Consider the following 54,914-nt stretch of genomic DNA (forward strand, 5'->3'; position numbering starts at 1 on the left):
GCGGGGGCCTGCTTTGCCGGGGGCACGTAGCTCGCCGGCGTCAGATCGGTGATGCGGCCATCGGTATAGGGCTTGTAGGGGTTGTGGGCGCCGAGATAGGCGGCTACCGCTTCTTCGAGATTGGGTCCGAAGTCGTAGGCATTCTTGGCGTTGGTCGCGAAGATCTTGAAGCCGTCGCCGCCGCCGCGCACGTAGTTGTTGGTGACGACGCCATAGGTCTTGGCGGGATCGATGGCCGTGAAGGCGTCGCCCTCCTTCACTTCGACGGCGCTGATACGGCTGCCGACCGGCTTCGACCGGTCGAACGCATATTTCAGGCCGGCAACCTGCAGGAAGCGGCCGCCGCCGTCATCCACCTGGCTCACCGCGTTCTCAAGTGCGGCCAAGAGATCGGCGCCGGTCAGCTGGAAGGTGGCGATGGTGTTCTGGAACGGCAGCACGGTCAGCACTTCGCCCATGGTCACCGGGCCCGCATCGATCGGCGCGCGCAGCCCGCCGCCGTTCTGCAGGGAGATGGTGATGCCCTGGTCCTTCACGCGGTCGAGCTGCGCGTCGGCCAGCAGGTTGCCCATGCTGCATTCCCTCGCGCGGCAGACCTTCCGGTCGCCCTCGATGGGGCCGGAGGTCTCGCCGACCACCTTCTGCTTCAGTTCCTCGATCGGCGCCTTCAGCTCGTTGATGCGCGCCGTCATCGCGGCATCGGGTGTAAACGTGCTGTCGATCAGGATCGGCTCGCCGGTCGCTTCCTTTACCACGCCCGCATCGTCGAAGACGATCTTCAGGTCGCCGAGATATCGGCTGTACTGAAAGGCCTGCACGACCGGCACCTTGTGGCCGTCGGGATTGTCGACCCAGGTCGGGTAAGGCCCTTCGGCGCCCTCGACGGTGTTGGACAGCAGTGTGTGGGAATGCCCGCCGACGACGACGTCGACATCGGGGATCTTGGCGATGGCCGAGAGGTCGCGCGGATAGCCGACATGGGTGAGCGCGATGATCTTGTTGACGCCCTGCGCCTTCAGGGCGGCGACCGCCTCGGTGATCTTGGCGACATCGTCGGCGATGGTGATGTTCGGGCCGGGATTGGCGATATCGGGCGTGTCGTTGGTGACGGCGCCGACGATGCCGATCTTCTGGCCGCCCTTCTCGATGACGATGGAGGGCTTGATGCGGTCGCCGATCTTGGCGGCGGCACTCGGCACGACATTGGCGGTGACGACGGGGAACTGAACCTTGTCGAGGAAGGTCGCCAGCACGTCGTCGCTGTCGTCGAACTCATGATTGCCGACGGTCATGGCGTCGAACTTCATGGCGTTCAGGACCTCGGCTTCCGTCGCGCCCTTGTAGGTCGTGTAGAACAGGGAGCCCTGGAAGTTGTCGCCGGCATTCAGCAACAGCGTGTTCTTGCCGGCACCATCCAGCGCGCCGCGCGTGGTGTTGATGGCGGTCAGCAGGCGGGCGGCGCCGCCGAAGCAGGCGTTCTTGGCTTCCTCTTCTGCGGAGCAGGTCGCATCGGACTTGTTGATCGCCTCAATGCGGGAATGGAAGTCGTTGATATGAAGGATGTTCAGTTCGTAATCGGCAAAAGCGGCACCTGTGGACAGGGCCAGCAGGGACGCAGCCATCAGGCCGGTCTGCAGGGTGCGGATCATCACGATCTCCTCTTTGTCGTACGCATGCCCGCTGCCGGGGATCCGGCACCGGACATCGGGATCGTTTCATCCCGCCGTCCCGACTTCAAGGAGAAAGAGCAATGCCCTGCGATTTTTGCCGCCTAGATGTCGTCAGGTTTTACACGCGGCGCGACAGCGAGAACTGGGCGCCGGTGTCGGTCGTGCAGTTGAGCTGCGAATTGGTGACCATGGCGCAGTTGACCTTCTGCTGGGTCTTGCGAACCATCGATGTCATGTTGATCTCGACGAGCTTCGGCGTGATGCTGACATAGCTGCCGGAGGCGAGAATCTGGTTCGTGTCGGTCGTGCGGGTGGAGAAGGTGCCGCTTGCGAATGTCGAGACGATGCCGTTCGGATCGGCCCAGGTTCCCTCGACGCCCACCGGCATGGCCTGGCTTCTCGGCATCTGGCTGACCTCGCGCGGAGCGGACTGGCACGAAGCGAGTGACGCAGCGACGGCAAGGGCGGTCATGATGGCTTTGGGGTTCATTGCAGGGTCTCCGTAGTGCTCGGAACGATCGGAACGTCGAAAAACCATGACGTGATCAGCACTTGTTTGCAAGCGGTGCGGGCATGGCGGTCGCCGCGGTGATCGCTGCAAACCATCAAGCGCGGCTTTCGGGAGACAGTTAGGGGCGATCTGCGCAGAAAAAAGCCCGGAGCGATGACGCTCCGGGCTTTGTCCGGTCTCGATCGGTCGCGGCTTAGCGAACCAGGATGTTCTTGAACTGCCAGGCGTCGCTCTCGTCGATCTCTTCCGGGAAGAGGCCCGGGCGGCCGTCGAGCGGGGTCCAGTCGGTGTAGTGGCCTTCGACCGGGCCGAGATACGGCGTCTGCACTTCGAGGCAGCGCTTGTAGTCGATCTCGTCGGCTTCCACGATGCCGGCCTTCGGGTTTTCCAGCGCCCAGACCATGCCGGCCAGAACGGCCGAGGTCACCTGCAGGCCGGTCGCGTTCTGGTAAGGCGCGATGCGGCGGGTTTCCTCCAGCGACAGGCGCGAACCATACCAGTAGGCGTTCTTGTCGTGGCCGTAGAGCAGGACGCCGAGTTCGTCGACGCCGTCCACCAATTCGTTCTCGTCGAGAACGTGGAGAACCGGCTGCGGCGTGCCGCCATTGCCGAACATCTCGTGCAGCGACAGCACGGCGTCGTTGGCCGGATGGTAGGCGTAATGGCAGGTCGGGCGGAAGGTGACTTCGTCGTCCTTGTCGCGAACCGTGAAGTAGTCGGCGATCGAGATCGACTCGTTATGCGTCACGAGGAAGCCGTACTGGGGCCCAGGCGTCGGGCACCATGTGCGCACGCGCGTGTTGGCGCCGGGCTGCTCCAGATAGATGGCGGCCTGGCAGCCCTTCTTGTGCTTCTTGGCGTTCTTCGGCATCCAGTTTTCATGGGTGCCCCAGCCGAGTTCGGCCGGCTGCAGGCCTTCCGATATGAAGCCTTCGACAGACCATGTGTTCCAGAAGACGTTGAGCGGCTTCGGGTTCTTGGCGCGCTGCGTGTCGCGCTCGGCAATGTGGATGCCCTTGACGCCGACCTTCTTCATCAGCTTCGCCCAGCCTTCGCGGTCGTGCTGGTCCGGCTCGTCGAACTTGACGTCGAGATCGTTGGCGAGGTTCACCAGTGCCTGCTTGACGAACCAGGAGACCATGCCCGGGTTTGCGCCGCAGGTGGAAACGGCCGTCGTGCCGCCCGGGTTCTTCTTCTTCTCGTGGCGCATGGTCTCGCGCAGCGCGTAGTTCGTGCGCTCGGAGTTCTTCATGCTCTTGTCGAAGTAGAAGCCGAGCCAGGGCTCGACGACCGTGTCGATATAGAGAACGTCGAGTTTGCGGCAGAGCTTCACGAGATCGACCGAGCCGGTATCGACCGACAGATTGACGCAGAAGCCCTGACCGCCGCCGGCCGTCAGAAGCGGCTTCAGCAGTTCCTTGTAGTTTTCCTTGGTGACGGCCGCCTTGATGTGCTTGACGCCGTGCTTCTTCATGATCTTCAGGTCGGCCGCGTCTTCACGCGGGTCGATGACGACCATCCGGCTCTTGTCGTAGGTGAAATGCCGCTCGATCAGCGGCAGGGTGCCGCGGCCGATGGAACCGAAGCCGATCATGACGATCGGGCCGGTGATTTCGCCGTAAACCGGATGAGAGGCTTCCGCCATAGGGTCTTCTCCTGAACGTGTTCTTTTAAGGCAAGCCGATCCGGGTTCGGTCGGCTCTGGGCAATATGCGCGCCCCTAGATCATAAATCGATGTCACAATAAAGGGCCGGCATCTTTCGGCGATCCCTTAAATGACGGCTCTCGTGGTGCCGAAGGGTTCAGGACTCGACCAGCCGGGCGGGAATGAGGCCGCGCAACGCATTGCCCATGAACAGCGAGCCCGCGCGCACGGCATCGAGTGTCAGGCGCTCGACACGGGCGCGGCGGGCGCAGATCAGCTCGGTGCGCAACACGCCGGCCAGCAGGCCGCAGGCGATCGGCGGGGTTTTGAGAATGCCTGTGCCATCGTCCAGAAACAGCGAGGTGATGGTCCCCTCGCAGGGTTCACCGCGCTCGTTGAGCAACAGCACCTCGTCGGCCTCTCCCGCCGGCCACTCGCCACGCGCCGCGTCATAGGCATCCCGCCGGCTCGTCTTGTAGCGGAGCAGCGGATTGGTCGAGGCGAGGCGGGTTTCGGCAATCCGGACGCGCCAGACGGTGCCCGGCGGCTGGGCCGTGAAGGGCACGACGGCGATATCGAGGTGGCCGTCGCGCGCGAGTTCCAAACGGACGCGGGAGGGACAGGCAGCGTGGGCAACGGCGCGTTCGAGCCGGGAGGTCACGTCGTTCGGCAGGGTGAAGCCGAGGCGGCGGGCGGAGCGGGAGAGGCGAGCCATGTGCAGGCGCAGTCGCGCGAAGCCGGTGTCGGGACTCTGGGGCGGTTCGTATCGCAGCGTCTCGATCAGGGTGAAATCGCTCATGGCGCATTCCCCAGTGCGGGGGCCTCGTCGCCCAGCGCGAAGCGGGCCTTCAGCAGGCATTCGGCATATTCCGCCTCGGCGGTAGAATCATAGACGATGCCGCCGCCGACATTAAAGATCGCTTCGCCGGTGTCGAACAGCGACAGGGTGCGGATGGCCACGCTGAAACGCATGTCGCCGTTCGGCGCGATATGGCCGATGGCGCCGCAATAGGCGTCGCGCGGGCCCGTTTCCAGCGTGCTCAGGATCTCCATCGCCCGGATCTTCGGTGCACCCGTCACCGAGCCGCAGGGAAAGAGAGCCCGGAAGATGTCGGCGATGGCAAGGCCCGGAGAGAGCCTTGCCTGGACATGGCTCACCATCTGGTGGACGGTCGGGTAGGTCTCGATGTCGAACAGCCGGGGCACGTCGAGGGTGCCGACCTCGGTAATGCGCGAGATGTCGTTGCGCAGGAGATCGACGATCATGCGGTTTTCCGCCTGGGTCTTGCCATCGGCCAGCATGGCCGCGACGATCGCTTCGTCTTCGGCAGGGGATGCGCCGCGCGGCGCGGTGCCCTTCATCGGATGCGTTTCGATCATCCCGTCCGCGATTCTGAAGAACAGCTCCGGCGAGCGCGACAGGAGGGTCGGGCCATCGAGATGGACGAGGGCCCCGTAGCGCACCGGCTGGCGCTCGATCAGCGACCAGAAGGCGTCGAGCGGATCGCCGTTCCAGCGGGCTGTGATCGGCATAGTGAGGTTCGCCTGATAGCAGTCGCCCTGCCGCAGATGGCGGTGCAGCCGGTCGAAACGATCGCGATAGGCGGGGAGATCCCAGGCGGCGCGGGGTGATGTGAGAAACGGCGTGTTGTCGCGCCGTCGTCGGGGCTGGCCAAGTGGATGGTCGGCGTCGGCCGGACGCTCGAAGACGCCGAAGCACAGGAGCGGCGTTTCCCGGTTTTCCGGCGCCAGCGGTGCCAGCCGGTCCTCGAACAGATAGCCAGCCTCATAGGCCATGAACCCCGCCAGCCACTTGCCGTTCGCCTTCGCCGCTTCCATGCGGGCGAAGGCGATGAAGACCTCGGCGCGCGTGCGCGCGGTGATGATCTCCAGCGGCTCGGCAAAGAGCGTCACCGTGCCGGTCGTGTCGTCGCTGAAGAGGATGAACGGGTCGGTGGGCATCGGGGTTTCCGGGTTGTGGGCTGCCCCTCATCCGGCTGCCGCCACCGTCTCCCCGTCCTGACGGGGAGAAGGAACGTGAGGTTGGCCGCTCGCTCAGACTGTGAGCACGCCACGTCCCCTCTCCCCGCGAGCGGGGAGAGGGTTAGGGTGAGGGGCGGAGGTGGGCGAAGAGTGTCATTTCAATCCAGCGCTCACGCGGGTCACGCCGCGTCCAGTGCCTCCAGCTCGTCGATCAGTCCTTCGATCATCGAAAGGCCCTTTTCCCAGAAGGCGGGGTCGGTGGCGTCGAGGCCGAAGGGGGCGAGGAGCTCGCTGTGATGCTTGCTGCCGCCGGCCTTCAGCATCTCGAAATATTTCTGCTGGAAGCCGCCCTCGGCCTTTTCATAGACGGCGTAGAGCGAGTTCACCAGGCAATCGCCGAATGCATAGGCGTAGACGTAGAAGGGCGAATGGATGAAGTGGGGGATATAGGCCCAGTAGGTCTCGTAGCCCTCCGAAATCGCGATGGCCGGGCCGAGGCTTTCCGCCTGTATGGACAGCCAGAGCTGGCCGATGGCCTCCGGCGTCAGCTCGCCGTCCTTCCGCGCCGTATGCAGCTTGCGCTCGAATTCATAGAAGGCGATCTGGCGCACGACCGTGTTGATCATGTCCTCGACCTTCTGGGCGAGCATCGCCTTGCGCTCGCGCTTGTCCGTCGTGCGCTCCAGCAGTGCGCGGAAGGTCAGCATCTCGCCGAAGACGGATGCGGTTTCCGCAAGCGTCAGCGGCGTCGAGGCCATCAGCGCACCCTGTCCACCTGCCAGCACCTGATGCACGCCATGGCCGAGTTCGTGCGCGAGCGTCATAACGTCGCGCGGCTTGCCCATGTAGTTCACCAGCACATAGGGGTGGGCCGAGGGCACGGTCGGATGCGCGAAGGCACCCGGCGCCTTGCCCGGGCGCACCGGCGCGTCGATCCAGCCGCCATCGAAGAAGCGGCGGGCGATGGCGGCCATTTCGGGGTCGAAGGCGCCATAGGCCGAGAGCACCGTCTCGCGCGCCTCGCTCCAGGGGATCAGGTGATTGGGCGTTTCCGGCAGGGGCGCGTTGCGGTCCCAGAAGTTCATCCGCTCCATGCCCAGCCACTTCGCCTTCATGGCATAGTAGCGGTGCGACAGGCGCGGATAGGCCTCGCGCACGGCCTGCGCCAGCGCGTCCACCACCTCGCGCTCCACCCGGTTCGCCAGATGCCGGCTGTCGGCGATGTCGGTAAAGCCGCGCCAGCGGTCGGAAATTTCCTTGTCCTTGGCCAGCGTGTTGGTGATGAGCGCGAAGGTGCGGATGTTGGCCTTGAACGTCGCAGCCAGTGCCTGCGCGGCCTTGCGGCGCGTTTCCGGGTCCGGCTCCTGCAGCAGGCTCAGCGTGCGCTCCAGCGGCAGCACCGCGCCATCCACGGTGAAGGTCAGCGCGGCCATGGTCTCGTCGAACAGGCGGTTGAAGGCGCCGGCACCGGTCATGGATTTTTCAAGGAACAGCTGCTCCAGCCGGTCGTCCAGCTGGTAGGGCTTGTCCATCCTCAGATCGAGAATCCAGGGGCGGTAATGCGCCGCCAGTGCGTCGGCGGCGAGTGCCGCCTCGAGCACCGCATCGTCGATCCGGTTCATCTCCAGCGCAAAGAACAGGAGATGGCTCGCATCGTCCGTGAGCTTGGCCTGCACATCGCCGAAGAACTTGCCGATTTCGGGGTCGGAGGTGTCGGTATAATAAGTGAGCCCGGCATAGGAGCCGATGCAGCCCATGAGGTCTTCCAGCGCCTCGAATTCCTGCACCGCCTTCCCCAGGCCTTCGTCACCGGTCTTTGCGGCCGCGTCCGTCAGGCGGCCCTTCCACTTGGCCTCGAAGGCCAGGCATTCGGCGCCGGCCTTTTCCATGTCGTCGCGGAAGGCCTGCGAATTCGGTGCGGGATAGAGATCCTCCAGCTTCCATGTCGGCAGGTCGCCCAATGCGGCGTCGAGGGTCGAGGCATCTGCGGGGCTCATGACATGCTCGGGAAAAGACGACGTCCGGGGAGAAAGGGTCATTGCGGTCACTCGCTTGCTTCGGCGCGCCAAGGCACTCGGCCGGCCTTGGCGCGGGGCCGGAACCTAACGTCCCCGTTGGTTAAAATGCAAGTCTTTCGCCAAACACCGTGTTCAATCCTTTGTGCCAGGAATGGACGCTGAAAGTGGCGCGCAGGACTGTGCGCCGATGACGTTGAGGCAGGAGGTCCCATGGCAGCGCAGATTCTCGTGATCGAGGACGATCCGGTCCAGCGGCGGATCCTGACAGGCATGATCGAGCGGCTCGGCCATATCGCGCATGTGGCTGAAAACGGTCGCGCAGGGCTCGATGTGCTGCTGCGCCGCGGCGCACGGATCGATGTCATTCTCCTCGACCTGATGATGCCGGAAATGGACGGCCATGCGGTGCTCGCGGCGCTGGCCGAACGCAATATCACCACGCCCGCCATCGTGCAGACCGGGCAGGGCGGCATCGAGACGGTGGTGCTCGCCATGCAGGCCGGCGCCTTCGATTTCGTGGTGAAGCCGGTCTCGCCGGAGCGGCTGGCGGTGGCCATCGGCAATGCCTTGAAGCAATCCGGTCGGCCCGTGCGCGGCTCGACCAGCCGGCGCAGCCGTGGCGATGTCGTGCGTTTCGAGGATGTGGTTTCCGCCAGCGAAGCGATGATCCGCGTGCTCGATCTTGCCAAGCGCGCCGCCCAGTCGAGCATTCCCGTGGTGCTCGAAGGCGAATCGGGCGTCGGCAAGGAGATGGTGGCGCGTGCCATCCAGTCCGGCAGCGACCGATCCGGCAAACCTTTCATCACCGTCAATTGCGGCGCGATCCCCGCCAATCTCGTGGAAAGCATCCTTTTCGGCCATGAGAAGGGCGCCTTTACCGGCGCGACCGAAAAGCATGCCGGCAAGTTCGTCGAGGCGGATGGTGGCACGTTGTTCCTGGACGAGATCGGCGATCTGCCGCTTGCCGTGCAGGTGAAGCTCCTGCGCGCCGTGCAGCAGGGCGAAATCGAGACGGTGGGTGCGCGCCTGCCGCAGAAGGTCGATGTGCGGCTGATCTCGGCCACCAACAAGGACCTGATCACCGAAGTCCGCGAAGGTCGGTTCCGGGAGGACCTCTATTACCGCCTGAACGTCTTCCCCATCGCCATTCCCGCGCTGCGCCGCCGCAAGGAGGACATTCCTCTGCTGGTGCGCAACTTCGTGGAGATCTTCTCCAGCGAGCAGCGACTGGCCAAGACACGCACGATCAGCCATGGCGCCATGGCGCTGCTGACGGCTTACGACTGGCCGGGCAATATCCGCGAACTGGAAAGTGCCATCTACCGCGCCGTCGTCATGGCGGAGCATTCCGAACTCGACGTCACGGATTTTCCGCAGTTGGCCGTCACGCTGCCGGACGGACTGGCGCATGGCGTGATCCCGCATCTCTCGTCCGAGCCGTTGCGGAGCGAGGGTTCGACCGGCGCTCCGTCGTTCTATGCCGGACTGTCGCATGCCCGTCCGGCACAGAGCGAACCGCCTCTCTCGCCATCCGAACGGCGCGCGATGCGGTCGGTGGAGACGGTAACCGATTCGGCCATTCCGAGCATCGACGCCGGTGGCAATGTGCGAAAGCTGGCCGAGGTCGAGGAGGAGCTGATCCGGTTCGCGCTGAAATTCTATCGCGGCCAGATGAGCCAGGTGGCGCGCAAGCTCGGCATCGGGCGCTCGACGCTCTACCGCAAGCTCAAGGATTACGGGATCGATCCGGACGATCCGTTCTCTGAAGCCGCGTGATTCACGTCCTGTTGGGACAAGCTTGCCTTACGCTTTCGTCGAAAACATGCGGTGTCGTTTAGACCTTGTTAGTGGTCCGTTCACTATATTATAAGGATAAGGGACGACTGTGGCATAAATGCCATGCTGTCACCGTATTTGATAGTCAACTGGACAGCCACAGGGAGCGGCGTGTCCGTCGACGGGGAAGAAGGTTTGCAGGATTTGTCGGGAATGATAACGCCTTTCGGCACCAAAGTGCGCGACCTTTGCCGCCGTTGGGCCGGCCGCATGCCGCGTCTTCTCGGATCGCTGGTCATTGCCGCATCCATGGTGACGCCCGGCGTGGTCCCCGCCGTCGAGGCTGCCGGGCAGACCCGGACGCTCAAGATCTTTTTCATCCATACCCGCGAGAAGGCCGAAATCACCTTCAAGCGCAATGGCCGCTACGACCCCAAGGGTCTGCAGCAGGTCAACAACATGCTGCGCGACTGGCGCCGCAATGAGCCGACGAAGATGGATCCGCGTCTTCTCGATCTGATCTGGGAAGTCTACCAGAAGAGCGGCTCGCGCGATTACATCCACGTCGTCTCCGCCTACCGCTCCCCGGCCACGAACGGCATGCTGCGCTCGCGCACCAAGGGTGTCGCCAAGAAGAGCCAGCACATGCTCGGCAAGGCGATGGACTTCTACCTGCCCGACGTGAAGCTGAAGACGCTGCGCGAAATCGGCATGAAATTCCAGGTCGGCGGCGTCGGCTACTACCCGACATCCGGTTCGCCCTTCGTCCATATGGATGTCGGCGGCGTGCGTGCATGGCCGCGCATGAGCCGCGGCGAATTGGTTCGCCTGTTCCCGGACGGCAAGACCATGCACCTTCCCTCCGACGGCTCGCCGCTTCCCGGCTATGAGCAGGCGGTGGCGGACTACAAGCGCCGTGTCGGCTCCAGCGCCATCGAAGTGGCCGGCGGCGGGACAAAGGGTGCCGGCGATCGCGACACCAAGCGCGGCGGCAAGAACCTCTTCGCCATGCTGTTCGGCGGTGGCGGCGACGAGGACGAAGATGCAACGGCGATTGCAAGCGGTGCCCCCAGCGGGTCCGAGAGCGATGATTCCGAAGCGCCTGCCCAGGCGCTCGCCCGTACCACCAAGCCCGCGACCGCTCCGGTTCAGCAGCCGGTTCTTGCCGGTGTAGAGGGTGCGGACGAAGGCCCCGTGGTTGCCGAACAGACCGTCAAGGCGCCGGTTCCGCTCGTTCGCCCTGCTTTCCAGGAAGCCGATACGGCCGTTCAGACCGCGCTCGTGGCGCCGACCCGGAATGCTGCGCAGGATGCTCTTGCCGCAGCGCTTCCCGATCCGGCGGCGACAGGCCTGGCGACCACAGGCGAGGAATTTGCCGATCTGCGGAGCTACAAGGTTCCCGTGCCGATGGCGCGCCAGACCGATCCGCAGGGTAGCGAGGCATTGCTTGCCAGTGCCGACCCGAATGCGATGACCGAGGATTCCGAAGCTCTTGGCTTCGTGCCCGTACCGGCCCTTCGTCCGGCTGGTGAAGCTGCCCTGATGGCGGTTGCCCAGGCCGACGTCTCCGGCGCAACGGCTGGCATGGCTGCACAGCCGCTGCCGGCACCGACAACGACGGCTCCGGCTGTGATTGCGACCGCACAGGCCCCGGTCGATACCGCGGCGGAAGCCGGTGCCAAGGTTGCCCTTGCGGCCCCGACCGTCGCCACCATCCCTGCTGCGCGACCGGAAGCCGTGGCCACGGCGCAGACGCCGCCGGCCGTTCCGGCCCGTGATCCCACCCGCATCGCTGCGGCACCGGTTCGCCCGGCCAACCCGCCGGTCGAGCTTGCGTCCTACGCGCCGGCTCCGTCGTCCGCACCGCGTGATCCGTTCGGCAGTGCCTTCGATGCGCCCGCCGAGGTGCCGACCAAGGCCGCCCGTCCCAAAAAGGTTCAGGCCGATGCCGCGCATCGCACCTCCGTGCGCACGGAGCCGAAGCTGACGCAGAAAATCATTGCGGAATGGGCGCTCTCGACCAGCCGCATGGCGACCTTGTCGAAACCGGTGAAGGCACCGCGCTTCGTCTCCCGCTCGCTGCGTGCCTCGCCGACGACGGTCTACTCCGCCGGTTTCACCAACCGTCCGGCCGTGGCCGATACGGCAAAGTTCAGCGGTACAGCTGTCAACTTCATGGAAGTTCAACGTTTCAACTGAGGGTGGCGGTATTTGAGGTGCGACCTCAGCCATTCCCGCTCCCTAAAACACAAAAATGCCCCGGAAACCCGGGGTATTTTTGTCTCTATACGGTAAATCCCCTAAAAATAGATCTTTTGGTTGTAAACTCGGGCGAAATTTGACACCGTCTCAGCAGACTTACAGTAAGTCAGCATTCGGAGTCCGGTCATGGCCACCAAGGCACACTCATCGCTCTCCCCATTCAGTCCGGAATGGCGCGATCTGAATTCCGTTCCTCGGCATCGCTATTTCACGTCGAATCCCGTGGTCGATCGCCTCAGGCGTGCGGTGCCGTTCGATCATATCGCGATAAGTGGACTCGACCTCGAGGGGTATCAGTTCGGACATGGTGTGTCCGTGGATACGGACCTGCCGCCTGCCTATGTCGAGACCTATGCGCGCGAGCGGCTCTATGAGATCGATCCGTTCGTCAAGGCCGCGCTTTCGGGAAAGGTCGTGATCGAGGCCGAGGTCTTCGCGGAGACGCCGAGGCCTGCCCTTCTGGAGCGTGTGACATCGACCTTCAACGTTCACAATCGAACGCTCGTGCCGGTCATGCGCAGTTCCGTGGTCTACGGCGCCGTCACCTTCATGCGGGAGCTGCCGTTCGACAGCGAAGAGCTCGCATTCCTCACACTGATCGCGCCCTCCCTGCATGCAGACGTCACGCGGCCGCTGATGGAGCGCTTTGCCGTTTCGCATCTGCGGTTGTCGCGCGGTGAAGTTGCCTGTCTGAAGCAGGCGAGCCATGGCCTGACCAGCGAGGGCATCGCGCGGGCGACGGGCTATCAGAACGATACGGTGAACAGCTACATCAAGTCGGCCATCAAGAAGCTGGGAGCCGCAAACCGCACCCACGCCATCGCCGATGCCATCCGACGAAACCTCATCCATTAAACTTGAGCGACCGCACAGGCCTTCAAACGCAAAACGCCGCCCGTCGAACATGACGCGCGGCGTTGATGCTGCCTGCGGATGACCGCGGCTGGACTATTCCATACCCAGAGCGGCCATGTAGGTCTGGAGGATCGTTTCCTCCTCGATGCGTTCGTTCGCATCCTTCTTGCGCAGGCGAATGATCGTGCGGATCGCCTTGGTGTCGTAGCCGCGGCCCTTGGCCTCGCCCATGACGTCCTTGATGTCGTCGGCAATCGCAGCCTTTTCTTCTTCCAGGCGCTCGATACGCTCGATGAACTGGCGAAGCTCGGCAGCGGCGACGTTTTCCACGCCCGTTTCCGGGATTGTTCTCTCGTCCATTCCTGTTGTCCTTTTCGTTCAGGCTGTTTGATTGAGCATACGCCTCGCCGTCCGGCCGGGGAGGGCGAAGACGGGATGCGGGAATTTCGGAGGCTTTCGGGCCTCATGCCCGGCTGGGCCGTCACCTGCCGTGAAGCAGCGTCGAGGTCAAGTCACTTTGCGCAAAGATTGCCGCGCACTGCCTCCGCCTGCATCGTGCTCACGCCTTCGGGCGGTTGATCTCGAAGGCCGCCTGCTTGTCGGTGCTCGCTTCGCGCTGGTGCTTCTCGCGCCATTCGTCATAGGGCATGCCGTAGACGATCTCGCGGGATTGCTCCTTGCTCAACGGCTGTCCACTCGCCTCGGCCGCATCGCGATACCAGTTGGAAAGGCAGTTCCGGCAGAAGCCGGCAAGGTTCATGAGGTCGATGTTCTGGACGTCGCTGCGCTCGCCGAGATGCGCCAGCAGGCGGCGGAAGGCGGCGGCCTCGAATTCGGTTCGCTGTTCCGGTGAGAGCTCGGGCATCGGGCTTGTGTCGGGCATAGGCATATCCTTTCGGTCGGCGGAGCGGGCAGGGCCCCAATGCAAAGTGTTACGCGGCGTAAGGCCCCGTGCGGGAGGCGTGTCGCTCCGTGCGGTGCAGGTCGGCGCGGGCGTTCAGCCGCTCGAAGATCGGCGCCAGACGGTCGATCCAGGCGGCGACGCCTTCGGGCGTGCCGATCTCGTCCTGGCGCACCTCGATCAGCGCATGCGGCATGCCGGTTTCCATGCAGTGGCGGTAGAGCGTGTCGCCCCGCAGGGCGCCGTCATAGGGTTCGTTGTCGCCGACCACGACGTCGCCGGGTTCGCGCAGCGCTGCCAGGAGCGGCAGCACGGCGCGCGCGTCGGTGTCCCAGAGCACGGTGACATGCCAGGGGCGGGGTTCGCCCTTCCAGGCCGGTGTGAACGAGTGGAGCGACAGGATGAGCGGCGTGCTGCCGCTTGCCTGCGCAACCTCGGCGATGGTGTCGGCCACGGCCCGGTGATAGGGGCGATGGTAGCCCTCCAGGCGTGCCTCGGCTTCTGCCTCCGATAAAGGATGATTGCCGGCGATGATCGCGCCGTCGGAAATCTTCATGATCAGGGTCGGATCGTCCTCGCCGCGGTTCGGGTCGATCAGCAGGCGGGAATAGCGGCTCATCACGGCGGGCACGTTGAGACGCTTGGCCAATCCCCGGATCAGCGGCTCTACGCCGATGTCGTAGGCGATGTGCCGGGAAAAGGCGCTTTCGGCCAAGCCGAGGGTGCCGTAGCGGGGTGGCAGCCGGTTGGTCGCGTGGTCGCCGAGCAGCACGAGCCCGCGGCCCATATCGCCTCTGATGATCTCGAACGGCGCCTCGTCGGCCATTGGGTTCAACCTCTTTGCATGCCTTTGCAATTTTGATGGCATGTCGAAAAGGCGATCGCAAGGCAGGCGCATCGGGACTATGCAATGCCTGCCTGGAAAAAGCCGGAAATGAGGGCTTACACCTCCGTTGACTTTCGCCCCGCACCGTCGCAAGAAAGTGCCTCGACAAAATGCAATGGAGCACCATTGGAAACCGTGTCTCGACATCTTCTCTCCTCGTCGAACATGCGTCGCTTGTCTCTCGGTGGATTGACTGTCTTCGCGCTCGCGCTCGCCTCCCCCCTCGTGGCAACGGAGGCGCGCGCCGAATTTCGCGTCTGCAACGGTACGCAGAACCTCGTCGGGGTGGCCATCGGCTACCGCGCCAAGGAAGGCTGGATCACCGAGGGTTGGTGGCAGGTACCTGCCACCACCTGCGCGACGCTGATCGAGGGCGAACTGCAATCCCGCTACTATTATCTCTACGCCGAAGATGCGGCGCGTGGTGGCCGGTGGACAGGCAACGTCAACATGTGCGCCGCTGAAAACGAGTTCAAGATCGTCGGCGTGCAGGACTGTTTTGCGCGCGGTTTCCAGCGCATGGGCTTCAAGGAATACGATACGGGACGCCAAGGCAGCTGGATGGTTCAGCTTTCCGATACGCCCGGGACTCAAGAAGGCCAGAATTGATGAGACGGAATAGAAAAGCCAAAATCCTTGCGACGCTGGGACCGGCGTCGAACGAAGAGGCGATGATCCAGAAGCTGCACGAGGCCGGTGCGGATCTCTTCCGCATCAATATGAGCCATGCCAGCCACGACATGATGCGCACGCTCATCGAGCGCATCCGCTCCGTCGAGGCCCGTTGCGGCCGCCCCATCGGCATTCTCGCCGACCTTCAGGGCCCGAAGCTTCGCGTCGGCAAGTTCGTCGATAGCAAGGTCGACCTCGTTCCCGGCCAGACCTTCACGCTCGACGACAACGAGGCGCTTGGCGACAAGACCCGCGTCTTCCTGCCGCATCCCGAAATTCTCGAAGCGGTCAAGGCCGGCGACCGGTTGCTGATCGATGACGGCAAGCTGCATCTGCGCGCCGAAAGCGCCGACGGCAAGAGCATCGTCTGTACCGTCGTGTCCGGCACCAAGATCTCCGACCGCAAGGGCGTGAGCCTGCCCGATACGCTGCTCGGCGTCGGCGTCCTCACCGACAAGGACCGCGCCGACCTCGATGCCGTGCTTGCCACGAATGAAGTCGACTGGGTGGCGCTCTCCTTCGTCCAGCGTCCCGAAGACCTGATCGAAGTTCGCAAGATCTCCGGTGGTCGCGTTGGCCTGATGTCGAAGATCGAGAAGCCGCAGGCGATCGAGCGGATCGACGAAATCATCGAGCTTTCGGATGCGCTGATGGTTGCCCGTGGCGACCTTGGTGTCGAGATGCCGCTTGAGGCCGTGCCCGGCCTGCAGAAGCAGCTCATCCGCGCCTGCCGCCGCGCCGGCAAGCCGGTCGTCGTCGCCACACAGATGCTGGAATCGATGATCTCGGCACCGGTCCCGACCCGCGCCGAAGTCTCCGACGTTGCCACCGCCGTGTTCGAAGGTGCCGATGCCGTCATGCTGTCGGCCGAGTCCGCCTCCGGCGATTACCCGGTCGAGGCCGTCGCGACCATGTCGTCGATCGCCAGCAAGGTCGAAACCGACCCGCATTATTCCGGCATCATCTACGCCCAGCGCACGCCGCCGGAAGCGACGGGTGCGGACGCCATCTCGCTTGCCGCGCACCAGATCGCCGAAACGCTGAAGCTGTCGGCCATCGTCTGCTACACGTCTTCGGGCAATACCGGCCTGCGCACGGCGCGCGAGCGTCCGCAGGTGCCGATCCTTGCCCTCTCGCCCGTCATCCAGACGGCGCGCCGGCTCTCGGTCGTCTGGGGCATGCACTGCGTCGTCACCAGCGATGCGACCGACCTTGACGACATGGTCAATCGTGCCTGCCGTATCGTCGCTTCGGAAGGCCTTGCCAATCCGGGCGACCGCATCATCATCTCGGCCGGTGTTCCACTCGGCACGCCCGGCGCCACCAACATGCTGCGCATCGCCTATATCAGCGAAGACGGCGCCGGCGGCGTCTAAGCGTTAGACTATCCAACAGCAAAACGCCGCGTTCCCTCATGGGGACGCGGCGTTTTCGTGTTCATTCCTCGTTGTCGCCGGCGATGCGTTTCTCCGCTGCGCGGGCGATTCCCTCAAGATCGGGCGTCTCACCGGCAACGGTCTCGATGGCGGCGATGGCGACGTCGGTGACGGTGTAGTCGGGCTTGTGGCCGAGATTGTGGATGGTTACCAGTCGTGAGCCGGCGATCGCCTCGTGCAGCTGGCGGGAGTGGATGTCCGGCAGGACGACCTTGTCCCGGTCTCCGGTGATGATGACCGTGGGCGCCGTGATCTCGACATAGCGCGGCGCGACCTTCGTGACATAAGCGAGCAGGTTGGCGATATCGACGGCATTGTTGCGGAAGGTCGCCGGGCGGAGCGCCAGATAGGTCTTGCTCTCGGCGATATAATCGTCCGGCCGGTGGTTGGGCGCAAAGACGCTGCGGGTGGCCTTGTCCACCAGCAGGCGGCCGACGGTGGGTGCAACAAGGGTCGCGAAGAGATCGCCGAGCAGGGGCGTCTTGGCGACGTCATAATACCATTCGACACCGCCCGGCCAGGGATGGGTGGCGGGGGAGAGGAAGACGAGCCCGGCCACCATGTCCTTGTGGTTTAGGGCAAAGGTCGCGGCGATCGCGCCGCCGAAGGAATGGGCGACGATGATCGCCTTGTCGATTCCCCGCTTTTTCATGAGGGCGGCCACCGCATCCGCCTGTCCGTCCGGATAGGCGTTGCGCGGCCCGCCGCGCTCCGAATAGCCGAAGCCGGGGCGATCGAGGAATAGCATCTCAGCCCGGCCTTCCAGCTTCGCACGAAAGGCTGCCATCGGGTCGTTGAGATTGGCGCTGGCGCCGTGGATGAAGACGATGGGCGGCAGGTCCGCGCCGGGCGGGCGGGGCACGTGAACGCTGTTCATGCGGGTGCCGCCGATATCGGTGAGCTCGCCGTCATGGCCGCTGGTCCGCTCGAAGGCGGATGCCTGATAGGTTCCGGCGCCGACCCCCACGGCCATCAGGATGAGGAAGGCGGCGAGCGTCGAAAGCATGATGATCCTGCGGGTCGGGAAGGGAGGCATGGTCTGTCGTCGTCACACCGTTAGCGATCCCGGAGCCGATGCGCTACACCGATGGTAGGGCTTGCGGTCTGGAATCGGATTTACGATGTCATACGGAGCGCTGCGGGAAACGGTTCAGCGGCACGCGGATCGGCCCATTGTCGAAAGGTAGAGTAAGGCCCTTTCAGGTCCGGTTGCCCGCCAGCTTCTCTTCCAGCTCGCCCACCTGCTCCTGCGCCTTGCGCTCGGCGGGGTAGACGGCGAGGAACTGTTCCCAGGCGCGCAGGGCCAGTTCGTCCTTGCCGGAGGCGGTGAGGATTGCCGCCATTCCCGCGAGCGCACCGAAGTGACGCGGCTCCAGCGCGAGCACGCGGTTGATGTCGGACATGGATTTCCGGTAGTTGCTCATCTGATAGTGCAGCGTCGCCCGCTGGTTCCAGCCTTCGACATAGTCGGGCGCCAGCGCGATGACCTGGTCGTAGAGGTCGAGGGCGCTCGGCTGTTTGCTGTCGGCCACGGCCTTTGCCGCCCACTGCATGAGCAGGTTCACGGTCGCACTGCCCGAATCCTGCCATTCCAGACGGATCTGCTCGGCAATGCCGCGCGCCTTCTCAGCGTCCCGTTCGCGCTTCAGCGCGGCAAACAGGGTGTCGAGCTTTTCTGCCCGCGTCGGGAGCTTTTCCGGCTCGGCAGGCTTCGCCGTGGACATCTCTGCCGTTGGCACCTGCGCGGTATCCGCTGCCTGGACAGCGCCGAGGGGCGACATGACGAGACATGCCGCAACCAAAGGGGCCAGGCAAAACGGTGCGGGAATCAGGGTACGGGACATGAAAAAGGCCATGGTGAGAAGGTATCCCGCCATGGCCTCAGATCAAATCAATTTTATGACATGTTTCTCGACCGAAGGTCGAAACACATGTCACTTCAGTCCCGCTTCGGCAGATATGCCTCAGCCCTGACGGGCTTTGAAACGCGGGTTGAGCTTGTTGATGATATAGACGCGGCCCTTGCGGCGAACCAAACGGTTTTCGCGATGACGGGCCTTCAGCGACTTAAGCGAATTTTTGATCTTCATCTTTCTGATCCGCAGTTGCGGCGAATGCACATTCGCACAGGGTCTAAACAATCAAAAAGCGCGCCTGCGAGCCTGTCAGGGCTGAGCGCGCTCTTTACGGTGGCTGGCAAATACCCCGCGCCCGGGCTGCTGTCAACCATAACGGCCGGGATTTCGGACGCGAAGCCCGGTTTTTAGCAGGTTTGCGACATCCGGCGCAAAGCCTGCCCAAGCACCGTCACATGGCCCATCTTCCGGCCCGGACGGGCATCCTCCTTGCCATAGAGATGAACGAGCGTACGGGGCTCCTGCAGCCAGCGCGGCAGGTCATGGATGTCGTCGCCGATGAGATTCTGCATCACCGCATCCGAATGGCGGGCGGTATGCCCAAGCGGCAGGCCGCAGACGGCGCGGATATGCTGCTCGAACTGCGAGACAACGCAGGCCGCCTCCGTCCAGTGGCCGGAATTGTGGACGCGGGGCGCGATCTCGTTGACGACAAGCCCGCCATCCGGCCGCACGAAAAACTCGACGCCGATGACGCCGACGTAATCCAGTGTTTCCAGAATCGCTCTTGCCGCAGCAGTCGCAGCCTGCGTGGCTGCCGCGTCGATTGTCGCCGGTACGGTGGAGGTGTGGAGAATGCCGTTGCGGTGAACGTTCTCCGCCGGGTCGAAGGCGGCGACCGCACCGTCGGTTCCGCGCGCGGCGATGATGGAGATCTCGCGGTCGAACGTGACGAAGCTTTCCAGAATCAGCGGCACGGCGCCCAGGCGCTCGTAGACGTCTGCTGCATTCTCGCTGCCATCGCGGAAGACATGTTGGCCCTTGCCGTCATAGCCGAGACGGCGGGTCTTGAGCACGCCCTTTCCGCCGAAATCGGCAAGGGCTGCCGTCAGCTCAGCGGCGCTGTCGATCGTGTGGAAACGGGCCGTCTCCAGGCCGCAAGCATTGAGGAAGCGCTTCTCGGTCACCCGGTCCTGCGCCACCTCCAGCGCCTTCGGCGGCGGATAGACCGGCCGGCTGCGGGCAAGGCGCGTGGCGGCGGCCACGGGCACGTTCTCGAATTCGTAGGTGACGATATCGCAGGCCTTAGCCAGTGCGTCGAGCGCGGCTTCATCGTCGTAAGCGGCTGCGATCTGCCGGTTGGCGGCCTGCGCTGCCGGACAATCCGCCTGCGGCTCGAGGATGACGGTGCGCACGTTCAGACGCGCGGCGGCCATGGCGAGCATGCGGCCGAGCTGGCCGCCACCGATGATGCCGAGCGTGATCATGCCGGGTCGACCGGATATTCGGCGACCGCGGCGCTCTGCTCTGTGCGCCAGATATCCAGCCTGTCGGCGAGATCCGGATCGGACAGGGCGAGCACGGCGGCCGCCAGCAGTGCGGCATTGATGGCGCCGGCGCGGCCGATGGCGAGCGTGCCGACCGGAATGCCCGCGGGCATCTGAACGATGGAGAGCAGGCTGTCCTGGCCCGACATGGTCTTCGACTGCACCGGCACGCCGAAGACGGGCAGGGCGGTCATGGCGGCGGTCATGCCGGGAAGGTGGGCGGCACCGCCAGCCCCGGCGATGATCACCTTGAAGCCTTCCTCGCGGGCGGAGGTGGCGAAGGTCACCAGCCGGTCGGGCGTGCGGTGAGCCGAAATGATGCGCGCTTCATAGGGAATGTCGAGCGCATCGAGCATGTCGGCGGCATTCTTCATGGTTTCCCAGTCGGACTGGCTTCCCATGATGATGGCGACGGGCGGCGGACCCGGGTTCGTCATGTCTCGCACTCCTTGAAGAGAGGTTCGCGGGATAGAGGTTGGCGCCGGCCTTCATGCAAGCCCGCGCTGGTCGATAAAGGGTTCACGCTCGGTCGTGTCTCACATCCGCATCAAGCCCATATCAGGCGATGATGTCGGGAATGATCACATCCTCGATCTTGGTGATCCTGTCCTTGATGACCAGCTTTTTTTTCTTCATCCGCTGAATTCTCAGCGCATCGCAGCCGGTCTGGATCATCGCATTGATGGCGACATCGTAATCCTCGTGCTCCTGCCGCAGACGCGCAACGCTCAGTCTGAGTTCGGCCTGGTCCTGATCGGGCATGCGGATTTCCCTGTCGGCATCCGGCGGCAGAACTGTCGTCGGGTAAGAAAGTTGGTGCGTGGCCGCACGGTCTCAAGCGGCCGGTTCGGATCATTGCGGCGCGGCGGGAACCTTCCGGCCCCGTGCGCGATTCATCCAAGGCGCGATCCTCTAGCATAGAACGATCGTTCACGGGAAGTTATCCGTTTCTGCGATTTCGCCTTCGACAAATCGGCAAACGCATGGCACACTTCCCCAGTTAGAACCTGAACATCCGGCGCCTGGCGACCGGATGCAAGCAAAAGGAAGGGACTGCCACATGAACATTGAGGCTCATCTTGCAACGCTTGAGAAAAAACACGGTGCTCTCGAAGAAGAACTGCATTCGGCTCTGACGAGACCGTCTGTGGAAGACGAGTATATTGCCACGATCAAGCGTCGGAAGCTGCGTTTGAAGGACGAAATCTCGAAGATCCGTTCGACGACTCATTGATTACGTAAAGCATTCTCTCCAGGGAAATTCACGTGACAGCCGGACCCAGCCGATCATGACGGCACGAGATCCGCGCTTTTGAAGCAAGACGCCTCGCAGACCGGCTCACCCCGTCTGCGAGGCGTCGGCTTTTTGGGCCGCCAGAATTGGTGCGCGCTGTGATGGAGTGCCGATGCTGGCGACCTGTTGCCGGGTCGTCCATACGGGTACTCCGCCGGACCGTCGTTCACGCAGCCTCTCCAAATCTCACAGCCTGTACGCTGATTCTGCCCGCTTGCCCGACGGCGGGGATGACCGGGAGTTGGCAAGGCGTGCGGACTCCTTATGCGGACCGTTCGGGCCGCGCCCTCTTTATCCGCCGATCTACGGCTGGCGACGGTGAAATCGGGTGATATGGGTCGAAGTGCGCCGTCGCGGGAGGGCTGGTCGTCGGGACGCAAGGCGTCACGCTGAAGAGCGCATGGTAAGCGAACGAATACAAAAATGGTGGGGCAACACCGGATGTCGCGCATCCAATGGGATCACAGTCTCGGCACACCACGAACGAACATTCCGTGCGCCCTGCCGCAGAGCCTGCGGAATGTGAAGCACACACCATGTCCGTGAAGCGACATGAGAACGAGCTAGCGCAGAACGGCACATTCCGCGAATAGTTCGATGAAGCGACCAAAAACGTCGCGAATATGCGACTTCGACGTGAACACGTTATAGAACGTTCGTCAGACGTACCGCACGCAGGTACGGTGCAATGCTCAATGCCTGCTGCACAATCAATCCCGATTCAGGGACTTACGCATCATACCCTTGAATCGGACACCACAATGCCGATCCTTCCACGGCTGAAACAGCGCATGCCTTTACCGAAAACGCCCCGAAGCCGCGTTCCGGTCACGGACAGAAGCCTTGTCCTCGCTCTGGCAGCTATCTTCAAGCGCCAGCCAACTCTCTGTGGTTGGTTTACCGCTGATAACCGTATGCACAGCGGCGACTAGGCCCAGAACTGATCCAACCAGAGATTGACGGCGTCGAATCCCGGCTTGTTGATCTGGTAGATGCGTTTCGTCCCGTTGGGCGAGACCGAAACGAGGTTGGAATCGAGCAGAGCCTTGAGGTGCTGCGAAACGGCCGGACGACTGATTGGTAAGCCTTCGGCAAGCTCATTGACGGTCTTCGGCGCGCGCCGAAGCTCCTCGAGCAGGTAGCGGCGGTTCGGGTCTGCGATGGCATTGAAGGGTGATAGATTTGACATATTAGAACGTTATTAGAAATGCACATTATCATCAAGTAAATTGTGCGTTGCCACAACCTATTTTTCGCAACCTTCTAATACTCGCCATTTGCGAGTATGATTTTTGGTGGGATTCTCTTGTAAGTAGAGATGCGCGTTCGCGCGGCTTGCCTTGGCAGGCGCACGGCGCGCCCTGGCATGGTTGATCCCCGGCGCGCGAGCGGCTATCGCTGAGCGCAAAGACAACACGCAGATGCACGCCCCCTTGGCCCGCTGGAGCACCTTCATGAGCTTGACCGACAATCGCTGCCGCCTCGTCCTCATCGTTCCCGATATCGCGGATGCCGCGGAGCGCGCCCGCATCGTCGGCGACGCGTTGAAAGGGGGCGACGTCGCCTCCGTCATCGTGCCGCAATACGGGCTCGATGACCAGGCCTTCCAGAAACATGCGGAAGCGCTTGTTCCGCTCATCCAGGAGGCCGGCGCTGCGGCGCTCGTCGCGGGCGATACCCGCGTCGCCGGGCGGGCCCGCGCCGACGGCTTGCATGTCGAGGGCAATCACGAGGCCATGACCGAGGCGATGGAGAAATTCTCGCCGAAGCTCATCGTCGGCGGCGGCAATGCGGCCGACCGGCATCATGCGCTGGAGATCGGCGAGGCAAAGCCCGACTATATCTTCTTTGGCAAGCTGAACGGCGACATCAAGCCGGAGGCGCATGGGAAGAACGTGGCGCTCGGCGAGTGGTGGTCGTCGATGATCGAGATCCCCTGCATCGTCATGGGCGGTGCCGACCCTGCCTCCGCCCTCGTGGTCGCAGAAAGCGGCGCGGAGTTCGTGGCGCTGCATCGTGCCGTTTTCGAGGTGCCGGAGCGGGCTGCTGCCGTGATTGCGGAGGTCAATGCACTGCTTGACGAAAAAGCGCCACGGTTTGGCGCTTAAGACCGGGAATGCTGGATCGTTCGCCCCGTCTCTGCCTTTTTTCTGCTGCCCTGTTCTCTGTGAGTATGGCCGGCCTGCCTGCGAGCGCGCAGGATGCGCTTCCGGGCGTCGAGCCCGATACAGCCATTATCGCTCCGGCCGACAAGCAAGCGCCGCCTGATACGGAAGCCGGGACCGAGCCGGAGGACGATGCGACGAGCGAGACCGGCGTGACGGCCAAGCGCGGCCGCATCACCCCGTTCAATGGCGCAGCCCTTCCGGAAAACGAAATTCCGGCGCTGCGGCGGCCGGGCGGCGAGGGAAAGCCTGCCGACGGCAAGATCGCGCCGTCCGGCGGCGTCAACGTGCTGGAGCGGATGGGCGTCGCCCTTCCGGCGCTTCCGGCGGAAAAGCCCTTCGAGGGCAAGGCCGACGATGCCTATGGCGCGTTCCAGCGCGGCTATTACCTCACGGCCATGGAGCTCGCTCTGCCGCGTGCGCAGCTGGGCGATGCCTCGGCGCAAACGCTGGTCGCGGAAATTTTCGCCCAAGGGCTCGGCGTGCCGCGCAAACCGAAGGACGCCGCCTTCTGGTACGGGCAGGCCGCAGCCTCCGGCGATCCCTCCGCCATGTTCAAATATGCGATCCTCCTGATGGAGGGACGGGACGTGCCGCGCGACAAGGCCCGCTCCGAGGAATTGATGAAGAAGGCGGCCGATCGCGGCAATGCCTCCGCCCAGTTCAACTATGCCCAGCTGCTGGTGGCCGACCAGCCGGGACAGGCCGGGCTGAAGGCAGCGATGCCCTATTACGAAAAATCTGCCGTACAGGGTATTGCGGATGCGCAATATGCGCTGTCGCAGATCTACCTGAATGTCGACGGCATTCCCGACGACAAGCGGGCACGGGCGCGGGAATGGTTGTTGCGGGCGGCCGCGGCCGGGGTCGATACGGCCCAGCTCGATGCCGGCATCTGGCTCGTGGACGGGGTCGGCGGCAGCCGCAACCTCGAACAGGGTTTCGGCTGGATGCTGCGTGCGGCGAATTCCGGCAATGTCGTCGCGCAGAACAAGCTCTCGCACCTCTATATCAATGCCATCGGCACGCGGCCCAATCCTGTGGAGGCGGCCAAGTGGTACGTGCTTTCGCGCCGTGCGGGCCTCAAGGACGACGATCTCGAGGACTTCTACCTCGGCATCGGCGAAGCCCAGCAGAAGGCGGCTCGCGAGGCCGCGAACCGTTTTCGTGCCGTGCGCGGCTGAGCGCTTGCGGCAGCCGTGCTGTTCGGCAGGTTTGCAGGGACTTGAAATTCGCGGGGATCTGTGGTCTTGAGGCGCCGCCCGGTGGATCGTCAGAACGATCCGCCGCGTTGTCGGCTTGATCCCCGGTTTCCTCGATGGATGCCGTCGTCGCCGACCGTTCTGTGACAGCCCCGCGATCTGCCGGTCCTCTCTCCGGCGCTTTTTTCAGAGGAAGCCCGAAATGGCCCGTTCCGCCCTTCTCAACGTCATGGTCCAGGCCGCCTTCAAGGCCGGCAAGTCGTTGTCCCGCGATTTCGGCGAGGTGCAGAACCTGCAGGTTTCGATGAAGGGACCCGGCGACTACGTATCGCAGGCCGATCGCAAGGCTGAAAAGATCCTTCGCGAAGAGCTGATGAAGGCCCGCCCGACCTATGGCTATCTCGGCGAGGACGGCGACGAGGTCGAGGGCACGGACGGCGCGCATCGCTGGATCGTCGATACGCTCGACGGCGCCACCAACTTCCTGCACGGCATTCCGCATTTCGCCATCACCATCGCGCTGGAGCGTCAGGGCGAGATCGTCACCGCCGTGATCCTCAACCCGGCAACCGACGAACTCTACACCGCCGAGCGCGGCGGCGGGGCCTTCCTCAACGATCGCCGCCTGCGCGTAGCCGCACGCCGCAGTCTGGCGGATTCCGTCATTTCCTCGGGTACGCCGTTCCTCGGCCGCGGGCACCACGGCAACCACCTTATCGAACTGCGGCATGTGATGGGCGAAGTCGCCGGCGTCCGCAGCCTCGGCTCGCCCTCCCTGGCACTGGCCTATGTCGCGGCCGGCCGGTTCGACGGCTACTGGGAACGCGGCCTGATGCCGTGGGATCTGGCAGCCGGCATCCTGATGGTGCGCGAGGCGGGCGGCTGGATCGCCGATATCGACGGCGGCAACAAGCCGATCGAAGACGGCTCGATCATCGCCGGCAACGAATATATCCGCAAGGCGCTGCACGAGGTCCTGCACCGCCCGATGCCCGGCAAGTAATCGAGACCGGATCGTGCCGGCCGCCTGGCACCCGGCATGTCCCATTTCTGCCGTTTTCCCGCGTCGATATCCGTCCGTCGGCGCGGTTTTTCCGGGCCGGCCGTTGCTCTGCCCAGGTCGTTGATCTCTCGCAGAATATGTGCGCGAACCGTTCCGGTTTGATAAATTATGCAGTAGGGTCTGCGCCATATGGCCGGGCCCGGCCGAGAGATGACCGGGCGGCCGGCTGGGAATCGAGAGAAGCGGCATGGCGAAACTGACATTGTCTGGCTGGGATGCGGAGCAGGGCGGGGACTACAATCCGAACAAGCTGACGAGCCCCATGGTGTTCTTCTGGACCATGGTCATCTTCCTCATCATCGTCGGCTTCGTCGGCGCCATCCTGTTCCGTCAGGCGCAGGCCGCCTTTCTCAGCAATCCCGGCCTCAACGGGCTGATCCTCGGCGTGCTGCTGATCGGCATCCTCCTCGTCTTCACCCATGTTCTGGCGCTCAGGCCCGAGGTGCGCTGGTTCAACAACTTCCGCGCCGCTGGCAGCGCCGACAAGGTCGGGCGCGATCCGGTGCTGCTCGCTCCCATGCGGGCTCTGATCGGCAAGCGCCATTCGATGGCTATCTCCACCGCCGCGCTCCGCTCTATTCTCGACAGCATCGCCACCCGGCTCGATGAATCGCGCGATACGTCGCGCTATCTTATCGGCCTTCTCGTCTTTCTCGGCCTGCTCGGTACCTTCTGGGGCCTGCTCGGCACCATCGGTTCCATCAACACCGTCATCCAGTCGCTGGATGCCGGCAGCGGCAGCACGGAAGATGTGCTCTCGGCGCTGAAAACAGGCCTCTCCGCCCCCTTGACCGGCATGGGCACCGCCTTCTCCACCTCGCTGTTCGGTCTTGCCAGCTCGCTGGTTCTCGGCTTCCTCGATCTGCAGGCCGGCCGGGCGCAGAGCCGCTTCTACACCGAACTCGAAAACTGGCTGTCTTCCGTCACCGATGTCAGCTCGGATGTGAACGTGCGCTCCGAAGTCGGTGCTGGCGATCGCTCCGAAGATCTGCGGCTTATCGCCGAGGAGCTGAGCCGCATGACGCAGGAGGGCGGCACGAGCCAGCGCACGACGGCTGCCATGGCCAGCCTTGCCGAGGGCATTCAGGGCCTGGTGAAAAACATGCGCGGCGAGCAGCAGATGCTGCGCGACTGGATCGAGGCCCAGCAGGAAGAGGCGCGCTCCATGCGCCGCACGCTCGACAAGCTGGCCGCGCGACTGTCGGACAACGACAGGAAGACCCTGCCGACACCGCGTCGGGCCAGCGAAGAGACGGGACAGGACTGAGATGGCGCTACGCAGGGGTCGCCACCAGCGCACCGTGGATTACTGGCCCGGCTTCGTCGATGCCCTGTCGACGCTGCTGCTCGCCATCATGTTTCTGCTCTCGGTCTTCGTTATGGCGCAGTTCCTGCTCAGCCGCGAAATCAGCGGCAAGGACGAGGTGCTGACGCGGCTGAACAGCCAGATCAACGAACTGACCCAGCTTCTGGCGCTGGAAAAGAGCGGCAAGCAGGATCTGGAGGATTCGCTCGCCAATCTGCAGGCGTCGCTTCAGACGTCGGAGGGCGAGCGCTCGCGGCTGCAATCGCTGCTCGATCAGGGCAGCGGCAGCACGGCTGCGGCTGACCAGCGGATCGGCGACCTCACCGGACGGCTTGAAGCCGAACAGCAGGCAAGCGGCCGGGCGATGAGCCAGATCGATCTCCTCAACCAGCAGATCGCCGCGCTGCGCAACCAGATCGCCGCCATCGAAAGTGCTCTTCAGGCATCCGAGGCGCGCGACACGACATCGCAGACAAAAATTGCAGACCTTGGCCGTCGCCTTAACGTGGCACTGGCCCAGCGCGTGCAGGAGTTGAACCGCTACCGGTCCGATTTCTTTGGCCGCCTGCGCGAAATCCTGTCGGACCGCGAGAACATCCGTATCGTCGGCGACCGCTTCGTCTTCCAGTCGGAAGTCCTCTTTCCCTCCGGCGGCAACGAGCTGAACCCGGCAGGGCAGGAGGAGATGGGCAAGCTCGCCATGGCGCTGCTCGATCTCGCCAAGGAAATTCCGGCCGAGATCAACTGGGTGCTGCGGGTCGATGGCCATACGGACAACGTGCCGCTTTCGGGCGCCGGTCGCTACATCGACAACTGGGAACTTTCGTCGGCCCGCGCCACGTCGGTGGTCAAATACCTCATCTCCAAGGGCGTCCCCCCCGGCCGTCTTGTCGCCGCCGGCTTCGGCGAGTTCCAGCCGATCGCCGAGGGCGACACCAAGGAAGCCCGCGACCAGAACCGTCGGATCGAGTTGAAGCTGACGGAGAAGTAGGCGAGCGGGGGCAGGGCAAACATTTCGCGCTGGCGATTGCCCCTAACCCTCTCCCCGCCTGCGGGGCGAGGGGACGTGCCCTGCTCGGCGTTTTGATATGTGGCAAAAGCGGTGCCTCAAGGTCCCTTCTCCCCGCGCGCGAGGAGAAGGTGGCGGCAGCCGGATGAGGGGCTAGTCTGGTAAAGACGACCTCTCAATCCAGCGTCACATTGGCGTCCTTCACAACCGGCGTCCACTTGTTGATCTCCGCCTTCACATGCGTCTTCAGTTCCTCCGGCGTCGAAGCGACGATGGTGGCGCTGAAGTCCTTCATGCGGGCAACGACGTCGGGATCGGCCATGGCTTTCTTCGCCGCCGCGTTCAAACGGGCGATGACGGGTTCGGGCGTGCCGGCCGGGGCGAACAGTGCATTCCACGTATAGGTCTCGTAGCCCGGAACGGTCTCCGCGATCGTCGGCACGTCGGGGAAGGAGGCTGCGCGTTCGGCCGTGGTCACGCCGAGTGCCCGCAGGGTGCCGGCCTTGATGTGGCCGGAGGACGAGGGGAGGTTGTCGAACATGATCGGCACCTGATTGCCGATCACGTCGTTCAGCGCCGGGCCGGAGCCCTTGTAGGGAATGTGCTGCATGCTGACGCCGGCCATCTTCTTGAAGAGTTCGCCCGACAGGTGCAGCGGCGTGCCGTTGCCTGAAGAGGCGTAGGAATATTTCTCGGGATCGGCCTTCAGAAGAGCGATCAGCTCGGCCACCGTCTTGGCCGGTAGTTCCGGATTGACCACCAGGACGTTGGGCACCAGCACGAGAAGCGACACCGGCGCAAAGTCCGTCTCCGGGTCGTAAGGCTTGGTCTTCAGGATCAAGGGGTTGAGCGCATGCGTGGCGACCGTGCCCATCAGGATCGTGTAGCCGTCCGCATCGGCGCGGGCGACGTTGGTCGCGCCGAGATTGCCACCGGCACCCGCGACGTTCTGGACGATGACCTGCTCGCCGAGATCGTCCGACATCTTCTGCGCGACGATGCGCGCCACCACGTCCGTCGAGCCACCGGCGGCAAAGGGCACGACCATGGTCACGGTGCGCTCCGGAAAGTCCTGCGCCTGCGCACTGCCCGTGGCCATTGCCAGCGGCAAGGCGAGAGCAAGGGCCGGCAGCGTTCCGGTCAAAAAGGATTTGAAGACAGACATCGCGTTCCTCCCGTCACTGTCTGAGATCTGGCCTCAGCGCAACCTCCGAAGCGCCAGCCGGGATGGAGAGTGACATCGGGGGGAGGGCGGAGACAACCGCCTCTTTGGTCGAAAGCCGCCGCCTCGCCGCATTTTGCCGCGCAGGGCTTCGTTCATGGGTAACCTTCCACCCGCCCATGGATGAGATGGGTGGAAAGATACCCAGCTGGCCTTAAAGGTTGGCGACGTTGAGCGCTTGGGCGCCATGGTCGAACTGCAGCCGCGCGAGGCGCGCATAGAGCCCGCCCTGACGCACCAGCGAGGCATGGGTGCCGTCCTCGACGATGCGCCCCTGATCCATGACCAGAATGCGGTCGGCCTTCAGCACGGTCGCCAGCCGGTGGGCGATGACCAGGGTCGTGCGCGTGCGCATCAACCCGTCGAGCGCCGTCTGCACCAGCGTCTCGCTTTCGGCGTCGAGTGCGGATGTGGCCTCATCGAGCAGCAGCACCGGCGCATCCTTCAGGATGGCGCGGGCAATGGCGATGCGCTGGCGCTGACCGCCCGACAGGGTGATACCGCGCTCGCCGACCGGCGTGTCGTATCCATCGGGCATGGCCCGAATGAAGGTATTGGCCTGCGCGGCGCTCGCCGCCGCTTCCACCGCTGCCCGCGTCGCACCCGGCGTGCCGAAGGCAATGTTCTCGTGGATGGTGGCCGCAAAGATCGTCACGTCCTGCGGTACGATCGCCACCCGGCCGCGCAAACCCCGCGGCGCGAGATCGCGGATGTCGATGCCATCGAGCCTGATCACGCCGCTGTCGGGATCGTAAAAGCGCAGTAGCAGCGAGAAGAGCGTGCTTTTGCCGGTGCCGGAGGAACCGACGATCGCCACGGTTTGGCCCGGCTCTACCGCGAAGCTCAAAGCTTTGAGGCTCTTTTCGAGCGGGCGCGTCGGGTAGGCGAAGTGGACGGTCTCGAACGCGACCCGGCCGATGGCGGGCTGCGGCAACACCTTGGCGTGGGCAGGCTCGGTGATCGCGGGCTGTTCCTGCAGCAATTCGCTCAGCCGCTCGGCGGCACCGGCTGCCTGCGAAAGCTCGCCCCAGACTTCCGACAGGGCGCCAAGGCTGCCGGCTGCAAAGACGGAATAGAGCAGGAACTGGCCGAGCGTGCCGGGCGAGATGGTGCCGGCGAGCACGTCCTGCGCGCCGAACCAGAGCACGGCGACGACGCTGCCGAAGATCATGGTGATGGCGAAGGCCGTCAGCGCCGAGCGCGCGGTGATCGCGCCGCGTGCGGCCCTGTAGGCGTCTTCCACCGTGCTGCCATAGCGCGCCATGGCGGTCGCCTCGCCATTGAAGGCCTGCACGGTGCGGATCGCGCCGATCGCCTCGCTGGCATAGGCGGACGCGCCCGCCAGCCTGTCCTGTGCTTCGCGCGAGCGGCGGCGGACGTTGCGGCCGAAGGCGACCAGCGGAAAGACGATGACCGGTATGGCCATCAGCACGAGGCTTGAGAGTTTCGGGCTGGTATAGACCATCATGGCGATGGCCCCGAGGCAGAGGATGATGTTGCGCAGTGCGACGGAGGCCGTGGCGCCCACCGCCGACTTGATCTGCGTCGTATCCGCCGTCAGCCGCGAGACGATCTCGCCGGATTGGTTGACGTCGAAGAAGGCGGGAGACAGCCGGGTGATATGGTCGAACACCTCGCGCCTGATATCGGCCACCACCCGCTCGCCGAGCGTGATGACGAAGAAGTAACGCCCGGCGCTCGCCAGCGCCAGCACGATGGCCAGCACCATCAGCATGGCGAAATAGGTGTTGATGAAGGCGCTGTCGGAATTGGAAAAGCCGTGGTCGATCATGCGGCGCACCGCCAGCGGCAGCGTCAGCGTGGTCAGTGCCGCGGCCACCAGACAGACGGCGGCCCCGGCCATCAGGCCGCGATAGCGTTTCACATAGGGAAGAAGCCCGGCCAGCGGACGGACCTTTCGCGTGGCCCCTGCCGCCTTGTCGTTGTCGATCGCCACACTGTCCTCCAGTCGCCCAGCGTCTGGACGAAACATTTCACGCGTCTTGCGGCCGGATCATCGAGATTCGGCTTTGCTGACAGGCCTTGCTATGGCCCTTGTTATCTCTTGGGCCTTCATGTATAGGCACCGCATCCAATTGAAAAGACGTTGGCCGAAATGCGGTCTGCGGCTTCATTATCGTGTTCGGTCCCGCAGCCGCAAGTGGTTGCGACAAATGGACCCGGGAACTGCAGGAAGAGTGTTATGAAGGCTGATATCCATCCCGCTTACCACATGATCAAGGTGGTCATGACCAACGGCACCGAGTACGAGACCCGCTCGACCTGGGGCTCCGAAGGCCAGACCATGAACCTTGAAATCGATCCCCATTCGCACCCGGCCTGGACCGGCGGTAACCAGCAGCTCATGGACCGCGGCGGCCGCGTTTCCAAGTTCAAGAAGCGCTTCGAAGGCCTCGGCCTTTAAGATCCGCTTTTGCTGGTGCGTCGCTTCGGCGCGCTGGATGCAGTGATTAATTGGAAAAGCCCGGTTCGCCGGGCTTTTTTGTGTTTGTTTGGGTAATTTAAAGAGAGGCCTCTGGGTGTGTCCGCCCCTCATCCGGCTGCCGCCACCTTCTCCCCGCAGGCGGGTAGAAGGGACATGTGGCGCCGGTGCGGCGTACACAGACACCTCTTCCTCCCAGCCTCTGCCGATATGAGACCCGCGAAGCCCACCGCGCAGTCCCTTCGCCCCGCCTGCGGGGAGAAGGTGGCGGCAGCCGGATGAGGGGCTGCCACCACCATTATCGTTGCGGGCATGCCAAAGAACGCGACATCACCCAAACACGAAAAAGCCCGGCATGCCGGGCTCGTTTCTTCCGATAGTGACCGTCTGAAACCTCAGTTCGCGCCAAAGGCCGTCTGAAGCAGGTTCAACTGGGCCTTCACGCCGTTCTGGTTGTCAGGCACGAAGCTGCCGGCTTCCTGGGGGCGGTAGATTTCGCGGTCGAGCAGGGCGACGCGGTTCTGGAGGCGGAGCGAGCGGTCGATGAGGTCGCGGAAGCCCTCGGGGAGGTCGGACCAGCCCGGAGCGGTGCGATCGACATTGAAGCTGTCGAGGCGAACCTTGTTCTTTTCGGAAAGCACCTGATCGCGGGTCATCTCGCCGTTGTTCACGGCGCGCTGGAGAAGAAGCCAGGAGGCCATCTGCATCAGGCGGGTGGTAAGGCGCATGGATTCCGCCGCATAGAGAACGGACGCCATGCGCGGCAGAACCTTGGAGGCTGCGCGGCCGTGGCCATCGAGATAGCTCGCCGTTTCCTCGACCAGCCCCATGCCCTCAGCGTAGAGCGCCTTGAACTGTGCCGATGCTGCGGCGTGGCCTGCAAAACTGACGGTGTTCAATCCGCGTTCGGACATGTTTCATTCCCTGGTTAGACGCATTCACTCGGTCAGGTAACGGGCGGGTCGATAAAAAGTTTCTAACGCCGCTCTTCTCAACACGAAGAATGGTCTCATAGCGCATTTCGCGCAAGTATATTCTTAAGAAAGGGTTAACATCCACACCTTGATGGAGACGCGTGGCCCAAGGCGTAACGAAGACAAAAAAAAGAGCCGCAAAAGCGGCTCTCAAGGTAAAACAGGGAGAAAATCAGACCATTCGCCGAAGTGAAATGTCTGAGTCCAGAGCGAACTGGATGTCATGATGTATAAACCGAAATGCTTAACGGACGGTTAAAAGTGTATTGTTCCGGCCTCGATCCGCGACATTTTTCACAAAATTATTGTTTCGTTCATCTTTCGACACAGCGGGCAGCATCGCGATTCGTCTGCTGTTCTCGCGTCCCTTACGGATTGGGCTGTGTGCCCTCCCGATTCACGGTCTCCGTTGCACCATCTCGTTCTCCGGCCTCGTCCAGTGACGGATCGACCACCGTTGCCTGCGCGGCGCGCGGGGACATCTGCAGACTTTCCGGCGTCGCCATCAGCGGTCCGTTCGATATGGTGGCAGGATAGGGGTCGCGTTGCGAGACGGGAACGGCCGCCCGGCGACGGCTGCGGAAGAGGGCATAGGCGAAGACGATCATGTGGGCGCAGGCCGTGATCATGAACAGCGCGTAGGGGCCCATCATCGTCATCACGGGGCCGCCGACGGTCGGGCCGATGATCGTGCCGATACCGTAGAGCAGCAGCAGACCGCCGGAGACTTTCACGAAATCCTCAGGCGCTGCGAAGTCGTTCGCGTGGGACACGGCGATCGGGTAGAGCGCGTTCGACATGGCGCCGTAGAGGCCAACCATGATCAGCAGCGACACCTTGCCCGCCGGCTCGAACAGGAAGATCAGCAGCCCCGCCAGCGCGGCGACGGCGGAGATGCCGGCCAGCACGTAGCGTCGGTCCATCCGGTCGGAGAGCCGGCCCGCCGGAAACTGCATGATGGCGCCGAGGAAAATGACGGTGCTGACCATAACGGCGACATCCGCATCCGGCAGGCCGGCCTGGCGCCCGAAGACGGCGGCAAGCGTGCCATAGGCGCCATTGGCGATGCCGACCATGAGAATGCCGAGGAACGACACGGGAGAATTGCGGTAGAGGCCGGCCAGATCGAGGCGAACCTGTTTCAACGGCTGGGGGGAAACCGCCGTCGACATCAGGGTCGGCAGCATGGCGACGCAATAGACGATGCCGCAGACCATGAAGAGCACGGCCGTGTTGGTGTCGCCGAAGGGCACGATCATCTGTCCCGCGACCACGCCGAACAGCGTGATGGCGATGTAGAGCGAGAAGATCGCGCCGCGGCTCTCGTTGGTGGCACGCTCGTTCAGCCAGCTCTCGATGATCATCGACGTGCCCGCGGTGCAGAAGCCGGTAAAGGCCCGCAGCACGACCCACCAGATCGGATCGACATGGATGCCGGTCATCAATGCGACGATGGCGAGGATGGCCGCGAATATGCTGAAGGCCCTGATATGGCCTGCACGCCGCACGATGGCGGGCGCCGTCAGGCAGCCGAGCACGAAGCCGCTGGCCCAGGACGTGCCGAGCAGGCCGAGCAGCGTGGCCGAATAGCCCTCCGTGGTGCCGCGCATCGGCAGGAGCAGGCTGTGAAGGCCGTTTCCGAGAAACAGGAACAGGGTTCCAAGGAGAAGGGCCGCGACGGGGAGGAGATTTCTGGTCATGAGACTTCGCTTGTTCCGGACGTGCCGGCGAACCTACTGCAAATTTTGCGAAACCGGAATCGGTTTGAGCATCAATCTCCTCCAATGTTCCAGACGGCGGCTGCATCGCCATCCGCGACGGGTTCCGGCGGAGACCGAACGTTCCCGCCCGGTCGTAAGGACGCTCGAAACCGAACGGAAAGCGCGTCGCATGCCGGCCACAATTGTTCTATGGTCGCGGCGATGTCCAAAGCGCTCTCCCTCCTGCTTCTCGCCCTGATGACGGTCCAACTGGTGAAGCCGCTGGGCTGGCCGGGGCTGCGCTATCGCCGGGATTTCTGGAAGATCGCGGTGGCGGCCATCGCCGTGATGATGCTGACGGTGCTGATCCGGCCGTAGCGGCGATCCAGAGAGCGCGTCAGACCGTGAGGGTGCCGCGCATGACCTCCACGCAATCGCCGATGACGAGCACGCTTCCCGGCTTGCCGTCCGACATGGAGACGCGCAGGCGGATGTGGCTGGCGCGGCCCATTTCCACGCCCTGGTCGATCGTCAGGTCCACCGTTTCGGGCACTGAAGCCACCGTGGTGGCGAGATAGGCGGCGAGGGCTGCCGAGGCGCTGCCGGTTGCGGGGTCTTCCGCGATGTTGTCGAGCGGCGCGAACATGCGGGCGCGCAGCGAGAGCGGATTCTCGGCGGAGCGGACATAGAGGAAGACCGATAGGCGGCCATCGACCGGGTCGACGCCGGCCTCGGCCGCCGAGAACAGGCTTGTGTCCGGGTGCGCCGCGGCGAGCGTGTCGAGATCGGGCAGCTCGGCGACGAGGAAGGGCAGGGCGACAGAGAGGAACAGCGGGGCGTGGTTGCCGGTGGCGATCTTTGCGGGTGCAAGGCCGATCATGGGGCCAAGCGTGTCCACGGACAGGCCGTCTGCGACGGTCAGCATTTGCGGCGCCTGAATGCTGGCGCCGGTGGCAGCACCGCCGGCGTCGCGCTCCACGGTCACCTCGACGATGCCGGCCCTCTCCTCGAAGCGCAGCCGGTCGCCGACGGGCTTGCCGAAGACATGGCCGGCGCGGGCGAGCGCGAAGGCGGTGCCGACATTGGGGTGGCCGGCGAAGGGCAGTTCCATGGTCGGCGTGAAGATCCGCACCTCTGCCGTATTCTCCGGGTTCGCCGGCGGCAGCACAAAGGTGATCTCGGAGTAATTGAACTCGCGCGCGATCGCCTGCATCGTCTCGCTATCGAGCCCCCGCGCATCGGCGATCACGGCCAGCGGATTGCCGCGGAAGCGCTCTTTCGTGAAGACATCGAGGGTGACGTAGTCGAACTGGGTCATAGGGAACGGGCTCCGGTGATGCTGCGTCAAGAGCTATCCCGGATGCCGGCAGGTGCGAAACGGCAGACTTGTGACCGTGACAATTTCGACGCCTTGTTGCTTGAGCGATGCTCCGGCCCTGCAAACGGCACAAAAAAACCCGGCCGCACGAGGCGGCCAGGTCTCCTCCCTCCCAGAAGGTGTGCAAGGCATCCTGTCGGACGCCCTGAATGGGGTATGCGAAAGGGTGATCAGGCCGCTTTCTCAAGATCCTTCTTCCAGCCACCCTGGGCAGCCAAGCCGCACATCCGGGCGCGGTGGGTGAAGGCGCGCTGGCCGGCGGCGACGTTCTCGGCCTTGCCCTGCCAGGCGTTCAGCGCTTCGGTCTGCAGCGCGCGGCCGTAGGAGAAGGTCATGGCCCAAGGCAGGTCGTAGCCGGCGATCATGGCGGAGAGGTGGGCGGTCGCTTCTTCCGTGGACTGGCCGCCGGAGAGGAAGGCGATGCCGGGGACGGCGGAGGGGACGGTGCGCTTGAGAACGGCGACGGTGCGCTCGGCGACCTGCTCGACGCTGGCCTTGCGGGCCTTCTTGCCGTCGATGACCATGCTCGGCTTCAGGATCATGCCTTCGAGCGAGACGCGGGCGTCGGCGAGTTCGGCAAAGACGATGCGCAGCGTTTCCTCGGTCACCTCGGCCGAGCGCTCGATCGAGTGGTCGCCGGGCGTGCCGTCCATCAGCACTTCCGGCTCGACGATCGGCACGATACCGGCTTCCTGGCAGAGGGCGGCGTAGCGGGCCAGCGCCTGGGCATTGGCTTTCACCGAGCCGAAGGTCGGCAGCGTGTCGGAGACCGCGATGACGCCGCGCCACTTGGCGAAGCGGGCGCCGGCCTCGTAGTAGCTCTTCAGGCGGTCGGCGAGGCCATCGAGGCCTTCGGTGATCGTTTCGCCCGGAAACTTCGCCATCGGCTTGGCGCCGGTATCGACCTTGATGCCGGGAACGGCGCCGGCGGCGCGGATGATGTCGACGAAGGGTGTGCCGTCGGCCGCCGTCTGGAACAGGGTTTCCTCATAGAGGATGACGCCGGAAATATGCGATTTCATCGCTTCGTCGGCGCGGAACAGCATCTCGCGATAGTCGCGGCGCGAGGTCTCGCTGGAGGCAAGACCGATCGTGTCGAAGCGCTTGCCGATCGTCGCGGTGGATTCGTCTGCGGCCAGAAGACCCTGTCCCTTTGCCATCATCGCTGCGGCAATATCTTCCAGTCTCTCGGTCATGATTCATCCTCTGCGGCGTTTTGTCTCTACCTCTGGCGATAGCAGAAGTCGAAGAGGATGCAAAATAAATTAAAATATTTAAAACGATTGAAAATAATTTAATCGTTTGAATTGTCTGTGATTTCCAGTGGTTTGTTCCGACCACGCGAGTGCAAGCGCTTTGGATCGCCTGCACGCTGGAGGCGCATGGCTGACCACGCGCCTCCATGGATGGCTTGGTTACTTCTGCTGGTGGAGGATATCGACGCCCGGAAGCGGCTTGCCTTCCATCCATTCGAGGAACGCGCCGCCGGCCGTGGAGACATAGGTCAGGTCGTCGGCGACGCCGGCATGGTTCATGGCCGAGACCGTGTCGCCACCACCGGCGACGGAGACGAGCGCGCCGCTCTTGGTGCGCGATGCCGCGTGCCTGGCGACCGCGACGGTCGCCTTGTCGAAGGGGGCGATCTCGAAGGCGCCGAGCGGGCCGTTCCACACCAGCGTTTCCGCCTTGCTCACCCAGTCGTTCACAGCCGCGATCGACTTCGCACCGACGTCGAGAACCATGGCGTCGGCCGGGATCGCCTTGATATCGACCACCTCATTGGCGGCGCCCGCCTTGAACTCGCGCGCGATCACGCCGTCCACCGGCAGCACGATGGCGCAACCCGATGTTTCCGCCTCAGTGAGAATGCTGCGCGCGGTCTCCGCAAGGTCGTGCTCGCAGAGCGACTTGCCGACGTCGATGCCTTGGGCGGCAAGGAACGTGTTGGCCATGCCGCCGCCGATGACGAGGGCATCGACCTTCTTCACGAGGTTGGTCAAAAGATCGATCTTGGTCGACACCTTGGCGCCGCCAACGATGGCGACGACGGGGCGCTTGGGATTGCCGAGGCCGGCTTCCAGCGCTTCCAGTTCGGCTTGCATGGTGCGGCCGGCATAGGCGGGCAGCAGATGCGCGAGACCTTCGGTCGAGGCATGGGCGCGGTGCGCGGCGGAGAAGGCGTCGTTGATGTAGATATCGCCGTTCGCGGCCAGCGCCTTGGTGAACTCGGCGTCGTTCTTTTCCTCGCCCTTGTGGAAGCGCGTGTTTTCGAGCAGCAGGATATCGCCGTTCTCAAGGCCGGCCACAGCCGTTGCCGCGGCTTCGCCGATGCAGTCGGCGGCGAAGTGAACGCGCTGGTCGATGATGTCCTCGACGGCGGCGGCGATCGGCTTCAGCGACATCTCCTCGACCGGCTCGCCCTTGGGGCGACCGAAATGGGCGAGCAGGATGACCTTGGCGCCCTTTTCCGACAGTTCGCGGATCGTCGGCACGACACGCTCGATGCGGGTCGCGTCGGTCACCTTTCCGTCCTTGGTCGGCACGTTCAGGTCGACGCGCACGAGCACGCGCTTGCCGGCGATGTCGCTCAGGTCGTCAAGGGTCTTGAAGGTCATGTGTCGTCTCCGGTTGCGTCTGATCGGGTCAGGTTCGAATGAAAAGCGTGGGATAGTCGAGCACGAGGCCGTCCTCATCCAGCGGGAGATCCGCCGTGAAGCTGCGGTCGGCGGCCTCGTAGCGATAGAGCCGGTCTACGGCAAGGCAGGTATAGAGCTGGACATCGCGCAGCGGCTCGAACGTGTCGAACGGGATATAGAGCATGTCGAGGCTGCGGGTGCCGTCTTCGGGGCGCAGGCCCAGCCGGCGGATCGGCAGCGTGTTGGTGAAGGGCGTGCCGGCGAGATCGACGTCGATGCAGCCATCGAAGGCCGGCAGCGCATGGCCATCGCCGTCCTGCCAGTGGCCGAGACCATCCGAGACCAGCGATAGGCTGATGCCGGTCGTGGTATCGAGCGTCAGGGATGTCGTCGTCCAATGGGGGTCGCAGTCGATCGTGTAGCGGACGCCATAGGTCGAGCCGCCGCGTGCGCCGATCACCACCGACAAGATGCGGATGCCGGGCTGCGGCCCGGACAGCGGCATCAGCGTCAGATGCTCCAAGCCCTCGTCCTCGAGCGGACGCCAGCGCACGGTCATCTGCTGCAGCGGGCGAAACATCGATGGGATCCTTGCCTTACCCTGCGTTGGATATGCCGGGACGTTGCTTCAAGGCGGTCAGGCCTGCTGGCAGGCCACAGATAGAAAAAGCCCCGGAACGCCTGTGGCGCCCCGGGGCTCGTCATGGTCTCAGAGCAGCTTGCCCATGGCGACGGCCGTGTCGCACATGCGGTTGGAGAAGCCCCATTCATTGTCGTACCAGGACAGGATGCGCACGAAATTGCCTTCGAGAACCTTGGTCTGGTCGATGGCGAAGATCGAGGAATGGCTGTCATGGTTGAAGTCGCGGGAGACCAGCGGCTCTTCCGTATAGCCGAGAATGCCCTTCAGCTTGCCGTCAGCGGCAGCCTTGATGGCATCGTTGATTTCGGCGACGCTCGTGTCGCGCTTGGCGACGAACTTGAAATCGACGACCGAGACGTTCGGCGTGGGAACGCGGATCGAGGTGCCGTCCAGCTTGCCCTTCAGTTCCGGAAGCACGAGGCCGACGGCCTTGGCGGCACCGGTGGAGGTCGGGATCATGGACAGGGCTGCGGCGCGGGCGCGGTACAGGTCCTTGTGCATGGTGTCGAGCGTCGGCTGGTCGCCCGTGTAGGAGTGGATCGTCGTCATGAAGCCGTGGTCGATACCGATCACGTCGTTCAGAACCTTGACCACGGGAACCAGGCAGTTCGTGGTGCACGACGCGTTGGAGATGACCGTGTGTTCCTTGGTCAGCTGGTCGTGGTTGACGCCGTAGACGACGGTCAGGTCGGCCCCATCGGCAGGGGCCGAGATGATGACGCTCTTTGCGCCGGCCTGTAGGTGGGCTGCGGCCTTGTCGCGGGCGGTGAAGATGCCGGTGCACTCGAGCGCGATATCGACGCCGAGATCCTTGTGCGGCAGTTCGGCCGGGTTGCGCACGGCCGTCACCTTGATCGGCTTGCCGCCGTTGATGATGATCGTGTCACCCTGGACTTCGACCGTCGCGGGGAACTTGCCGTGAATGCTGTCGTAGCGCAGCAGGTGCGCATTGGTTTCGACCGGGCCGAGGTCGTTGATGGCGACGACTTCGATGTCGGTGCGGCCGGACTCGACGATGGCGCGGAGCACGTTGCGGCCGATGCGGCCGAAGCCGTTGATGGCGACTTTCACTGTCATGTGGGGGTCTCTCCCTTTAAGAAGGCACGATTGATAAAGGCGCGGTCCGTGCGCCGGCAGAGATGAAAAACGGGGCGCGTCGGACGCGCCCCGCCGAACTTAGGCCAGCTTCTTTTCGGCCGCCGCGACGATCGCGTCAGCGGTGATGCCGAAGTGCTTGTAGAGTTCCTTGGCCGGGCCGGAGGCGCCGAAGGAGTGCATGCCGACAAAGTCGCCGTCCGAGCCGATAAACAGATCCCATCCCTGACGGATGGCGGCTTCCACCGCGATCTTGACCGGTTCGGTGCCGATGATCGCCTTGCGGTAGTCGGCCGGCTGGTCTTCGAACAGTTCGAAGGACGGTACGGACACGACGCGAACGGCGGTCCCCTTTTCTTTCAGGGCTGTCGCGGCCTGAAGCGCAAGCTCGACTTCCGAGCCGGATGCAAAGATCGCAACCTTGGCGTCGGCGTCGGACACCAGCTCGTAGGCGCCCTTGGCGGACAGGTTTTCCTTCGTGTAGGTCGTCCGGGCCGGAGCGAGGTTCTGACGCGTGAGCGCCAGGCCTGCTGGCCGCTTGTGGTCTTCCAGTGCCAGCTGCCAGCATTCCGCCGTCTCGACCGCATCGGCGGGGCGATACATCACGAGGTTCGGGATCGCCCGCAGCGCTGCCATGTGCTCGACCGGCTCATGCGTCGGGCCGTCTTCGCCCACGCCGATTGAGTCATGCGTCAGCACGTGGATGACGCGGATGCCCATCAGTGCGGCGAGGCGGATCGACGGACGGCAATAGTCCGAGAAGATCATGAAGCCGCCGGAGTAGGGGATCAGGCCGCCATGGAGCGCGACGCCGTTCATGGCCGCAGCCATGCCGTGTTCGCGGATGCCCCAATGCATGTAGCGGCCGCCGAAGTCCGTCGGCGTGATCGACGTCATCTGGCTGGTCTTGGTGTTGTTGGACGGCGTCAGGTCGGCAGAGCCGCCCAGCGTTTCCGGCAGGAAGCCGTTGATGACTTCCAGCGCATCCTCGGAGGCCTTGCGGGTCGCGATCGTCGGAGGCTTTTCGGCGAGCTTCTTCTTGTAGTCGTCGATCGCCTTGTCGAAGCCGGCCGGCAGCTGGCCCGCAAAACGGCGGGTGAACTCGGCCTTCTTCGTCTCCTCGGTGGACGACAGGCGTGCTTCCCAGGCCTTGCGAGCCTGGACCGAACGCTCGCCGGCATTGTGCCAGGCGTCGAGAACGTCGGCGGGCGTGTAGAAGGCTTCGGCTTCCCAGTTCAGGGCCTTGCGCGTTGCGGCGATTTCTTCCGCACCGAGCGGCGAGCCGTGAACCTTGTGGGTGCCGGCTTTGTTCGGTGCGCCGAAGCCGATGACGGTCTTGCAGGCGATGAAGGTCGGGCGGTCGGATTTATGCGCGGCTTCGATCGCGTCGGAGATCGCCTTCTGGTCGTGGCCGTCGACTTCGATCGTGTTCCAGTGCACGGCCTTGAAGCGGGCGATCTGGTCGGTCGAGTCCGACAGCGAGACGGCGCCGTCGATGGTGATCGAGTTGTTGTCCCAGAAGAGCACGAGCTTGTTCAGCTTCAGGTGGCCGGCAAGCGCGATCGCTTCATGGCTGATGCCTTCCATGAGGCAGCCGTCGCCGCAGAGCGCGTAGGTGTAGTGGTCCTGCAGGTCCGAGCCGAACTCCTGTTCGAGCTTGCGTTCGGCGATCGCCATGCCCACGGCATTGGCAATGCCCTGGCCGAGCGGTCCGGTCGTCGTCTCAATGCCCGTGGCATGGCCGAATTCCGGGTGGCCGGCGGTCTTGGAGCCGAGCTGACGGAACTGCTTGATGTCCTCGATGGTCATGTCCGGATAGCCCGTGAGATAGAGCAGGGCATAGAGCAGCATCGAGCCATGGCCAGCCGACAGGACGAAACGGTCGCGGTCGGGCCAGTTGGGGTTCTTGGGGTCGAACTTCAGGTATTTGGTGAAAAGGACGGTCGCGATATCGGCCGCTCCCATGGGCAGGCCGGGGTGGCCGGAATTGGCCTTCTCCACCGCATCCATGGCCAGAAAACGGATCGCATTCGCCATCCGGTCGTGTTGTTCATTCGAGATCATGACTGTTCCGCTTAAGCTTGATGATCAGGGAACGGTCTCTATCCTCCAAAGACCGCATCGGAAGCGGGTGAGACATAGCACCTCGCCCGGTGGAGTCAACAAAGACGGCAGGCGTCGAGGCCCTGTCGAAGCACGAAAAATCGTGCTTGATCCACAGCTTCCAGCCTGAAGCTGACAGGCTGGCGTTGTGTCGTCCGATGGATTGAGTCTAATAGTGCGATTGGCTTTGACAAGGGCGCGCCTTGCCGATTCGGTGCCCCGGCCATGGATTGGAAGCAGACACGATGGCGGCAGGGAAGACAGTCAGGGCGGCAATCGACGAGCTGAAGGGGGCCGTCGCCGGTCTGGAGAGCGTGATCGACGGTCGGCTGGACCGCGAACGCGACCGGGTGGAGATCGAGGGCGAGGTTCGCCGCGTTAACACCGACAGGGCGCGGCTCGCGCAGGAACTCGACCAGTCGCAGTTCCGCGCCAATCGCCTGGAAGAGGTCAACCGCGAGGTTTCGCGCCGTCTCGTGACCGCCATGGAAACCATCCGCGCGGTTCTCGACCGGTGATCCCCCCGATATCATTCGTCAACGGGCCTCGGGCCGGGAGTTAGCCAATGGCGCAAGTCACCGTGACGATCGACGGCAAGGCCTATCGCATGGCCTGCGAAGAGGGGCAGGAGGGGCATCTCACCGATCTCGCTCTGCGTTTCGACCAGTATGTCAGCCATCTCAAGGGCCAGTTCGGCGAGATCGGCGATCTCCGCCTGACGGTGATGGCGGCCATCATGGTGACGGATGAACTTTCCGAGGTGGATCGCCGGCTGAAGGCGCTGGAGGCCGAAGTGGACGGGCTGAAGCGTGCCCGCGACGCTGCCGTGGCCAGAGAAGCCGAGGCCGAGGAGGCGCTGGCATCCGCGCTTGGCGAAGTCACCACCCAGATCCAGGGCCTGGCCGCCCGCATCGTCAACCGCCCCGCGCCGCCCGCCCAGCCTGCGCAGCCACCGGCCCATCCGCGGTAAGCAGCCGTTTTCGGACGTCACGTCCGGATTTCGCAATCGGCTCTGGCCCGATTTCGCAATCGGCTCTGGCATGCCGCGCCGAAGCACTCTATATTCCCTCTTGCGGTCTGCGCTTCACGACAGGAACCACAATCCCTGGGGCCATACTCGATCCAACGGGAGCTGTCCCTGTCCAGGCTCGTGGGCCTGGGCATATGGCGCCCACCTACGTTTGTAGGCACCCAGGATCGTAAAAATCCATCGGTCGTGTGGATCGCACCTTACCTTCTTTCTTCAGTCCAGGTAGCCGGCAGTGCGGCGGCGACGTCCTCGCGGCAAGCGACATCTTGATCTCGCCCGGTAGACCGTTCAAACCGGATGGCGGATGTGAGGGGAGATCATGACGTTACCACCCAGAGAGCAGAAGGCCCGCCTGCGCGCCGAACGGCTGGCGCTGCGGGATGCCTTATCATCGGAGGCGCGGGCCGACGGTGCCGCTGCGATGCTTCGTCACATCGGCGCGCCGTCCTTTCGTCAGGCTTTCAATCCTGCCGGCGCGATGGCCTCCGGCTTCTGGCCGATCCGTTCCGAGCCTGACATCCGGCCTCTCATGGAGGGACTGCGTGCCATCGGTGCCCGCCTTTGCCTTCCCGTCGTTCTCGACCGTGAAACCATCGTCTTCCGCGAATATCTTGCAGGCGCGTCCGTCGTGAAGACCGGGTTCGGCACCACGGGACCCGACGAGACGGCGGCGGTGGTCGATCCGGATCTCATGCTGGTACCGCTTTCCGCCTTCGATCGCCAAGGCCACCGGATCGGCTATGGCGCCGGCCATTATGATCGCGCCATCGCGCGTCTCGACACGCTGGGCAAGCGCCCGCGACTGATCGGGATTGCTTTCGCCTGCCAGGAAGTGGCATCAGTGCCTTTCGAGCCGCACGACATCCCGCTTGACGCCATCCTGACGGAGGAGGGCCTGATCGAGACGCAGCGGCAGCAAGTGTAACGTGTTGGAGCGACCTTGGCGCGTCATGAACGACGCGCGGTGCTCCATAGGCGAGATCGATCTGATATGAGACTTCTGTTCCTCGGCGACATGGTGGGCAAGACGGGCCGGACGGCGGTCTGGGAGAAGCTTCCGGGCCTCGTCTCCGACCTCAAACTCGACTTCGTCATCGTCAATGGCGAGAACGCGGCCGGCGGCTTCGGCATCACCGAGGATATCTTTCTCGAAACGATCAATGCCGGGGCGGATGTCGTCACCACCGGCAACCATGTCTGGGACCAGAAGGAGGCCGTGACGTTCTGCCAGCGGCATGACCAGTTCCTGCGGCCTGCCAACTATCCCGCCGGCACGCCCGGTCGCGGCTCCGGCCTCTATTTCGCCCGTAACGGCGCGCGCGTGCTCGTCGCCAACATCATGGGCCGGGTGTTCATGCATCCCGAACTCGACGATCCCTTCAAGTCGGCCGAGGCCATCCTTGCGGCCTGCCCCTTGACGGAGCAGGCGGACGCGATCGTGTTCGATTTCCATGCCGAGGCGACCAGCGAGAAGCAGTGCTTCGGCCATTTCGTCGATGGCCGCGCCAGCTTCGTCGTCGGCACCCACACGCATGTGCCGACCGCCGACCACCAGATCCTCAATGGCGGCACCGCCTATCTCTCGGATGCCGGCATGTGCGGCGACTACGACTCCTCGCTCGGCATGGAAAAGGAAGAGCCGCTCAACCGCTTCATCTCCAAGATGCCGAAGGGCCGCTTCGAAGCCGCGTCCGGCCCCGCCACGATCTGCGGCGTCGGCGTCGAGATCTCCGACCGCACGGGCCTCGCCGAAGCCATCGCCCCCTTGCGCATCGGCCCGCGTCTTGCGGAAACGGTGCCGTCCTTCTGGGCGTGACGGGAGGGTTCGTCTCGATGTGGAATATGAGATGTTTCGCATATTGACATCAGTCGGCAGAGCGCATTTTCTGTTGCCGACCAAGACCACTTGGCGCGCTAGCGGAGTGTGTTACGATATCCATGCGGATCGTGTTCGACGAGATCAAACGCCGGAGTAATATCCAGAAGCACGGATATGACTTCGATCTGATCGAGCATTCCTTCTTCGTTGCCGCCAGGATCTTCGAGGCGAAACAGGGTCGGAAGGTTGCGATCGGACCGATCGGTCCCAATCTCATCTCCGTGATCTTCGTTCCGTTGGGTCGTGAGGGATTGTCGGTCCTTTCCATGCGGCGGGCAAGCAAGAAGGAGAGACGCGCTTATGGCATCGTCTAAACCAGCCTACAAAAACCTGTCGGACGAGGAGGAGGCCGATATCCAAGCGGAAATCCTCGCGGATCCCGATCACCCGGAACTGACGGACGAGCAGATCGCAACCGGCCGCCCTTTCGCCGAGGTCTTTCCCGATCTCGCAGAGAGCATCCGGCGAGCGGAAGTGGAAGCGGAACGGGAAGCGTCGAAGGAACGCGTTTCCCTCGATCTCGATGGCGACGTGCTTGCCAAGTTCCGGGCGACCGGCGAGGGTTGGGAAGAGCGGATCAACACGGTGCTACGCTCGGCCAAGCCCTGAAACCAGCCTCCTTGCAATGACGCAATCGTGACGCGTCGCCTCTTTACCGCAATGCGCCTGCGCATATCCTGACTCCACCGCCGAACAAGGGCCGAACCGGGGTCAGGATGTGCCATGCTGCGATCTGCCGTTCTCACCTGCGCCGTCCTTGCCTCAGCCGGCATCGTCTTCCTGCAGGTGCCCGCCTTCGCGCAGCAGCCGGCGGTCAGCCAGTGCCAGGCCATCGCACAGGCGCTGCCGGATGCCGGTTTCGTCCAGTTGGCGAGCGCCGATCCCTTCGCATCCTCTCTGCAGCAGGCCGCAGCCCGCGACCAGACGGTCGCCATCACCTTTCTCGGCCACTCCACCTTCCTCCTGGAAACGCCGGGTGGGGTGACGATCGCGACCGACTATTCCGGCTTTCACCGGCCGCCGCGGCCGCCGATGGTGGCGACGATGAACAAGGCGCATTCGACGCACTACACGCTGACGCCGGGACCTGAGATCGCCCATGTGCTGCACGGCTGGAGCGACGACGGCAATGCCGCCGATCACGATCTCGTCTTCGGTGACGCCTATATCCGCAATGTGCCGACCGATATCCGCGCCGGCTATGGCGGCGCGATGGAGCCGGACGGCAATTCGATCTTCATCTTCGAGGTCGCCGGGCTCTGTATCGGCCATCTCGGCCATTTGCATCACGAGCTCGACGAGACGGATTACGCCGAGATCGGCCGGCTCGACGTGGTGATGGTGCCTGTGGATGGCGGGCTGACCATGGGGGCGGAGAGCATGGTGCGCGTGGTCACCCGGCTGCGCTCCGCGCTGATCCTGCCCATGCACCGGCGCGGTCCGCCGGTCGAAAGCTTCCTCGGCCTCTTCGGTCCCGGCTTCGACCGCACAGTGGCCGACAGCGCCACCGTCACCGTCTCTCTGCGCACCCTGCCCAAAAAGCCGCTGATCATGGTTCTCCAGGGCCTTTGAGGCTTTGCACCCGCGATGAGCCGGACAACAGGCTGGACGAACCGGCCGGATGAAATTATAAGGCGGCCCGATCCCATCATCGGCAGAGTTTATCCAAGAGGGCGCCATGGCCGGCCATTCACAGTTCAAGAACATCATGCATCGCAAGGGCCGCCAGGATGCCGTGCGCTCCAAGATGTTTTCCAAGCTCGCGCGCGAAATCACCGTCGCGGCCAAGGCCGGCCTTCCCGATCCCTCGATGAATGCCCGCCTGCGCCTTGCCATCCAGAATGCCAAGGCCCAGTCCATGCCGCGCGACAACATCGAGCGCGCCGTCAAGAAGGCATCGGGTGCCGACAGCGAGAACTATGACGAAATCCGTTACGAAGGCTACGGTCCGGGCGGCGTCGCCGTCATTGTGGAGGCACTGACCGACAACCGCAACCGCACCGCCTCCAACGTCCGCTCGACCTTCACCAAGGCCGGCGGCGCGTTGGGTGAAACCGGCTCGGTCTCCTTCTCCTTCGATCGCGTCGGTGAAATCACCTACAAGCCCGATGTCGGGACAGTGGACGCCGTAATGGAAGCCGCTATCGAAGCCGGTGCCGAGGACGTGACCAGCGACGAGGACGGCCACACGATCATCTGCGGCTTTGAGGATATCGGCGAGGTCTCCAAGGCGCTGGAAGCGACGCTCGGCGAAGCCGAGACCGTGAAGGCGATCTGGAAGGCGCAGAACAGCGTTCCCGTCGACGAAGAACGGGCGGAATCGCTGATGAAGCTCATCGACACGCTGGAAGACGACGACGACGTGCAGAACGTCTACGCCAATTTCGAAGTGTCGGACGAGGTCATGGCGAAGCTTTCCGCCTGATCCACAGGTTGCAATCACCTCTCGCAGTGGTTGTTTTTTGTGTGAGAGTACGCCCGTGCTAACTTAATCGTAATGTCTGTCGGTCAGCATGCAGCCCGTCTGCTGCTGCCGACGCCTCGTTGTCATCGAGGCGTTTCCCGCGTCGGCCGACGGACTGGCGGAGGCCCATGTCGCTTCCGATGCGCGGTTTCCGCGCAGGTCCAACCTGAATGCTGGATGGAAAGCGGGCCGGGCGATGCGTTTCGTTCACCTCAGACTGATCGGGCCCGCCATCGGCGTCGTCGCCCTTTTCATTGCCGCCATGGCGACCGTTCCCTATTACGGCGCGGCGCGGATCGACGGCGAGGCGCGGGTTCAGCAGGAGACGCTGGTCGAGCGCAATCTCGCGCTCTGGATCGCCGACATCGAGTTCGCGCTGACCTCCTGGACCATCTGGGACGAGGCGATCGCCAAGCTCGACAACACGTTCGATTTCGAGTGGACGGATCGAAACGTCGGCGCCTCGCTGATCGGAACGTCGCGAACGCGCTTTGCCGCGGTTCTGAAGCCCGACGACTCCCTTCTTTACGCACGCACGGATGAGACGGTAAAATCGCGGCCTTTCTTCGCCCGTGGCGCGGAGCGGATCGTCGCCGACGCCGAGCCGCTCGTGGCCGACGTGCGCAAGCGCGAAGCCGGGCCGAAGGGGCCGGGCATCCCGAAGCCCATCGCCATCAGCCGGATCGAGGTCATCGGGCAGGATGCCGTGCTTCTGTCGGCAAGCCTCTTCCAGCCGGATTTCGGTACGGCGCAGGTGAGCGGCGCTCGTGCTCCGGTGCTGATCACCGCCATGCCTATCGGCAGCAGCCTGCAGGACTTCTTCGGAACGCGGTTTCTGCTCGATGATGCGCGCGTCAGCCCCTTGAGCGAGGTCGCACCGGAGCGCGCGCGCTCGGAAATCGCCATCGGGCCCGATGGCGAGATACAGGTGCTCTCGTGGCGGCCGCCGACCCCCGCGCGCGACATGCTCTATCAGGCGACGCCGCTCGTTCTCACGGTCTTCGTCGTGCTCCTCGTCGGCGGCTTCCTGCTGGTGCGCATCTCGCAGACGACCGCCCAGATGCTGGTCGGTCGCGAACGCATGATGACGCATGCCGCGACGCATGATGTTCTCACGGGTCTTGCAAACCGGGCCCTGCTGGACGCTGCGTATTTTCAATCAATTTCGTCGGGGCCGTTCGTCGTTGCCTGCCTCGATCTCGATGGTTTCAAGGGCGTCAACGATACCTTCGGTCACGCGATCGGCGACGATCTGCTGCGTGCCGTCGCAACGCGGCTGCGTGCCAACACGCGCGATACGGATCGCCTTTTCCGCCTCGGCGGCGACGAGTTTGCCATCTTGATGCCGTCGATCACGATTTCGGATGCAGAAGCGGCGTGCTGGCGGCTCGGGGAGGCTTTGTCGGCGCCGATGTACCTGCCGGGCGCCTATCCGCCGGGCCATCGCATCGAAATCGCTGCCTCGTTCGGGCTCTGCCACGTCACCAGCCCGGAAACGAGCCGCGATGCCGCCTTCCGGTCGGCAGACGATGCGCTCTATCAGGCGAAATCGCTCGGCCGCGGTCGTGTCGTCGTGGCGGAGACCTTGGATGCCGGGGAGCAGACGGAAGCAACCGGCGATCTTCGCCGCGCTGCCGCCAGCCTGCGCGGCTGAGCCGCCATCATGCGGCGGCGGCAAGCTCCTGCCGCGCTTCAGCAAAACGACGGACCGACGTCAGCCGGGCCTCCATGTCGAAGACCGGCATGGAGATGATCAGTTCGTCCGCGCGCGTATCCGAGAGGAACGCCTGCGTCTTCCGGCGCACCGTCTCCGGCCCGCCGACGATGGCATAGGTCATCGCATGATCGACGAAGCCCTTCTCCGACGCGTTCCAGAGACCATCCATGCTGTCGACCGGTGGTGGAAACTGGCCGCGAGCATTGCGGCGCAGCGCCACGAAGGACTGCTGCATCGAGGTGAAGAGATGGTGCGCCTCCTCGTCGGTATCCGCGGCCACGCCCATGATGCCGACCATGGCATAGGGCTTGTCGAGAATAGCCGATGGCTCGAAGCGTTCGCGATAGATCTCCAGCGCCGAAAACAGCATGTCGGGCGCGAAATGCGAGGCGAAGGCGAAGGGCAGGCCGAGCATGCCGGCAAGCTGTGCGCTGTAATGGCTGGATCCGAGAAGCCAGATCGGCACGTTGGTGCCGGCACCCGGCGTGGCGATCACCTCGCCCTCGCGCGGTGTGCCGAGCAGGCCCTGCAGCTCTACGACATCGTTCGGGAAGGCATTGGCGCTTCCCTCCATGTGGCGCCTGAGCGCCGCCGCCGTGCGCATGTCCGTGCCCGGCGCCCGGCCGAGACCGAGGTCGATGCGGCCCGGATAGAGCGCCGCGAGCGTGCCGAACTGTTCGGCAATGACGAGCGGCGAATGGTTGGGCAGCATGATGCCGCCGGAGCCGACGCGGATCGTTTTCGTGCCCGCCGCCACATGCGAAATCACGAGCGCGGTCGCGGCACTGGCAATGCCGCTCATGCCGTGATGTTCTGCCAGCCAGAACCGCTCGTAACCCGCGCGCTCGGCCTCCTGCGCCAGTCGCCGCGAGTTGTCGAGCGCGTGTGAAACGGTGCTGCCTTTGGTGATCGGCGACAGGTCGAGAATGGAAAAGGGGACCATGGCGAACGGCCTTCAATTGATGAACGTGATGGTCATGTAAGAGGCCCGCACCCCAAATCCAAGGGCGGCCTCGAACGCGCTTATAGTGGATGTTTTTGTTTTGTTCACATTTTGCTGGCAGCGTCCGGGTGCAAAGGCTAGGATATTTTCATGCAATCCACGATTCGCATTATCGGCATCGATCCCGGGCTCCGGCGCATGGGATGGGGCGTGATCGACACGCTGGGCAACACGCTGCGCTTCGTGGGTTCCGGCACCATCCTGTCGGATGGCGATGCGGATCTCGCCTCGCGGCTCTGCCAGTTGCATGACGGGCTGGCCGATATCATCCATCTCCACAAGCCGGACGAAGCCGCCGTCGAGCAGACCTTCGTCAACAAGGATGCGGTGGCGACGCTGAAGCTCGGTCAGGCCCGTGGCATCGCCATGCTGGTGCCGGCCCGCGCCGGGCTGAAGGTGGCGGAATATGCGCCGAACGCCGTCAAGAAATCGGTGATCGGCGTCGGGCATGGCGAGAAGCAGCAGATCCACATGATGATCAAGGTTCTGATGCCCAAGGCGACCTTCAAGGGCAACGACGCCGCGGATGCGCTGGCCATCGCCATCTGCCATGCGCACAACCGCCAGAGCTTTGCCGGCAGTCTCGCCCATCGCATCGCGGCCGCCACGGCGTGACGGGGTTTCATCTAGGGCGCTGTTGCTCTCGACAGCCTGCGGCGCGTCCGTCATGACGGATGGCCTGTAAGCTTTCTTCTTTTTCTCGGGGACCTCAGCGGATGATTGGCAAGTTGAAGGGCACGATCGACGAGATCGGCGACGACCATGTTGTGATCGACGTCCATGGCGTCGGTTATGTCGCCTATTGTTCGGCGCGCACGCTCGGCAAGCTCGGCTCGGCCGGCGAGGCGGCTGTGCTGTTCATCGAGACCTATGTCCGGGAAGACCAGCTGCGCCTGTTCGGCTTCCTCTCCGCGCTGGAGCGCGAATGGTTTCGCCTGCTCCAGAGCGTGCAGGGCGTCGGCGCCAAGGTTGCGCTCGCCGTCCTCTCGGTTCTCACCCCCGGCGAACTTGCGAACGCCATCGCGCTGCAGGACAAGACGTCCATCTCGCGCGCACCCGGCGTCGGCCCGAAGGTGGCGGTGCGCATCGTCACCGAGCTGAAGAACAAGGCACCTGCCTTTGCCGGCGATGCCGCGGCCGGCATCGGCTTCAAGCAGGAACTCGGCGAAGGCGCCGTGCCGGCGCCCGTTGCGGATGCGGTCTCCGCCCTCACCAATCTCGGCTACTCCCGCGACCAGGCTGCCAACGCCATTTCCGCAGCGCTCCGCAACGGTGGCGAGGGTGCCGACAGCGCCAAGCTGATCCGGCTGGGTCTGCGGGAGCTGTCGCAGTGATTCCTTGTCTGCGAGGGGATTCCTTACTAGAGTGCGAAGGTAAGGAATGGAGCGTCTTATGGGCTATGCTGCGAAACTGACATCCAAAGGACAGACGACAATACCGATCGAGGTCCGGAAATATCTGGACCTCAATCCAGGCGATCAGATGGATTTCATCATCGAGGATGGTGAGGTCAAAATCCGGGCGAAGACCAGAAGCATCATGGAGTTTGCCGGTATTCTCGGTCGCGCTCCCAATGGAGTGAGCCTGACGATCGAAGAGATGGACGATGCCATTGCCCAGGCGGTGGCCGATGACGACCGGAGGATCACGCGTGATTGGAATCGATACAAACGTGCTTCTCCGCTTTCTGATGACGGATGACCCTAGGCAGAACCAAAGCGCAGTCGCGTTCTTCCGTTCGAGATCGGCTGCCGATCCGGCCTATATTTCCACCTTCGTGTTCGCCGAAGCCTGTTGGGTCCTGAGCAGGAGCTATGGTTTCAAAAACCATGAGATCGCAACACTGTTTGAAGGCTTGATGGCCAGTCGCGAGATCGTTTTCGAGGATTCGGATGTCATAAAAGGCGTCTTTTCGTCAGATGAATTTGCGAAAATCGATATTGCGGACGTCCTCATCGCAGGTTTTGCAAGGCAAGCCGGCTGCGAGAAAATCGTTACGTTTGACCGGAAGGCTGCCAGCCTCATCCCCGGAATGGAACTTCTCGCATGACAGACGACACCCGCCTGATCTCTCCCGAAAAACGCGGGGAGGATCTCGATACCGCGCTTCGGCCACAGTCGCTGGACGAGTTTACCGGCCAGGCGGAGGCGCGTGCCAATCTGAAGGTGTTCATCGAGGCGGCGAAGCATCGCGGCGAGGCGCTGGATCACGTGCTGTTCGTCGGCCCGCCCGGCCTCGGCAAGACGACGCTCGCGCAGATCATGGCCAAGGAACTGGGCGTCAATTTCCGCTCGACCTCGGGCCCCGTCATCGCCAAGGCCGGCGATCTCGCAGCACTCCTGACCAACCTTGAGGAGCGCGACGTGCTCTTCATCGACGAAATCCACCGGCTGAACCCGGCGGTCGAGGAAATCCTCTACCCCGCCATGGAGGATTTCCAGCTCGACCTCATCATCGGCGAGGGCCCGGCGGCGCGCTCCGTGAAGATCGACCTGTCGAAATTCACGCTGGTCGCCGCCACCACGCGGCTCGGCCTGCTCACCACGCCGCTGCGCGACCGTTTCGGCATTCCCGTGCGTCTCAGCTTCTACACGGTGGAGGAGTTGGAGCTGATCGTGCGGCGCGGTGCGCGGCTGATGGGGCTTGCCATTACGGACGATGGCGCGCGCGAGATCGCGCGCCGCGCGCGCGGAACGCCGCGTATCGCCGGGCGGCTTCTGCGCCGCGTGCGGGATTTCGCGCAGGTCGCCCGGGCCGAGGCGGTGACGCGGCAGATCGCCGATGAGGCGCTGACGCGTCTGCTCGTCGACAATATGGGCTTCGACCAGCTCGACACGCGCTACCTCACCATGATCGCGCTCAATTTCGGCGGCGGTCCCGTCGGCATCGAGACCATCGCGGCGGGCTTGTCCGAGCCGCGCGATGCGATCGAGGATATCATCGAGCCCTATATGATCCAGCAGGGCTTCATCCAGCGCACGCCGCGGGGCCGCGTGCTCACTGTCAATGCCTGGAAGCATCTCGGCCTCGTGCCGCCCAAGGATCTCGAAGCCTCGCAGTTCCGCCTGTTCCAGGAGGACGACTGAGTGCTCTCCCGGCGCGGGCTCCTGAAGACCTTCGGTGCGTTCGTGCTGGCGGCCTTGTCCACCGGCGCCTATGCGATCGGCATCGAGCCGCGCGGCCGTCCCCGTGTCGTCACGCACCGGATGACGCCGCCGGGCTGGCCGCAGGGTCTGAAGCTGCGGCTTGTGCTGGTCAGCGATATCCACGCCTGCGACCCCTATATGCCTGCGTCGCGGATCGCCGAGATCGCCCATCAGGCGAACGGGCTTAGCGGCGACATGATCCTGCTGCTCGGGGACTTTCTCTCGGGCATGCGGCTGGGCTCGCAGGTGCCACCGGAGGACTGGGGCGAGGCATTGCGCCCCTTGAGTGCGCCGCTCGGCGTTCACGCCATTCTCGGCAATCATGACTGGCTCGACGATCCCCAAGCCATGGAGACGGGCAGGCCGGGGATCGTCCAGGCCGTGCTCGATCGTCTCGGCGTGCCGCTCTACAGCAACCGGGCAGTGCGCCTCGAAAAGGACGGCCATGCTTTCTGGCTGGCTGGTCTTGCGGATCAACTCTTTCCGGCCACCGGGCTCGACGATCTTGCCGGCACGCTGGCAAGCGTGACGGATGACGCACCCGTTATCCTCATGGCGCACGAGCCGGATATTTTCCCCACTGTTCCCAAGCGTGTCGCGGTTACGCTGTCCGGCCATACGCATGGCGGGCAGATCCGGCTGTTCGGCTTTTCTCCCGTCGTGCCCTCGCGCTATGGCAGCCGCTATGCCTATGGGCATATCGTCGAGGACGGCCGGCATCTCGTCGTCTCCGGCGGGCTCGGCACGTCCATCCTTCCCGTCCGGCTCGGTTCGCCGCCGGAGATCACCGTCGTGGAGTTGGGCTGATGAGCAAACGCAAGATGGTCCGGCTCGATTCCGGCAGCAAGCGTTTCAATTTCCGGATTGCCGGGCTCGGCTTTCGCGACGGGCACGTGCTCGTCCATCGGGCGGTGCATGAGGCGTTCTGGACCTTTCCCGGCGGTCGCGCCGAAATCGGCGAGACCTCGGAGGCGACGCTTCGCCGCGAGATGCAGGAGGAACTGGGCGTCGATGTCACCGTCGGGCGGCTGCTCTGGACAGTCGAGAATTTCTTCCACTACGAGGCGCGCGACTTTCACGAGATCGGTTTCTACTACCTCATGACCGTGCCCACGGTCTTTCCGTTCCACCCGACCGAGATCGTGCATCGCAACCGGGACGGCAAGAGCGATCTCGAGTTCAAATGGGTGCCGGCGACCGTCGCCGCACTCCGGGCGCTCGACATCCCGCCTTACTTCATTGCCGAAGAGATCGAGACCTTGCCGGAGACCAGCCGGCACGTCGTCTGGCACGATGGCGATCTAGACCGCAACTGACGGAACCCGTTTCCCGCGCGCGCATTTCTTGAAGCGACCGACAGTCGCGTCAGAGGAGCGAGCGATGAAGAAATTTACCAAGGGCACTACCGTTTCGTGGAAATGG

At 63.8% G+C, this 54,914-nt stretch carries 57 protein-coding genes and 1 other RNA gene (1 of these 58 running past the window's edge); 31 read left to right on the plus strand and 27 right to left on the minus strand.

What is annotated here, in order from left to right; genetic code table 11:
• From G8E10_RS19955 to G8E10_RS19980, 6 genes are all read right to left on the minus strand, one after another.
• A partial coding sequence (locus G8E10_RS19955; RefSeq protein WP_167130448.1) for a bifunctional metallophosphatase/5'-nucleotidase occupies positions 1 to 1,649 on the minus strand: 1,649 nt, incomplete at its 3' end.
• Between the two features lie 139 nt (positions 1,650 to 1,788).
• Positions 1,789 to 2,160, minus strand: a complete 372-nt coding sequence (gene omp10, locus G8E10_RS19960) for an outer membrane lipoprotein Omp10 (RefSeq protein WP_092930366.1) — start codon at positions 2,158 to 2,160, stop codon at positions 1,789 to 1,791.
• 214 nt (positions 2,161 to 2,374) lie between these two features.
• Positions 2,375 to 3,826, minus strand: a complete 1,452-nt coding sequence (locus tag G8E10_RS19965) for a homospermidine synthase (protein ID WP_132448524.1) — start codon at positions 3,824 to 3,826, stop codon at positions 2,375 to 2,377.
• A 158-nt stretch (positions 3,827 to 3,984) separates the two neighbouring features.
• Positions 3,985 to 4,626, minus strand: a complete 642-nt coding sequence (locus G8E10_RS19970) for an aminotransferase class IV family protein (protein ID WP_167130449.1) — start codon at positions 4,624 to 4,626, stop codon at positions 3,985 to 3,987.
• Positions 4,623 to 5,789 carry an aminodeoxychorismate synthase component I gene (locus tag G8E10_RS19975; protein ID WP_167130450.1) on the minus strand — a complete coding sequence of 389 codons (1,167 nt, stop codon included), beginning with the start codon at positions 5,787 to 5,789 and terminating at the stop codon, positions 4,623 to 4,625. Before G8E10_RS19975 ends, G8E10_RS19970 begins: the two co-directional genes overlap by 4 nt.
• A gap of 200 nt (positions 5,790 to 5,989) precedes the next feature.
• Entirely contained in the window at positions 5,990 to 7,807 is a 1,818-nt protein-coding gene (locus G8E10_RS19980; RefSeq protein WP_281517702.1) for a M3 family oligoendopeptidase, read from the minus strand.
• 231 nt (positions 7,808 to 8,038) lie between these two features.
• Between G8E10_RS19980 and G8E10_RS19985 the strand changes: the two genes are divergently transcribed.
• From G8E10_RS19985 to G8E10_RS19995, 3 genes are all read left to right on the plus strand, one after another.
• On the plus strand, positions 8,039 to 9,604 hold the full coding sequence (locus tag G8E10_RS19985) for a sigma-54-dependent transcriptional regulator (RefSeq protein ID WP_167130452.1): 1,566 nt from the start codon (positions 8,039 to 8,041) through the stop codon (positions 9,602 to 9,604).
• A gap of 195 nt (positions 9,605 to 9,799) precedes the next feature.
• The gene (locus G8E10_RS19990; protein ID WP_167130532.1) at positions 9,800 to 11,803 is read left to right on the plus strand and encodes a peptidoglycan L,D-endopeptidase MepK; all 2,004 of its coding nucleotides are present in this window, start codon (positions 9,800 to 9,802) and stop codon (positions 11,801 to 11,803) included.
• A gap of 189 nt (positions 11,804 to 11,992) precedes the next feature.
• Positions 11,993 to 12,721 (plus strand): helix-turn-helix transcriptional regulator, encoded by a 729-nt coding sequence (locus G8E10_RS19995; RefSeq protein ID WP_132448518.1) that lies wholly within the window; start codon positions 11,993 to 11,995, stop codon positions 12,719 to 12,721.
• 93 nt (positions 12,722 to 12,814) lie between these two features.
• Here G8E10_RS19995 and G8E10_RS20000 read toward each other — a convergent pair whose 3' ends face one another.
• The 3 genes from G8E10_RS20000 to G8E10_RS20010 all read right to left on the minus strand — a co-directional run bounded on the left by G8E10_RS20000 (position 12,815) and on the right by G8E10_RS20010 (position 14,448).
• Entirely contained in the window at positions 12,815 to 13,081 is a 267-nt protein-coding gene (locus G8E10_RS20000; RefSeq protein WP_092989277.1) for a DUF2312 domain-containing protein, read from the minus strand.
• Between the two features lie 199 nt (positions 13,082 to 13,280).
• Positions 13,281 to 13,586 (minus strand): DUF1244 domain-containing protein, encoded by a 306-nt coding sequence (locus tag G8E10_RS20005; RefSeq protein WP_167130533.1) that lies wholly within the window; start codon positions 13,584 to 13,586, stop codon positions 13,281 to 13,283.
• 67 nt (positions 13,587 to 13,653) lie between these two features.
• Positions 13,654 to 14,448, minus strand: coding sequence for an N-formylglutamate amidohydrolase (locus G8E10_RS20010; protein ID WP_167130453.1), 795 nt, complete (start codon positions 14,446 to 14,448; stop codon positions 13,654 to 13,656).
• Positions 14,449 to 14,673: 225 nt separating this feature from the next.
• Here G8E10_RS20010 and G8E10_RS20015 point away from each other — a divergent pair, with 225 nt between their 5' ends.
• Positions 14,674 to 15,117, plus strand: coding sequence for a DUF1036 domain-containing protein (locus G8E10_RS20015; RefSeq protein ID WP_425530860.1), 444 nt, complete (start codon positions 14,674 to 14,676; stop codon positions 15,115 to 15,117).
• Complete coding sequence (gene pyk, locus G8E10_RS20020; protein WP_110729975.1) at positions 15,117 to 16,556, plus strand: pyruvate kinase; 1,440 nt, start codon at positions 15,117 to 15,119, stop codon at positions 16,554 to 16,556. Before G8E10_RS20015 ends, pyk begins: the two co-directional genes overlap by 1 nt.
• A 61-nt stretch (positions 16,557 to 16,617) precedes the next feature.
• Here the strand turns inward: pyk and G8E10_RS20025 are convergent, their stop codons facing one another.
• The 6 genes from G8E10_RS20025 to G8E10_RS20050 all read right to left on the minus strand — a co-directional run bounded on the left by G8E10_RS20025 (position 16,618) and on the right by G8E10_RS20050 (position 20,781).
• On the minus strand, positions 16,618 to 17,652 hold the full coding sequence (locus tag G8E10_RS20025; protein ID WP_245420078.1) for an alpha/beta hydrolase: 1,035 nt from the start codon (positions 17,650 to 17,652) through the stop codon (positions 16,618 to 16,620).
• A 163-nt stretch (positions 17,653 to 17,815) separates the two neighbouring features.
• Entirely contained in the window at positions 17,816 to 18,397 is a 582-nt protein-coding gene (locus G8E10_RS20030) for a tetratricopeptide repeat protein (protein WP_245420077.1), read from the minus strand.
• A 183-nt stretch (positions 18,398 to 18,580) separates the two neighbouring features.
• Positions 18,581 to 18,706 (minus strand): type B 50S ribosomal protein L36, encoded by a 126-nt coding sequence (gene ykgO / locus G8E10_RS20035; protein ID WP_034855034.1) that lies wholly within the window; start codon positions 18,704 to 18,706, stop codon positions 18,581 to 18,583.
• A 173-nt stretch (positions 18,707 to 18,879) separates the two neighbouring features.
• On the minus strand, positions 18,880 to 19,959 hold the full coding sequence (locus G8E10_RS20040; RefSeq protein ID WP_167130454.1) for a 5-(carboxyamino)imidazole ribonucleotide synthase: 1,080 nt from the start codon (positions 19,957 to 19,959) through the stop codon (positions 18,880 to 18,882).
• Positions 19,956 to 20,456 carry a 5-(carboxyamino)imidazole ribonucleotide mutase gene (purE, locus tag G8E10_RS20045; protein ID WP_167130455.1) on the minus strand — a complete coding sequence of 167 codons (501 nt, stop codon included), beginning with the start codon at positions 20,454 to 20,456 and terminating at the stop codon, positions 19,956 to 19,958. Before purE ends, G8E10_RS20040 begins: the two co-directional genes overlap by 4 nt.
• A gap of 121 nt (positions 20,457 to 20,577) precedes the next feature.
• Positions 20,578 to 20,781, minus strand: a complete 204-nt coding sequence (locus G8E10_RS20050) for a YdcH family protein (protein ID WP_092930336.1) — start codon at positions 20,779 to 20,781, stop codon at positions 20,578 to 20,580.
• A gap of 298 nt (positions 20,782 to 21,079) precedes the next feature.
• Here G8E10_RS20050 and G8E10_RS20055 point away from each other — a divergent pair, with 298 nt between their 5' ends.
• Positions 21,080 to 21,253, plus strand: a complete 174-nt coding sequence (locus tag G8E10_RS20055; RefSeq protein WP_110800788.1) for a YdcH family protein — start codon at positions 21,080 to 21,082, stop codon at positions 21,251 to 21,253.
• A 988-nt stretch (positions 21,254 to 22,241) separates the two neighbouring features.
• Here the strand turns inward: G8E10_RS20055 and G8E10_RS20060 are convergent.
• On the minus strand, positions 22,242 to 22,502 hold the full coding sequence (locus G8E10_RS20060) for an ArsR/SmtB family transcription factor (protein WP_092989283.1): 261 nt from the start codon (positions 22,500 to 22,502) through the stop codon (positions 22,242 to 22,244).
• A 265-nt stretch (positions 22,503 to 22,767) separates the two neighbouring features.
• On the opposite strand from G8E10_RS20060, the gene G8E10_RS20065 reads away from it, so the two are divergent.
• From G8E10_RS20065 to G8E10_RS20085, 5 genes are all read left to right on the plus strand, one after another.
• On the plus strand, positions 22,768 to 23,421 hold the full coding sequence (locus G8E10_RS20065) for a thiamine phosphate synthase (protein WP_132448514.1): 654 nt from the start codon (positions 22,768 to 22,770) through the stop codon (positions 23,419 to 23,421).
• Positions 23,422 to 23,486: 65 nt separating this feature from the next.
• A complete protein-coding gene (locus tag G8E10_RS20070) occupies positions 23,487 to 24,662 on the plus strand; it encodes a tetratricopeptide repeat protein (RefSeq protein WP_281517703.1) in 1,176 nt (391 codons plus the stop codon).
• Positions 24,663 to 24,882: 220 nt separating this feature from the next.
• Positions 24,883 to 25,683: an inositol monophosphatase family protein gene (locus G8E10_RS20075; RefSeq protein WP_110800786.1), complete on the plus strand. Its 801-nt coding sequence runs from the start codon at positions 24,883 to 24,885 to the stop codon at positions 25,681 to 25,683.
• Between the two features lie 247 nt (positions 25,684 to 25,930).
• The gene (locus G8E10_RS20080; RefSeq protein WP_110736124.1) at positions 25,931 to 27,010 is read left to right on the plus strand and encodes a MotA/TolQ/ExbB proton channel family protein; all 1,080 of its coding nucleotides are present in this window, start codon (positions 25,931 to 25,933) and stop codon (positions 27,008 to 27,010) included.
• Position 27,011: 1 nt separating this feature from the next.
• Positions 27,012 to 28,040, plus strand: a complete 1,029-nt coding sequence (locus G8E10_RS20085; protein WP_110736127.1) for a peptidoglycan -binding protein — start codon at positions 27,012 to 27,014, stop codon at positions 28,038 to 28,040.
• Between the two features lie 193 nt (positions 28,041 to 28,233).
• Here the strand turns inward: G8E10_RS20085 and G8E10_RS20090 are convergent, their stop codons facing one another.
• Entirely contained in the window at positions 28,234 to 29,223 is a 990-nt protein-coding gene (locus G8E10_RS20090; protein ID WP_167130457.1) for a Bug family tripartite tricarboxylate transporter substrate binding protein, read from the minus strand.
• Between the two features lie 211 nt (positions 29,224 to 29,434).
• Positions 29,435 to 31,231 (minus strand): ABC transporter transmembrane domain-containing protein, encoded by a 1,797-nt coding sequence (locus tag G8E10_RS20095; protein ID WP_425530861.1) that lies wholly within the window; start codon positions 31,229 to 31,231, stop codon positions 29,435 to 29,437.
• Between the two features lie 252 nt (positions 31,232 to 31,483).
• On the opposite strand from G8E10_RS20095, the gene rpmE reads away from it, so the two are divergent.
• Positions 31,484 to 31,705, plus strand: coding sequence for a 50S ribosomal protein L31 (gene rpmE, locus G8E10_RS20100; RefSeq protein WP_092930322.1), 222 nt, complete (start codon positions 31,484 to 31,486; stop codon positions 31,703 to 31,705).
• Positions 31,706 to 32,118: 413 nt separating this feature from the next.
• On the opposite strand, the gene rcdA is transcribed toward rpmE, so the two are convergent.
• Positions 32,119 to 32,637 carry a protease adaptor protein RcdA gene (gene rcdA, locus G8E10_RS20105; protein ID WP_062475155.1) on the minus strand — a complete coding sequence of 173 codons (519 nt, stop codon included), beginning with the start codon at positions 32,635 to 32,637 and terminating at the stop codon, positions 32,119 to 32,121.
• Between the two features lie 428 nt (positions 32,638 to 33,065).
• Positions 33,066 to 34,397 carry an MFS transporter gene (locus tag G8E10_RS20110; protein WP_167130459.1) on the minus strand — a complete coding sequence of 444 codons (1,332 nt, stop codon included), beginning with the start codon at positions 34,395 to 34,397 and terminating at the stop codon, positions 33,066 to 33,068.
• A 222-nt stretch (positions 34,398 to 34,619) separates the two neighbouring features.
• On the opposite strand from G8E10_RS20110, the gene G8E10_RS20115 reads away from it, so the two are divergent.
• Positions 34,620 to 34,775 (plus strand): hypothetical protein, encoded by a 156-nt coding sequence (locus G8E10_RS20115; RefSeq protein ID WP_092935698.1) that lies wholly within the window; start codon positions 34,620 to 34,622, stop codon positions 34,773 to 34,775.
• Between the two features lie 19 nt (positions 34,776 to 34,794).
• Here G8E10_RS20115 and G8E10_RS20120 read toward each other — a convergent pair whose 3' ends face one another.
• From G8E10_RS20120 to tkt, 6 genes are all read right to left on the minus strand, one after another.
• Positions 34,795 to 35,715: a PhzF family phenazine biosynthesis protein gene (locus G8E10_RS20120; RefSeq protein ID WP_167130460.1), complete on the minus strand. Its 921-nt coding sequence runs from the start codon at positions 35,713 to 35,715 to the stop codon at positions 34,795 to 34,797.
• Between the two features lie 230 nt (positions 35,716 to 35,945).
• Positions 35,946 to 36,971 (minus strand): class I fructose-bisphosphate aldolase, encoded by a 1,026-nt coding sequence (locus G8E10_RS20125; protein WP_110800781.1) that lies wholly within the window; start codon positions 36,969 to 36,971, stop codon positions 35,946 to 35,948.
• 219 nt (positions 36,972 to 37,190) lie between these two features.
• Entirely contained in the window at positions 37,191 to 38,390 is a 1,200-nt protein-coding gene (locus G8E10_RS20130; RefSeq protein WP_132448508.1) for a phosphoglycerate kinase, read from the minus strand.
• 28 nt (positions 38,391 to 38,418) lie between these two features.
• A complete protein-coding gene (locus G8E10_RS20135) occupies positions 38,419 to 38,991 on the minus strand; it encodes a putative glycolipid-binding domain-containing protein (protein ID WP_167130461.1) in 573 nt (190 codons plus the stop codon).
• Positions 38,992 to 39,120: 129 nt separating this feature from the next.
• Positions 39,121 to 40,131, minus strand: a complete 1,011-nt coding sequence (gap, locus tag G8E10_RS20140; protein ID WP_167130462.1) for a type I glyceraldehyde-3-phosphate dehydrogenase — start codon at positions 40,129 to 40,131, stop codon at positions 39,121 to 39,123.
• A gap of 99 nt (positions 40,132 to 40,230) precedes the next feature.
• Positions 40,231 to 42,213, minus strand: coding sequence for a transketolase (tkt, locus tag G8E10_RS20145; protein ID WP_167130463.1), 1,983 nt, complete (start codon positions 42,211 to 42,213; stop codon positions 40,231 to 40,233).
• 284 nt (positions 42,214 to 42,497) lie between these two features.
• On the opposite strand from tkt, the gene G8E10_RS20150 reads away from it, so the two are divergent.
• The 10 genes from G8E10_RS20150 to G8E10_RS20195 all read left to right on the plus strand — a co-directional run bounded on the left by G8E10_RS20150 (position 42,498) and on the right by G8E10_RS20195 (position 49,279).
• Positions 42,498 to 42,770 (plus strand): DUF4164 domain-containing protein, encoded by a 273-nt coding sequence (locus G8E10_RS20150; protein WP_092935696.1) that lies wholly within the window; start codon positions 42,498 to 42,500, stop codon positions 42,768 to 42,770.
• Between the two features lie 47 nt (positions 42,771 to 42,817).
• Positions 42,818 to 43,222 carry a cell division protein ZapA gene (locus G8E10_RS20155; RefSeq protein WP_132448506.1) on the plus strand — a complete coding sequence of 135 codons (405 nt, stop codon included), beginning with the start codon at positions 42,818 to 42,820 and terminating at the stop codon, positions 43,220 to 43,222.
• 101 nt (positions 43,223 to 43,323) lie between these two features.
• A non-coding RNA gene (gene ssrS, locus G8E10_RS20160) (6S RNA) lies at positions 43,324 to 43,481 on the plus strand.
• Between the two features lie 120 nt (positions 43,482 to 43,601).
• Positions 43,602 to 44,207, plus strand: a complete 606-nt coding sequence (locus G8E10_RS20165) for a 5-formyltetrahydrofolate cyclo-ligase (protein WP_167130464.1) — start codon at positions 43,602 to 43,604, stop codon at positions 44,205 to 44,207.
• 66 nt (positions 44,208 to 44,273) lie between these two features.
• Positions 44,274 to 45,098, plus strand: coding sequence for a TIGR00282 family metallophosphoesterase (locus G8E10_RS20170; RefSeq protein WP_132448504.1), 825 nt, complete (start codon positions 44,274 to 44,276; stop codon positions 45,096 to 45,098).
• A 122-nt stretch (positions 45,099 to 45,220) separates the two neighbouring features.
• The gene (locus G8E10_RS20175) at positions 45,221 to 45,475 is read left to right on the plus strand and encodes a BrnT family toxin (protein WP_167130465.1); all 255 of its coding nucleotides are present in this window, start codon (positions 45,221 to 45,223) and stop codon (positions 45,473 to 45,475) included.
• Complete coding sequence (locus G8E10_RS20180) at positions 45,462 to 45,770, plus strand: BrnA antitoxin family protein (RefSeq protein ID WP_167130466.1); 309 nt, start codon at positions 45,462 to 45,464, stop codon at positions 45,768 to 45,770. The genes G8E10_RS20175 and G8E10_RS20180 overlap by 14 nt, the downstream gene beginning before the upstream one ends.
• 114 nt (positions 45,771 to 45,884) lie before the next feature.
• The gene (locus tag G8E10_RS20185) at positions 45,885 to 46,733 is read left to right on the plus strand and encodes an MBL fold metallo-hydrolase (protein WP_167130467.1); all 849 of its coding nucleotides are present in this window, start codon (positions 45,885 to 45,887) and stop codon (positions 46,731 to 46,733) included.
• Positions 46,734 to 46,839: 106 nt separating this feature from the next.
• The gene (locus G8E10_RS20190; RefSeq protein ID WP_110730000.1) at positions 46,840 to 47,586 is read left to right on the plus strand and encodes a YebC/PmpR family DNA-binding transcriptional regulator; all 747 of its coding nucleotides are present in this window, start codon (positions 46,840 to 46,842) and stop codon (positions 47,584 to 47,586) included.
• Positions 47,587 to 47,821: 235 nt separating this feature from the next.
• Positions 47,822 to 49,279 (plus strand): sensor domain-containing diguanylate cyclase, encoded by a 1,458-nt coding sequence (locus tag G8E10_RS20195; RefSeq protein WP_167130468.1) that lies wholly within the window; start codon positions 47,822 to 47,824, stop codon positions 49,277 to 49,279.
• A gap of 7 nt (positions 49,280 to 49,286) precedes the next feature.
• Here the strand turns inward: G8E10_RS20195 and G8E10_RS20200 are convergent, their stop codons facing one another.
• On the minus strand, positions 49,287 to 50,285 hold the full coding sequence (locus tag G8E10_RS20200) for an LLM class flavin-dependent oxidoreductase (protein WP_167130469.1): 999 nt from the start codon (positions 50,283 to 50,285) through the stop codon (positions 49,287 to 49,289).
• 150 nt (positions 50,286 to 50,435) lie between these two features.
• Between G8E10_RS20200 and ruvC the strand changes: the two genes are divergently transcribed.
• The 8 genes from ruvC to G8E10_RS20240 all read left to right on the plus strand — a co-directional run.
• Complete coding sequence (gene ruvC / locus G8E10_RS20205) at positions 50,436 to 50,960, plus strand: crossover junction endodeoxyribonuclease RuvC (RefSeq protein ID WP_110730003.1); 525 nt, start codon at positions 50,436 to 50,438, stop codon at positions 50,958 to 50,960.
• A 101-nt stretch (positions 50,961 to 51,061) separates the two neighbouring features.
• Positions 51,062 to 51,679 carry a Holliday junction branch migration protein RuvA gene (ruvA, locus tag G8E10_RS20210; RefSeq protein WP_110730004.1) on the plus strand — a complete coding sequence of 206 codons (618 nt, stop codon included), beginning with the start codon at positions 51,062 to 51,064 and terminating at the stop codon, positions 51,677 to 51,679.
• Between the two features lie 58 nt (positions 51,680 to 51,737).
• The gene (locus G8E10_RS20215) at positions 51,738 to 52,046 is read left to right on the plus strand and encodes an AbrB/MazE/SpoVT family DNA-binding domain-containing protein (protein WP_110800768.1); all 309 of its coding nucleotides are present in this window, start codon (positions 51,738 to 51,740) and stop codon (positions 52,044 to 52,046) included.
• Positions 51,997 to 52,395: a type II toxin-antitoxin system VapC family toxin gene (locus G8E10_RS20220; protein ID WP_167130470.1), complete on the plus strand. Its 399-nt coding sequence runs from the start codon at positions 51,997 to 51,999 to the stop codon at positions 52,393 to 52,395. Before G8E10_RS20215 ends, G8E10_RS20220 begins: the two co-directional genes overlap by 50 nt.
• Positions 52,392 to 53,432, plus strand: a complete 1,041-nt coding sequence (gene ruvB / locus G8E10_RS20225) for a Holliday junction branch migration DNA helicase RuvB (RefSeq protein ID WP_110800766.1) — start codon at positions 52,392 to 52,394, stop codon at positions 53,430 to 53,432. Before G8E10_RS20220 ends, ruvB begins: the two co-directional genes overlap by 4 nt.
• Positions 53,433 to 54,299 carry a metallophosphoesterase gene (locus G8E10_RS20230; protein ID WP_167130471.1) on the plus strand — a complete coding sequence of 289 codons (867 nt, stop codon included), beginning with the start codon at positions 53,433 to 53,435 and terminating at the stop codon, positions 54,297 to 54,299.
• Complete coding sequence (locus tag G8E10_RS20235; protein WP_167130472.1) at positions 54,299 to 54,808, plus strand: NUDIX hydrolase; 510 nt, start codon at positions 54,299 to 54,301, stop codon at positions 54,806 to 54,808. Before G8E10_RS20230 ends, G8E10_RS20235 begins: the two co-directional genes overlap by 1 nt.
• 64 nt (positions 54,809 to 54,872) lie before the next feature.
• Positions 54,873 to 54,914: the 5' portion of a hypervirulence associated TUDOR domain-containing protein gene (locus G8E10_RS20240; protein WP_110730010.1), read on the plus strand. Its footprint extends 174 nt past the window's final position; 42 of the gene's 216 nt are visible here — the first part of the coding sequence; the start codon lies at positions 54,873 to 54,875; its stop codon lies off the right edge, out of view.

It is taken from the genome of Ferranicluibacter rubi (assembly GCF_011603255.1).
GTDB lineage: Bacteria > Pseudomonadota > Alphaproteobacteria > Rhizobiales > Rhizobiaceae > Ferranicluibacter > Ferranicluibacter rubi.

Bases quoted from the DNA above. Each gene is read 5' to 3' on its own strand.
- G8E10_RS20115 (WP_092935698.1), top strand. From the start codon at position 34,620: ATGTCCAAAGCGCTCTCCCTCCTGCTTCTCGCCCTGATGACGGTCCAA.
- pyk (WP_110729975.1), top strand. From the start codon at position 15,117: ATGAGACGGAATAGAAAAGCCAAAATCCTTGCGACGCTGGGACCGGCG.
- G8E10_RS20055 (WP_110800788.1), top strand. From the start codon at position 21,080: ATGAACATTGAGGCTCATCTTGCAACGCTTGAGAAAAAACACGGTGCT.
- omp10 (WP_092930366.1), bottom strand. From the start codon at position 2,160: ATGAACCCCAAAGCCATCATGACCGCCCTTGCCGTCGCTGCGTCACTC.
- ruvA (WP_110730004.1), top strand. From the start codon at position 51,062: ATGATTGGCAAGTTGAAGGGCACGATCGACGAGATCGGCGACGACCAT.
- G8E10_RS20185 (WP_167130467.1), top strand. From the start codon at position 45,885: ATGCTGCGATCTGCCGTTCTCACCTGCGCCGTCCTTGCCTCAGCCGGC.
- G8E10_RS20040 (WP_167130454.1), bottom strand. From the start codon at position 19,959: ATGATCACGCTCGGCATCATCGGTGGCGGCCAGCTCGGCCGCATGCTC.
- G8E10_RS20170 (WP_132448504.1), top strand. From the start codon at position 44,274: ATGAGACTTCTGTTCCTCGGCGACATGGTGGGCAAGACGGGCCGGACG.
- G8E10_RS20110 (WP_167130459.1), bottom strand. From the start codon at position 34,397: ATGACCAGAAATCTCCTCCCCGTCGCGGCCCTTCTCCTTGGAACCCTG.
- G8E10_RS20025 (WP_245420078.1), bottom strand. From the start codon at position 17,652: ATGCCTCCCTTCCCGACCCGCAGGATCATCATGCTTTCGACGCTCGCC.
- G8E10_RS20235 (WP_167130472.1), top strand. From the start codon at position 54,299: ATGAGCAAACGCAAGATGGTCCGGCTCGATTCCGGCAGCAAGCGTTTC.
- G8E10_RS20060 (WP_092989283.1), bottom strand. From the start codon at position 22,502: ATGTCAAATCTATCACCCTTCAATGCCATCGCAGACCCGAACCGCCGC.
- G8E10_RS20175 (WP_167130465.1), top strand. From the start codon at position 45,221: ATGCGGATCGTGTTCGACGAGATCAAACGCCGGAGTAATATCCAGAAG.
- G8E10_RS20200 (WP_167130469.1), bottom strand. From the start codon at position 50,285: ATGGTCCCCTTTTCCATTCTCGACCTGTCGCCGATCACCAAAGGCAGC.
- G8E10_RS19970 (WP_167130449.1), bottom strand. From the start codon at position 4,626: ATGAGCGATTTCACCCTGATCGAGACGCTGCGATACGAACCGCCCCAG.
- G8E10_RS20120 (WP_167130460.1), bottom strand. From the start codon at position 35,715: ATGACCCAGTTCGACTACGTCACCCTCGATGTCTTCACGAAAGAGCGC.
- G8E10_RS19985 (WP_167130452.1), top strand. From the start codon at position 8,039: ATGGCAGCGCAGATTCTCGTGATCGAGGACGATCCGGTCCAGCGGCGG.
- G8E10_RS20190 (WP_110730000.1), top strand. From the start codon at position 46,840: ATGGCCGGCCATTCACAGTTCAAGAACATCATGCATCGCAAGGGCCGC.
- G8E10_RS20180 (WP_167130466.1), top strand. From the start codon at position 45,462: ATGGCATCGTCTAAACCAGCCTACAAAAACCTGTCGGACGAGGAGGAG.
- G8E10_RS20155 (WP_132448506.1), top strand. From the start codon at position 42,818: ATGGCGCAAGTCACCGTGACGATCGACGGCAAGGCCTATCGCATGGCC.
- rpmE (WP_092930322.1), top strand. From the start codon at position 31,484: ATGAAGGCTGATATCCATCCCGCTTACCACATGATCAAGGTGGTCATG.
- G8E10_RS19975 (WP_167130450.1), bottom strand. From the start codon at position 5,789: ATGCCCACCGACCCGTTCATCCTCTTCAGCGACGACACGACCGGCACG.
- ruvC (WP_110730003.1), top strand. From the start codon at position 50,436: ATGCAATCCACGATTCGCATTATCGGCATCGATCCCGGGCTCCGGCGC.
- G8E10_RS19965 (WP_132448524.1), bottom strand. From the start codon at position 3,826: ATGGCGGAAGCCTCTCATCCGGTTTACGGCGAAATCACCGGCCCGATC.
- rcdA (WP_062475155.1), bottom strand. From the start codon at position 32,637: ATGTCCGAACGCGGATTGAACACCGTCAGTTTTGCAGGCCACGCCGCA.
- G8E10_RS20125 (WP_110800781.1), bottom strand. From the start codon at position 36,971: ATGACCGAGAGACTGGAAGATATTGCCGCAGCGATGATGGCAAAGGGA.
- G8E10_RS20075 (WP_110800786.1), top strand. From the start codon at position 24,883: ATGGCCCGTTCCGCCCTTCTCAACGTCATGGTCCAGGCCGCCTTCAAG.
- G8E10_RS19980 (WP_281517702.1), bottom strand. From the start codon at position 7,807: ATGAGCCCCGCAGATGCCTCGACCCTCGACGCCGCATTGGGCGACCTG.
- G8E10_RS20065 (WP_132448514.1), top strand. From the start codon at position 22,768: ATGAGCTTGACCGACAATCGCTGCCGCCTCGTCCTCATCGTTCCCGAT.
- G8E10_RS20150 (WP_092935696.1), top strand. From the start codon at position 42,498: ATGGCGGCAGGGAAGACAGTCAGGGCGGCAATCGACGAGCTGAAGGGG.
- G8E10_RS20080 (WP_110736124.1), top strand. From the start codon at position 25,931: ATGGCGAAACTGACATTGTCTGGCTGGGATGCGGAGCAGGGCGGGGAC.
- G8E10_RS20085 (WP_110736127.1), top strand. From the start codon at position 27,012: ATGGCGCTACGCAGGGGTCGCCACCAGCGCACCGTGGATTACTGGCCC.
- G8E10_RS19995 (WP_132448518.1), top strand. From the start codon at position 11,993: ATGGCCACCAAGGCACACTCATCGCTCTCCCCATTCAGTCCGGAATGG.
- G8E10_RS20070 (WP_281517703.1), top strand. From the start codon at position 23,487: ATGGCCGGCCTGCCTGCGAGCGCGCAGGATGCGCTTCCGGGCGTCGAG.
- G8E10_RS20165 (WP_167130464.1), top strand. From the start codon at position 43,602: ATGACGTTACCACCCAGAGAGCAGAAGGCCCGCCTGCGCGCCGAACGG.
- G8E10_RS20135 (WP_167130461.1), bottom strand. From the start codon at position 38,991: ATGTTTCGCCCGCTGCAGCAGATGACCGTGCGCTGGCGTCCGCTCGAG.
- G8E10_RS20090 (WP_167130457.1), bottom strand. From the start codon at position 29,223: ATGTCTGTCTTCAAATCCTTTTTGACCGGAACGCTGCCGGCCCTTGCT.
- ykgO (WP_034855034.1), bottom strand. From the start codon at position 18,706: ATGAAGATCAAAAATTCGCTTAAGTCGCTGAAGGCCCGTCATCGCGAA.
- G8E10_RS20000 (WP_092989277.1), bottom strand. From the start codon at position 13,081: ATGGACGAGAGAACAATCCCGGAAACGGGCGTGGAAAACGTCGCCGCT.
- gap (WP_167130462.1), bottom strand. From the start codon at position 40,131: ATGACAGTGAAAGTCGCCATCAACGGCTTCGGCCGCATCGGCCGCAAC.
- G8E10_RS20015 (WP_425530860.1), top strand. From the start codon at position 14,674: ATGCGTCGCTTGTCTCTCGGTGGATTGACTGTCTTCGCGCTCGCGCTC.
- G8E10_RS20010 (WP_167130453.1), bottom strand. From the start codon at position 14,448: ATGGCCGACGAGGCGCCGTTCGAGATCATCAGAGGCGATATGGGCCGC.
- ruvB (WP_110800766.1), top strand. From the start codon at position 52,392: ATGACAGACGACACCCGCCTGATCTCTCCCGAAAAACGCGGGGAGGAT.
- G8E10_RS20130 (WP_132448508.1), bottom strand. From the start codon at position 38,390: ATGACCTTCAAGACCCTTGACGACCTGAGCGACATCGCCGGCAAGCGC.
- purE (WP_167130455.1), bottom strand. From the start codon at position 20,456: ATGACGAACCCGGGTCCGCCGCCCGTCGCCATCATCATGGGAAGCCAG.
- G8E10_RS20195 (WP_167130468.1), top strand. From the start codon at position 47,822: ATGCGTTTCGTTCACCTCAGACTGATCGGGCCCGCCATCGGCGTCGTC.
- G8E10_RS20050 (WP_092930336.1), bottom strand. From the start codon at position 20,781: ATGCCCGATCAGGACCAGGCCGAACTCAGACTGAGCGTTGCGCGTCTG.
- G8E10_RS20030 (WP_245420077.1), bottom strand. From the start codon at position 18,397: ATGTCGCCCCTCGGCGCTGTCCAGGCAGCGGATACCGCGCAGGTGCCA.
- G8E10_RS20215 (WP_110800768.1), top strand. From the start codon at position 51,738: ATGGGCTATGCTGCGAAACTGACATCCAAAGGACAGACGACAATACCG.
- G8E10_RS20005 (WP_167130533.1), bottom strand. From the start codon at position 13,586: ATGCCCGAGCTCTCACCGGAACAGCGAACCGAATTCGAGGCCGCCGCC.
- tkt (WP_167130463.1), bottom strand. From the start codon at position 42,213: ATGATCTCGAATGAACAACACGACCGGATGGCGAATGCGATCCGTTTT.